This window comes from Cyanobium sp. NIES-981, from assembly GCF_900088535.1.
In the GTDB taxonomy this organism is placed as follows: Bacteria; Cyanobacteriota; Cyanobacteriia; order PCC-6307; family Cyanobiaceae; genus NIES-981.
The window spans coordinates 1,751,048-1,806,267 of record NZ_LT578417.1 but is presented as its reverse complement, the minus strand read 5'-3'; the positions used below and the strand labels follow the sequence as shown (position 1 = coordinate 1,806,267).

51 protein-coding genes and 2 tRNA genes (1 of these 53 cut by a window edge) are annotated in these 55,220 nt (G+C 70.7%); 33 read left to right on the top strand and 20 right to left on the bottom strand.

Annotated elements, in window-relative coordinates; genetic code table 11:
- Positions 1–133 precede the first annotated feature (133 nt).
- The 6 genes from CBM981_RS09340 to CBM981_RS09315 are packed head-to-tail and all read left to right on the top strand — an operon-like array spanning position 134 to position 7,670.
- Entirely contained in the window at positions 134–820 is a 687-nt protein-coding gene (locus CBM981_RS09340; RefSeq protein WP_172820860.1) for a lysophospholipid acyltransferase family protein, read from the top strand.
- Between the two features lie 19 nt (positions 821–839).
- Positions 840–2,153 (top strand): 3-deoxy-D-manno-octulosonic acid transferase, encoded by a 1,314-nt coding sequence (locus tag CBM981_RS15625; protein ID WP_172820859.1) that lies wholly within the window; start codon positions 840–842, stop codon positions 2,151–2,153.
- Between the two features lie 22 nt (positions 2,154–2,175).
- On the top strand, positions 2,176–3,267 hold the full coding sequence (gene lpxK, locus CBM981_RS09330; RefSeq protein ID WP_087068182.1) for a tetraacyldisaccharide 4'-kinase: 1,092 nt from the start codon (positions 2,176–2,178) through the stop codon (positions 3,265–3,267).
- Positions 3,260–4,390, top strand: coding sequence for a lipid-A-disaccharide synthase (lpxB, locus tag CBM981_RS09325; RefSeq protein ID WP_157665387.1), 1,131 nt, complete (start codon positions 3,260–3,262; stop codon positions 4,388–4,390). Before lpxK ends, lpxB begins: the two co-directional genes overlap by 8 nt.
- Positions 4,387–6,135 (top strand): ABC transporter ATP-binding protein, encoded by a 1,749-nt coding sequence (locus CBM981_RS09320; protein ID WP_087068180.1) that lies wholly within the window; start codon positions 4,387–4,389, stop codon positions 6,133–6,135. Before lpxB ends, CBM981_RS09320 begins: the two co-directional genes overlap by 4 nt.
- The gene (locus CBM981_RS09315; RefSeq protein ID WP_087068179.1) at positions 6,132–7,670 is read left to right on the top strand and encodes a carotenoid oxygenase family protein; all 1,539 of its coding nucleotides are present in this window, start codon (positions 6,132–6,134) and stop codon (positions 7,668–7,670) included. Before CBM981_RS09320 ends, CBM981_RS09315 begins: the two co-directional genes overlap by 4 nt.
- A gap of 36 nt (positions 7,671–7,706) precedes the next feature.
- Here the strand turns inward: CBM981_RS09315 and rdgB are convergent, their stop codons facing one another.
- The 3 genes from rdgB to CBM981_RS09300 all read right to left on the bottom strand — a co-directional run bounded on the left by rdgB (position 7,707) and on the right by CBM981_RS09300 (position 10,272).
- Positions 7,707–8,357 carry an RdgB/HAM1 family non-canonical purine NTP pyrophosphatase gene (gene rdgB, locus CBM981_RS09310; protein ID WP_225867328.1) on the bottom strand — a complete coding sequence of 217 codons (651 nt, stop codon included), beginning with the start codon at positions 8,355–8,357 and terminating at the stop codon, positions 7,707–7,709.
- Positions 8,358–8,367: 10 nt separating this feature from the next.
- Positions 8,368–9,837 (bottom strand): phosphoglucosamine mutase, encoded by a 1,470-nt coding sequence (locus CBM981_RS09305; RefSeq protein ID WP_087068178.1) that lies wholly within the window; start codon positions 9,835–9,837, stop codon positions 8,368–8,370.
- A 225-nt stretch (positions 9,838–10,062) separates the two neighbouring features.
- The gene (locus tag CBM981_RS09300) at positions 10,063–10,272 is read right to left on the bottom strand and encodes a DUF4278 domain-containing protein (protein ID WP_225867327.1); all 210 of its coding nucleotides are present in this window, start codon (positions 10,270–10,272) and stop codon (positions 10,063–10,065) included.
- A 210-nt stretch (positions 10,273–10,482) separates the two neighbouring features.
- Here CBM981_RS09300 and CBM981_RS09295 point away from each other — a divergent pair, with 210 nt between their 5' ends.
- Positions 10,483–11,964 (top strand): TM0106 family RecB-like putative nuclease, encoded by a 1,482-nt coding sequence (locus tag CBM981_RS09295; RefSeq protein WP_087068176.1) that lies wholly within the window; start codon positions 10,483–10,485, stop codon positions 11,962–11,964.
- Here CBM981_RS09295 and CBM981_RS09290 read toward each other — a convergent pair.
- Together CBM981_RS09290 and pyrE are read right to left on the bottom strand one after the other, a co-directional pair.
- Positions 11,952–12,917, bottom strand: coding sequence for a folate-binding protein YgfZ (locus tag CBM981_RS09290; protein ID WP_087068175.1), 966 nt, complete (start codon positions 12,915–12,917; stop codon positions 11,952–11,954). The genes CBM981_RS09295 and CBM981_RS09290 overlap by 13 nt on opposite strands.
- Before the next feature lie 42 nt (positions 12,918–12,959).
- On the bottom strand, positions 12,960–13,547 hold the full coding sequence (gene pyrE, locus CBM981_RS09285; protein WP_087068174.1) for an orotate phosphoribosyltransferase: 588 nt from the start codon (positions 13,545–13,547) through the stop codon (positions 12,960–12,962).
- Positions 13,548–13,880: 333 nt separating this feature from the next.
- On the opposite strand from pyrE, the gene CBM981_RS09280 reads away from it, so the two are divergent.
- From CBM981_RS09280 to CBM981_RS09265, 4 genes are all read left to right on the top strand, one after another.
- A complete protein-coding gene (locus CBM981_RS09280) occupies positions 13,881–14,327 on the top strand; it encodes an Occludin/ELL family protein (protein WP_369801598.1) in 447 nt (148 codons plus the stop codon).
- A 73-nt stretch (positions 14,328–14,400) separates the two neighbouring features.
- Positions 14,401–14,473 (top strand) — tRNA-Ile (locus tag CBM981_RS09275).
- Positions 14,474–14,585: 112 nt separating this feature from the next.
- On the top strand, positions 14,586–15,920 hold the full coding sequence (locus CBM981_RS09270) for a hemolysin family protein (protein ID WP_087069316.1): 1,335 nt from the start codon (positions 14,586–14,588) through the stop codon (positions 15,918–15,920).
- Between the two features lie 24 nt (positions 15,921–15,944).
- Complete coding sequence (locus tag CBM981_RS09265) at positions 15,945–16,937, top strand: Gfo/Idh/MocA family protein (RefSeq protein WP_087068173.1); 993 nt, start codon at positions 15,945–15,947, stop codon at positions 16,935–16,937.
- Positions 16,938–16,961: 24 nt separating this feature from the next.
- Here the strand turns inward: CBM981_RS09265 and CBM981_RS09260 are convergent, their stop codons facing one another.
- Complete coding sequence (locus tag CBM981_RS09260; protein WP_225867326.1) at positions 16,962–20,165, bottom strand: glycoside hydrolase family 15 protein; 3,204 nt, start codon at positions 20,163–20,165, stop codon at positions 16,962–16,964.
- 110 nt (positions 20,166–20,275) lie between these two features.
- On the opposite strand from CBM981_RS09260, the gene CBM981_RS09255 reads away from it, so the two are divergent.
- Complete coding sequence (locus CBM981_RS09255; protein WP_087068172.1) at positions 20,276–21,013, top strand: WecB/TagA/CpsF family glycosyltransferase; 738 nt, start codon at positions 20,276–20,278, stop codon at positions 21,011–21,013.
- A 27-nt stretch (positions 21,014–21,040) separates the two neighbouring features.
- On the opposite strand, the gene CBM981_RS09250 is transcribed toward CBM981_RS09255, so the two are convergent.
- Positions 21,041–21,184, bottom strand: coding sequence for a photosystem II reaction center protein K (locus CBM981_RS09250; protein ID WP_087069314.1), 144 nt, complete (start codon positions 21,182–21,184; stop codon positions 21,041–21,043).
- Between the two features lie 63 nt (positions 21,185–21,247).
- Complete coding sequence (tgt, locus tag CBM981_RS09245; protein ID WP_087068171.1) at positions 21,248–22,384, bottom strand: tRNA guanosine(34) transglycosylase Tgt; 1,137 nt, start codon at positions 22,382–22,384, stop codon at positions 21,248–21,250.
- 44 nt (positions 22,385–22,428) lie between these two features.
- On the opposite strand from tgt, the gene CBM981_RS09240 reads away from it, so the two are divergent.
- Positions 22,429–23,277 carry an adenosylcobinamide-GDP ribazoletransferase gene (locus tag CBM981_RS09240; RefSeq protein WP_225867325.1) on the top strand — a complete coding sequence of 283 codons (849 nt, stop codon included), beginning with the start codon at positions 22,429–22,431 and terminating at the stop codon, positions 23,275–23,277.
- Here CBM981_RS09240 and CBM981_RS09235 read toward each other — a convergent pair.
- Positions 23,237–24,364: a sensor histidine kinase KdpD gene (locus tag CBM981_RS09235; RefSeq protein ID WP_087068170.1), complete on the bottom strand. Its 1,128-nt coding sequence runs from the start codon at positions 24,362–24,364 to the stop codon at positions 23,237–23,239. The two genes, CBM981_RS09240 and CBM981_RS09235, sit on opposite strands and share 41 nt — an antisense overlap.
- A 381-nt stretch (positions 24,365–24,745) precedes the next feature.
- Here CBM981_RS09235 and CBM981_RS09230 point away from each other — a divergent pair, with 381 nt between their 5' ends.
- Complete coding sequence (locus CBM981_RS09230) at positions 24,746–25,117, top strand: DUF3155 domain-containing protein (protein ID WP_006909364.1); 372 nt, start codon at positions 24,746–24,748, stop codon at positions 25,115–25,117.
- 74 nt (positions 25,118–25,191) lie between these two features.
- Here CBM981_RS09230 and CBM981_RS09225 read toward each other — a convergent pair whose 3' ends face one another.
- Positions 25,192–25,845 carry an alpha/beta hydrolase gene (locus CBM981_RS09225; RefSeq protein ID WP_225867324.1) on the bottom strand — a complete coding sequence of 218 codons (654 nt, stop codon included), beginning with the start codon at positions 25,843–25,845 and terminating at the stop codon, positions 25,192–25,194.
- Positions 25,846–25,900: 55 nt separating this feature from the next.
- Here CBM981_RS09225 and purH point away from each other — a divergent pair, with 55 nt between their 5' ends.
- Both purH and CBM981_RS09215 read left to right on the top strand, forming a co-directional pair.
- Positions 25,901–27,481 carry a bifunctional phosphoribosylaminoimidazolecarboxamide formyltransferase/IMP cyclohydrolase gene (purH, locus tag CBM981_RS09220; RefSeq protein WP_087068168.1) on the top strand — a complete coding sequence of 527 codons (1,581 nt, stop codon included), beginning with the start codon at positions 25,901–25,903 and terminating at the stop codon, positions 27,479–27,481.
- Positions 27,482–27,598: 117 nt separating this feature from the next.
- The gene (locus CBM981_RS09215) at positions 27,599–28,066 is read left to right on the top strand and encodes a DUF4079 domain-containing protein (RefSeq protein WP_087068167.1); all 468 of its coding nucleotides are present in this window, start codon (positions 27,599–27,601) and stop codon (positions 28,064–28,066) included.
- Positions 28,067–28,086: 20 nt separating this feature from the next.
- On the opposite strand, the gene CBM981_RS09210 is transcribed toward CBM981_RS09215, so the two are convergent.
- From CBM981_RS09210 to sfsA, 3 genes are all read right to left on the bottom strand, one after another.
- Complete coding sequence (locus CBM981_RS09210; protein ID WP_087068166.1) at positions 28,087–28,737, bottom strand: DUF1997 domain-containing protein; 651 nt, start codon at positions 28,735–28,737, stop codon at positions 28,087–28,089.
- Positions 28,738–28,878: 141 nt separating this feature from the next.
- The gene (locus CBM981_RS09205; RefSeq protein ID WP_087068165.1) at positions 28,879–30,105 is read right to left on the bottom strand and encodes a 4-hydroxy-3-methylbut-2-enyl diphosphate reductase; all 1,227 of its coding nucleotides are present in this window, start codon (positions 30,103–30,105) and stop codon (positions 28,879–28,881) included.
- A 75-nt stretch (positions 30,106–30,180) separates the two neighbouring features.
- Positions 30,181–30,936: a DNA/RNA nuclease SfsA gene (gene sfsA / locus CBM981_RS09200; protein ID WP_087069312.1), complete on the bottom strand. Its 756-nt coding sequence runs from the start codon at positions 30,934–30,936 to the stop codon at positions 30,181–30,183.
- Positions 30,937–31,012: 76 nt separating this feature from the next.
- Between sfsA and murJ the strand changes: the two genes are divergently transcribed.
- Positions 31,013–32,635, top strand: coding sequence for a murein biosynthesis integral membrane protein MurJ (gene murJ / locus CBM981_RS09195; protein ID WP_087068164.1), 1,623 nt, complete (start codon positions 31,013–31,015; stop codon positions 32,633–32,635).
- Positions 32,636–32,653: 18 nt separating this feature from the next.
- Here murJ and CBM981_RS09190 read toward each other — a convergent pair whose 3' ends face one another.
- From CBM981_RS09190 to CBM981_RS09180, 3 genes are read right to left on the bottom strand one after another with little or no spacing between them, the layout of a single operon-like run.
- Positions 32,654–32,914, bottom strand: a complete 261-nt coding sequence (locus tag CBM981_RS09190) for a cytochrome-c oxidase (RefSeq protein ID WP_087068163.1) — start codon at positions 32,912–32,914, stop codon at positions 32,654–32,656.
- 24 nt (positions 32,915–32,938) lie between these two features.
- Positions 32,939–33,229, bottom strand: a complete 291-nt coding sequence (locus CBM981_RS09185) for a DUF3181 family protein (RefSeq protein ID WP_087068162.1) — start codon at positions 33,227–33,229, stop codon at positions 32,939–32,941.
- Entirely contained in the window at positions 33,226–33,465 is a 240-nt protein-coding gene (locus CBM981_RS09180; protein ID WP_087068161.1) for a hypothetical protein, read from the bottom strand. The genes CBM981_RS09185 and CBM981_RS09180 overlap by 4 nt, the downstream gene beginning before the upstream one ends.
- A 105-nt stretch (positions 33,466–33,570) precedes the next feature.
- On the opposite strand from CBM981_RS09180, the gene CBM981_RS09175 reads away from it, so the two are divergent.
- From CBM981_RS09175 to CBM981_RS09160, 4 genes are all read left to right on the top strand, one after another.
- Positions 33,571–33,644, top strand: a tRNA-Arg gene (locus CBM981_RS09175).
- A gap of 140 nt (positions 33,645–33,784) precedes the next feature.
- The gene (glyA, locus tag CBM981_RS09170) at positions 33,785–35,071 is read left to right on the top strand and encodes a serine hydroxymethyltransferase (RefSeq protein ID WP_087068160.1); all 1,287 of its coding nucleotides are present in this window, start codon (positions 33,785–33,787) and stop codon (positions 35,069–35,071) included.
- Between the two features lie 67 nt (positions 35,072–35,138).
- Positions 35,139–36,254 carry a glycosyltransferase family 4 protein gene (locus CBM981_RS09165; protein ID WP_087068159.1) on the top strand — a complete coding sequence of 372 codons (1,116 nt, stop codon included), beginning with the start codon at positions 35,139–35,141 and terminating at the stop codon, positions 36,252–36,254.
- On the top strand, positions 36,251–37,498 hold the full coding sequence (locus CBM981_RS09160) for a competence/damage-inducible protein A (RefSeq protein WP_087068158.1): 1,248 nt from the start codon (positions 36,251–36,253) through the stop codon (positions 37,496–37,498). Before CBM981_RS09165 ends, CBM981_RS09160 begins: the two co-directional genes overlap by 4 nt.
- Positions 37,499–37,515: 17 nt before the next feature.
- On the opposite strand, the gene CBM981_RS09155 is transcribed toward CBM981_RS09160, so the two are convergent.
- Entirely contained in the window at positions 37,516–38,517 is a 1,002-nt protein-coding gene (locus CBM981_RS09155) for a helix-turn-helix domain-containing protein (protein ID WP_087068157.1), read from the bottom strand.
- Between the two features lie 582 nt (positions 38,518–39,099).
- Here CBM981_RS09155 and CBM981_RS09150 point away from each other — a divergent pair.
- The 8 genes from CBM981_RS09150 to CBM981_RS09115 all read left to right on the top strand — a co-directional run bounded on the left by CBM981_RS09150 (position 39,100) and on the right by CBM981_RS09115 (position 48,206).
- Complete coding sequence (locus tag CBM981_RS09150; RefSeq protein WP_225867323.1) at positions 39,100–40,044, top strand: formylglycine-generating enzyme family protein; 945 nt, start codon at positions 39,100–39,102, stop codon at positions 40,042–40,044.
- Entirely contained in the window at positions 40,037–42,676 is a 2,640-nt protein-coding gene (locus tag CBM981_RS09145; RefSeq protein WP_225867322.1) for an arylsulfatase, read from the top strand. Before CBM981_RS09150 ends, CBM981_RS09145 begins: the two co-directional genes overlap by 8 nt.
- Complete coding sequence (locus CBM981_RS09140) at positions 42,676–44,217, top strand: DUF1254 domain-containing protein (protein WP_087068155.1); 1,542 nt, start codon at positions 42,676–42,678, stop codon at positions 44,215–44,217. The genes CBM981_RS09145 and CBM981_RS09140 overlap by 1 nt, the downstream gene beginning before the upstream one ends.
- Before the next feature lie 28 nt (positions 44,218–44,245).
- Complete coding sequence (locus CBM981_RS09135) at positions 44,246–44,836, top strand: MarC family protein (RefSeq protein ID WP_087068154.1); 591 nt, start codon at positions 44,246–44,248, stop codon at positions 44,834–44,836.
- A gap of 117 nt (positions 44,837–44,953) precedes the next feature.
- Positions 44,954–45,697: a YrbL family protein gene (locus CBM981_RS09130; RefSeq protein WP_087068153.1), complete on the top strand. Its 744-nt coding sequence runs from the start codon at positions 44,954–44,956 to the stop codon at positions 45,695–45,697.
- A 5-nt stretch (positions 45,698–45,702) separates the two neighbouring features.
- Entirely contained in the window at positions 45,703–46,041 is a 339-nt protein-coding gene (locus CBM981_RS09125) for a hypothetical protein (protein WP_172820858.1), read from the top strand.
- Between the two features lie 33 nt (positions 46,042–46,074).
- Positions 46,075–47,514, top strand: a complete 1,440-nt coding sequence (gene leuC / locus CBM981_RS09120; protein WP_087068151.1) for a 3-isopropylmalate dehydratase large subunit — start codon at positions 46,075–46,077, stop codon at positions 47,512–47,514.
- A 35-nt stretch (positions 47,515–47,549) separates the two neighbouring features.
- Positions 47,550–48,206, top strand: coding sequence for a 3-isopropylmalate dehydratase small subunit 2 (locus CBM981_RS09115; RefSeq protein ID WP_087068150.1), 657 nt, complete (start codon positions 47,550–47,552; stop codon positions 48,204–48,206).
- On the opposite strand, the gene CBM981_RS09110 is transcribed toward CBM981_RS09115, so the two are convergent.
- Together CBM981_RS09110 and CBM981_RS09105 are read right to left on the bottom strand one after the other, a co-directional pair.
- Positions 48,176–50,629, bottom strand: coding sequence for a DUF3769 domain-containing protein (locus CBM981_RS09110; RefSeq protein WP_157665386.1), 2,454 nt, complete (start codon positions 50,627–50,629; stop codon positions 48,176–48,178). The two genes, CBM981_RS09115 and CBM981_RS09110, sit on opposite strands and share 31 nt — an antisense overlap.
- 186 nt (positions 50,630–50,815) lie before the next feature.
- Positions 50,816–50,935, bottom strand: a complete 120-nt coding sequence (locus CBM981_RS09105) for a photosystem II reaction center protein I (protein WP_006172424.1) — start codon at positions 50,933–50,935, stop codon at positions 50,816–50,818.
- 223 nt (positions 50,936–51,158) lie between these two features.
- Here CBM981_RS09105 and CBM981_RS09100 point away from each other — a divergent pair, with 223 nt between their 5' ends.
- Complete coding sequence (locus CBM981_RS09100) at positions 51,159–54,107, top strand: glycoside hydrolase family 38 C-terminal domain-containing protein (RefSeq protein ID WP_172820857.1); 2,949 nt, start codon at positions 51,159–51,161, stop codon at positions 54,105–54,107.
- Here CBM981_RS09100 and psbN read toward each other — a convergent pair.
- Positions 54,095–54,244 (bottom strand): photosystem II reaction center protein PsbN, encoded by a 150-nt coding sequence (gene psbN, locus CBM981_RS09095; RefSeq protein WP_006909586.1) that lies wholly within the window; start codon positions 54,242–54,244, stop codon positions 54,095–54,097. The genes CBM981_RS09100 and psbN overlap by 13 nt on opposite strands.
- Before the next feature lie 179 nt (positions 54,245–54,423).
- On the opposite strand from psbN, the gene psbH reads away from it, so the two are divergent.
- The 3 genes from psbH to pth form a co-directional block, all read left to right on the top strand.
- Complete coding sequence (psbH, locus tag CBM981_RS09090) at positions 54,424–54,624, top strand: photosystem II reaction center phosphoprotein PsbH (RefSeq protein WP_087068148.1); 201 nt, start codon at positions 54,424–54,426, stop codon at positions 54,622–54,624.
- Between the two features lie 24 nt (positions 54,625–54,648).
- Entirely contained in the window at positions 54,649–54,975 is a 327-nt protein-coding gene (locus CBM981_RS09085) for a TatA/E family twin arginine-targeting protein translocase (RefSeq protein ID WP_087068147.1), read from the top strand.
- 62 nt (positions 54,976–55,037) lie between these two features.
- On the top strand, positions 55,038–55,220 hold the 5' end (the start) of the coding sequence (pth, locus tag CBM981_RS09080; RefSeq protein ID WP_087068146.1) for an aminoacyl-tRNA hydrolase. It continues 453 nt past the right edge of the window; only the first 183 of its 636 coding nucleotides appear in the window; its start codon is at positions 55,038–55,040; the stop codon falls past the right edge of the window.

The window sequence follows — 55,220 nt, the reverse complement described above, 5'->3', positions numbered from 1 at the left end:
CAGGCAGGCTTCCGCATCCGTCCCCCGGCGGTCAGCCCTGCTGGCCCCGGGGGATCGGCATGTGGGCCCACCGATCGGCATGTGGGCCCACCGCTGTCGACAGCCACATCCCGGCTCCTCTGGCGCATCCCCGGTGAAGAAGCGCACCCTTCTGAATCATGAGGCCCTGGCCTGGCTTGCGGGTGCTCTGCTCAATGCCTACGGCCAGCTGATCCTGCTCACCTCCCGCATCGCGGTGCAGCGTGATCCCGCCACCACCCGGTTGGTGCTGGAGCAGGGGGGACCCGTGATCTACGCCCTCTGGCACTGTCACGTGTTCTTCATGCCGATGCTGCGTCTGAGCAGCGGCCGGCCGGTGGCGGTGCTGCTCAGCGCCCACCGCGACGCCCAGATCGTGGGTGTGGCCGCCCGCATGCGGGGGGTGCAGCTGGTGGCCGGCTCCTCCACCCGTGGCGGGGTGCGGGCCTATCTGCAGTTGATCCAGATGCTGCGGGCCGGCAGGTCGGTGTGCATCACGCCGGATGGCCCCAGGGGGCCCGCACACCGGGTGAAGCCCGGGGTGGTGCATCTGGCCCGGCAATCCGGCTGCGCGGTGGTGCCGATGGGCCTGGCCGTGACCAGGCAGCGGCGGCTGCGCTCCTGGGATCGAACCCTGTTGCCACTTCCCTTCTGCCGGGTGGTGCTCACCCTCGGCCCGCCCCTGTGGCTGCCACCCGCCCAGGACCCCCGCACGCTCGGCCTCCAGGCACAGCAGGTGGAAGCGGCGCTGGAGACAGCCTCACAGCAGGCCATCCGTGCCCTCTCAGTCCGTGCCCTCTAGGTCCGTGCCCTCTGAGTCCGTGCCCTCTGAAGGGAGGGCGCGGCACCGGCGGCTGTTCGAGGCGGGCCCGGTGCTGGCCCTCTGGCTGCTGCAGACCCTGCTCACGCCCGCCATCGCGGCGCTGCTGCTGGTGCGGCTCTGGCAGGGCAAGGAAGACCGTCGCCGCCTACCGGAGCGGCTGGGCTGGTCGGTCCGTCGGCGCCCCCCCGGCCGCCTGCTCTGGCTGCACGCCGCCAGCGTGGGAGAGCTCACCGCCCTGGTGCCGCTGCTGCGGGCGTTGGTGGAGGCCAGTCGCCGCAGGGGGGTGCCCCCGCCGGCGGTGCTGGTCACCAGCGTGAGCCGCAGCTCCTCCCGCCTGGCCGGCCGGCTGCTGCCGGAAGGTGTGATCCACCAGTGCGCTCCGGTGGATCACTGGCTGGCCTTCGCCCTGTTCCGTCGCCACTGGCGCCCTGATCTGGGGGTGCTGGCGGAGGCGGAGCTCTGGCCGGAGCTGGTGCGCTCCATGCCGCGGCTGCATCTGGTCAACGCCCGGATGAGTGAGCGCTCCTTCCGCCGTCACCGCCATCTGCCCTGGCTTGCCGCCTGGCTGTACGGCCGGGCCCGGCTGTGCTGGGCCCAGTCGGCTGCCGATGCCGACCGCCTGCGCCGCCTCGGCGCTCCCCGGGTGGAGGCGGTGGGTTCCACCAAGCGCGATGCCGATCCCCCGCCGGCCGATGGCGCGATCGTGGCGCGCCTCGCTCCCTGGCTTCAGGGCAGCCGGGTGCTCCTGCTGGCCAGCAGCCACCCCGGAGAGGAGCGGCGGCTGCTCGAGGCCTGGCCATTGCTGCGGCAGGGCCTGGGACCCTTGACGCTGCTCCTGGTGCCGCGGCATCCGGAGCGGGCTGCGGAGGTGCTTCAGGAAGCCCTCAGGCGCGGACGGACGGCCAGGGTCTGGACCCGGCTGGCCCAGGCAGGGCCGGACCACCGCAGGATCGAGGTGCTCGTGGTGGATCGGCTCGGAGCGATGGGCAGCTGGCTGGCGGTCGCCGATCTGGTGCTGATGGGCGGCAGCCTGGCGGCGGGGGACCGCCCCGTGGGCGGCCACAACCCCCTGGAGCCGATCCGGGCCGGCCGGCGGGTGGTGTGCGGACCGGACATGGCCAACTTCGCCGGCCTCACTGAGGAACTCGAAACCAGCGGCTGGCTGCATCGCCTGCGTTCCCCCGAGGACCTTGGCCCCACCCTGTTGGAGCTGCTGCGTTCCGAGGCGCCTCTGCCGCCGCCGCTGGTGCTGAGCGGTCCCTGCAGCACGATTGCCCCGCAGCTGCTCGACGCCCTGCTCTCCCCAGCCTGAACCCATCCTGCGGGTCCCCCTGATGCCGTTCACCACCCCTCCGTTCTGGTATCGCCGCAGTCCGTCCCTGCGGGCACAGATGCTGCGGCCCCTGGCGCTGCTCTACGCGCTCGCCACGGGGCTGCACCGCGGCTGGGTGACCCCCCTGCGCTTGCCGGTGCCGGTGGTCTCGATCGGCAACATCACCCTCGGCGGCACCGGCAAGACCCCCCTGGTGATCGGTCTGGCCCGCGAGCTGCAGCGGCGCGGCCTGCAGGTGGCGGTGCTCACCCGCGGCTACGGCAGTGGCCGCCGGGTCCCGATCCGGCTGGGGGACCGGCGGGAGGTGCAGACGTCGCAGCGGGTGGGGGACGAGGCGCTGGAGCTTCTCGGCAGCCTGCCGGAGGTGCCCGTCTGGGTGGGGGCGGACCGGCGCAGTGCTGCCCGCCAGGCGGTGGCTGAGGGGGCAGCGCTGCTGTTGCTCGACGATGGTCTGCAGCATTGGCCCCTGGCCCGGGACTGTGATGTGACCGTGCTGGATGAGCGCCATGGCCTCGGCAACGGCCTGCTGTTCCCAGCCGGACCCCTGCGGGAGCCGGCCGCGAGCCTCGGCCGCGCCGACCTGCTGGTGCTCACCGGCACCGGCAGCTCCCCGGCCGATGGCCCGGACGGGGAGGGCGGGATGGCGGAGCGCAGCGGCCGTGCGGATCCCGGCAGCCTTGGCTGGCCTGCCGGCAAGCCCTGGCTGCGGGTGCCGGCCACCCTCCACCCCGCGCCGAGCCTGCGGGAGCGGCCGCTGCTGGCCTTCTGCGGCATCGGCCTGCCCCGCAAGTTCTTCGCCGCGCTGCGGCAGGCGGGTCTGCGACTGGTGGGCACCGAGTCCTTCCCTGACCACCACCCCTATGCTCAGGCCGATCTGGAGCGGCTCGTGGCGTTGGCCCAGGCCAGAGGGGGAGCCACCCTCGTGACCACCGTCAAGGACTGGCAGCGTCTGCCTTCGAACTCCCGCTCCATGGTGGCGGCGGTGCCCCTGGTGCTCGAGCCGGCGGCGGTGGCGGCACTCGCCGATGCCGTGCTTGACACCGTGGCCCACCGGCGCGCCAGCCCGCACCATGCCAGCCCGCACCATGACTGAGGGGCAGGCTGCACCGCGGTTGCTGGTGGTGGCCGGGGAAGCTTCGGGCGATCTGCACGGCGGGGCGTTGCTCTCGGCCCTGCGCCTCCGCCTCCCCGGCGCCGTGGTGCGCGGAGTGGGGGGGGAGCAGATGCGGGCCGCCGGCCTGCAGCAGCTGGCGGATGTGCGAACCCTCTCGGCGGCGGGCCTGGTGGAGATCCTGGGCAGCCTGGGGCGTCATCATCACGTGATGCGGCTGCTCAAGCGGCAGATGGATCAGCACCGCCCCGATGCCGTGGTGCTGATCGACTACCCGGGATTCAATCTGCTGGTGGCCGGGGAGGCCCACCGGCGGGGGATTCCGGTGTTCTTCTACATCGCGCCCCAGGTGTGGGCGTGGGGCCGGGGCCGGGCGCGGCGCATGGCCCGCATCATCGACCGGCTGGCGGTGATCTTTCCGTTCGAGGAACCCCTGTTCAACGCCCATGGCCGCGCCTTCGCTCGCTATGTGGGTCATCCGCTGATGGATCAGATCCAGGTGACCCAGGGCCGCGAGGCCACCCTGCTCACCCATGGTCTGGCGGCCGATCAGCGCCTGCTGCTGCTGCTGCCGGGCAGCCGGCGCGCGGAGATCCGGCTGCTGCTGCCGGATCTGCTGGCGGCGGCAGCGGTGTTCGCCCGGGAGGGCTGGCAGGTGGCCCTGCTGCGGGCTCCCACGGTGGATCAGGCCTTCCTGGAGCAGGTGGCCGGCCCCCTGCCGGTGCGCTGCCTGGAGGGGGACACCTGCAACCTCCTGCACGCCGCCGATGGGGCCCTGGTGTGCTCCGGAACGGCCACGCTCCAGGCCGCCCTGCTGGGCTGTCCCCATGTGATCGCCTACCGCTTCTCGCCGCTCACCTACCTGCTGGGCCGGCTGATCACCCGCCACCGGGTGCTGGGGCTGCCCAATGTGATCCTGGGCCGGGTGCTGTTTCCCGAGCTGCTGCAGCGGGCGGTGACGCCCGCGCATCTGGTGCGGGCCCTGCGGCAGCTGCTGGCCGATCCCGCCCGCTGGCAGCAGGGGGTGGAGGAGCTGCGGAGCAGGATGGGGCCGCCCGGCGCTTCGCTGCGGGCGGCCGACGAGCTTGTGGACCTGTTGCGATGAGGATGCGGGTGTACGGGCGCTTCCTGGCCTACGGCCAGCGCTACCTCTGGCCCACCTTCCTGCTGGCGCTGCTGTTCAATCTCGGCTACGGCGCCTCCACCGGCTTCGTGCCGCTGGTGATCCGCTATCTGTTCGACGACATCCTGCCGGGCAGTGACCGGGCCCGCCTCTATGCCGCCCCCGCCGTGATCCTCGGCGTGATCGTGCTGCGGGCGGTGTGCCAGTACCTGGGGGCCTACCTCACCGAAACGGTGAGCCAGTCGATCACCGCGGATCTGCGCGCCGACCTGGCCGCCAAGGTGATGGAGCTGCCCCAGGCCTACATCGACCGCCACCCCTCCACCACGCTGATCTCGCGGCTGCTCAGCGATGTGACCCTGGTGAAGACAGGCATCGTGGATGGCTTCTCCGCCATCTTCAAGGACTCCCTCACCCTGCTGGCGCTGGTGGTGGTGGCCTTCTACCAGGACTGGCTGCTGGCCCTGATCGCCTTCATCCTCTTCCCGGTGGCGATCCTGCCGGTGCTGCGCTCCTCGAAGAAGGTGCGGCGCCACTCGAGCAGGGGCCAGTCAAGCCTGGCGCGGCTGGCCAGCTACCTGCAGGAGGCGCTGGTGGGCTCCCGCGTGGTGAAGATCTTCGGCATGGAGGCCTACGAGCTGCGCCGCTTCCGCGAGGAGAACGCCGCCGTGCTCGGCGCCGCCCTGCGCACCACCCGCGCCAAGCTGGCCAACCAGCCCTTGATGGAACTGCTGGGGGCGGTGGGCTTCAGTGCCGTCCTGGTGTACGGCGGCGAGGCGGTGATCGCGGGCACCCGCACCACCGGCAGTTTCTTCGCCTTCCTCACCTCGCTCTACCTCTGCTACGCCCCCTTCAAGGGGCTGGCCAAGGCCAATGCCACCCTCCAGCAGGGCGTGTCCGCGGCCCACGATCTGTTCGAGATCCTCGACACGCCGGCAGACCCGGTGGATCCTCCGAGTCCGGTGGTGGTGAGCGGGCTGCAGCGGGAGCTGCGGGCCGAGGCCGTGAGCTTCGGCTATGGGGCCGAGCCCGTGATCCATGGCCTCAGCCTCACCATCCCCGTGGGCAGCACGGTGGCCCTGGTGGGGCCGAGCGGCGGCGGCAAGAGCACCATCATCGACCTCTTCTGCCGCTTCTACGACCCCGGCGCCGGCCGCATCTGCATCGACGGCACCGACATCCGCGACCTCTCCCTGGCCTCGCTGCGGGGGTTGATTTCCGTGGTGGATCAGAACACCTTTCTGTTCAACGACACCGTGGCCAACAACATCGCCTACGGCCATGCGGAGGCGTCGCGCCAGGCGATCGAGGCGGCGGCCCGGGCAGCCAATGCCCATGGCTTCATCACCCAGCTGCCCCAGGGGTATGACACCCTCATCGGCGAGAACGGCACCCTCCTTTCCGGCGGTCAGCGGCAGCGCATCGCCATCGCCCGTGCCCTGATCAAGAACGCCCCGATCCTGCTGCTGGATGAGGCCACTTCGGCCCTGGATTCGGCCTCCGAGCAGGTGGTGCAGGAGGCCCTCGACCGGCTGATGAGCAACCGCACCACCTTGGTGGTGGCCCATCGCCTCTCCACGGTGGTGAATGCGGACCGGATCTGCGTGATCGAAGCGGGTCGGCTGGTGGAATCCGGCACCCACCGCCAGCTGCTGGCTCGCGGTGGCCGCTATGCCGTCTTATTTTCGACACAATTCTCAAACACCGAAGCGGTTACGCCCCTATGACCATCGCCCCCAGCCGATCGGCGGCCGATCAACCCGCCACCTGGGAGCGCTCCGACTGGGCCAGTGCCTTCCGCAACGTGGGTACCGAGCTCAGCGATGAGGCCCTGACCCCGGCCCGCGGTTCCATTCCCCCGGAGCTGGCCGGCACGCTGTATCGCAATGGCCCAGGCCGGCTCGAGCGCGGCGGCCAGTGGGTGCATCACCCCTTCGATGGCGACGGCATGATCACCGCCCTGAGCTTCGCGGGCGGAGAGGTGCGCCTCAGCAACCGCTTCGTGCGCACCCAGGGCTGGCAGGAGGAAGAGGCCGCCGACCGCTTCCTCTACCGCGGTGTGTTCGGCACCCAGAAGCCGGGTGGTCCGCTGGCCAACGCCTTCGATCTGCGGCTCAAGAACATCGCCAACACCCATGTGGTGCGGCTCGGCGACACGTTGCTGGCCCTCTGGGAGGCGGCCGAGCCCCACGCGCTCGATCCCCACAGCCTCGAGACCCGCGGCATCACCCTGCTGGACGGGGTGCTCAAGCCCGGGGAGGCCTTCAGTGCCCACCCGCGCTTCGACCCCGGCCACCACGGCACCCCGCGGATGGTGACCTTCGGCGTCAAGACCGGCCCCCGCAGCACGATCCGGCTGATGGAGTTCGCCACGGCCGATGACTCCGCCAGCGGCGTGCGGGCGGGCCAGCTGCTGGCCGAACGCCGCGACACGATGGCGGGCTTCGCCTTCCTGCACGACTTCGCCATCACCCCGAACTGGGCGGTGTTCCTGCAGAACGCCATGGGCTTCAACCCGCTCCCCTTTGTGCTCGGTCAGAAGGGTGCGGCCCAGTGCCTGGCCTCGAAGCCCGGCGAGCGCGGCCGCTTCTGGCTGGTGCCGCGCCCCGGCAGCCCTGCGGCCCAGCGCCATCCCCAGCCCCTGGTGGTGCCGGCACCGGAGGGCTTCGTGTTCCACCACCTCAACGCCTTCGAGGATGCCGCCAGCGGCGAGCTGGTGCTCGATTCGATCTTCTACGCCGACTTTCCCTCCATCGGCCCTGGCCAGGACTTCCGTGCCGTCGATTTCGAGGCGATCCCCGAGGGCCAGTTGCAGCGCTGCCGCATCGACCTGGAGCGGGCCGGCACCGATCCGGCCGCTGCCGTCCGCTGCCAATGGCTGGAGCGGCGCTGCTGCGAGTTCGCCATGGTGAACCCCCAGCGGCAGGGGCTGGAGGCCCGCTTCGCCTGGATGGCCGTCACCGAGCAGGAGCGGGGCAATGCTCCGCTGCAGGCCTTCGAGAAGCTCGATCTTCTCAGCGGCGCGCGCACCCTCTGGAGTGCGGCCCCGCGGGGTTTCGTCAGCGAACCGGTGATGGTGCCCCGCCCGGGGGCGGCGGCCGAAGACGATGGCTGGCTTCTGGCTGTGGTGTGGAACGGAGCCCGCTGCGCCAGCGACCTGGTGATCCTCAACGCCGCCGATCTCTCGGAGCAGGCGGTGCTGGAGCTGCCCCTGGCCATCCCCCCCGGCCTGCACGGCAGCTGGGTGGCGGACCCTGCCTAGCCCAGTTCCCAGCTCCCGGCCTGGGGCTCTGCCGGGCTAGCTGGCCAGCAGAGCGCGTAGGCCGGGCTCGAGCATGGCGAAGGCGCGGCCGCGATGCCCCAGCCGCGCCTTGGTGGCCCGGTCCATCTCTGCGAAGGTGCGTCCTGCTTCCGGCACGTAGAACACCGGGTCGTAGCCGAAGCCACCCTCACCCCGCGGTGCCTCCAGGATCAGCCCGGGGCAGTGGCCTTCCACCTCCAGATGCACGGTCCCGGTGGGGCCGGCCACGGCCAGGGCGGCGGTGAAGCGCGCCTGGCGGCCGGGCCGGGTGCCGGTGGCATCGGGCTGGTCGGTGGCATCGGCCAGCTCGCTCAGCAGCCGGGCGATACGGGCCGGGTCGCTGTCGGCGTAGCGGGCCGAGTGCACCCCGGGGGCGCCGCCCAGGGCCTCCACGCTGAGGCCGGAATCGTCGGCCAGGGCCCAGCAGCCGGTGGCCCTGGCCACGGCGATCGCCTTGAGGCGGGCGTTCTCGGCGAAGGTGCTGCCCGTTTCCTCCACCTCCAGCCCGGCTGGCTGGGGCCGGACCTCCAGATCGAGGGCAGCCAGCAGCTGGCCGAATTCCCGCACCTTGCCGCTGTTGCCGCTGGCGATCACCAGCACCCTGGCCCCACTGCCGTCTGGGTTGCCGTTGTTCAGCACCGTCAGCACCCGCTCCGTCTCACACCTGCTCGGCCAGCTCTCGGGCCCAGCTGAGCACCGCGGCCACCCTCTCCTCGCCGGGCGCCTCGCAGTAGAGCCGCAGCAGTGGTTCGGTGCCGGAGAACCGCAGCATCAGCCAGTGGCTGGGGCCGAGCCGCAGCTTGACACCATCGGTGCGGATCACCGCCTGCACGGGCAGGCCGGCCACCTCGGCCGGCGGCGTGGAGGCGAGCAGGGCCTCCAGGCGGGCCCGGGCCGCCATGTCGGGCAGGCGCAGATCCAGGCGGTCGTAGGCGGCCGCGCCACCGCCACGGCGCTGCAGGGCGTCGATGCGCTGGCCCAGGGGTACACCACCCTCCACCAGGGCCTCGATCAGCAGCAGGGCCGCGAATGGCGCGTCGCGTTCAGGCAGATGCATGCCGAAGCCCACCCCGCCGGATTCCTCGCCTCCCACCAGCACCTCACCGGCCAGCATCTCGGCGGCGATGTACTTGAAGCCCACCGGTTTCTCGAGCACGGTGCGGCCGAGGTCCTCGGCCACCTGCTGCATCAGGTCGGAGCCGCTCACGGTCTTGATCACCACCCCCGGCAACTGCCGGGCCCGGGCCAGGTGATCGATGAACAGGGGCATCAGCAGCTGGGTGCTGCAGAAGCGGCCGTGCTCATCCACCGCGGCGATGCGATCGCCGTCGCCATCGAACACGATGCCCATCGCCGGCTGGCCGCCCGCACTGCTGCGGCGCACGGTGGCGATCAGCTCCTGGAGATAGGGCGCCAGCGGTTCGGGGGGGTGGCCGCCGAAGAGGGGGTCGCGCTGCGAGCGGATCTCCTGGATCGCGCCGGCGGCCACGGCCGCTTCGCCCAGCAGGGCCGGCAGCACCCCGGCCGCCGAGCCGTGCATCGGATCGACGATCACGGTGAGGCCGAGCCGCTGCAGCCCCGCCGCCAGGGCGGCGGTGTCCACCTTGGCCCGCAGGCCCTCCAGGTAGGCCCCGAGGGCATCGAAGCGGTCGGTGTCGCCTGGCTGGGGCACCGTGATGCCGCCGGCCGCCAGCCGGGTTTCCACCCGCTGGGTGAAGTCGCCCTCCACCGAGCCGCCGAAGGGACCCTTGATCTTGAGGCCGAGCCATTCGGGCGGGTTGTGGCTGGCGGTGATCACCAGGGCGCCCAGGGCGCCGCGCTGCACCACGGCCCAGCTGGCGGCAGGTGTGGGGGTTGGGCTGCTGGCTAGCATCGGTTTCAGCCCCGCGCCGCGCACGGCGCTGCAGATCGCCTCGGCCAGCTCCGGTGCGAGGAAGCGGCGGTCGTAGCCGATCACCACCTCGCGGCTGTTCAGGCCGTCGGGAGCTGCATGGGCGAGCTCGGCGGCGGCGGCGGCGGCCACCGGCAGCAGCCGTTCCAGGGTGATGTCCACGCCCAGAATGCCCCGCCAGCCATCCGTGCCGAAGGCGATCGGTGCCGCCTCCAGGGGCAGGGGGGCTGAGGACATCGGCAGGGCTCAGGCGTGCCTGCCCATTCAACGACGTGGGCCTGCCCATGGGGGGCAGGGTCTCAGGAGCAGCACCAGGATCCCCAGCGAAGGGGCGATCACGCTGCGCAGCAGCCACGGCGCGCGGGCAGGTCGGGCTGTGGCCGGGCTCCCGACAAGAAAGCCCGCCGGGGTGAGCCGGCGGGCCTGGTCAACCCCTGGAGCCGGGGCACCCGGTGAGGGGGATCAGCGCTCGTAGGTGTTGCCGCGGTAGGTGAGCTGCTTGTGGTCGTCCTGCTCGCCCTTGTCGGTCGGCTGGTCGTGGTGGGCATCCACGTAGGGCACGCCCCTGTAGGCCTTGGCCATCAGGAACTGGGCGTCATGCAGACGCTGGGTCTTGAGGATCTTGTTTCTGACGAGTTCGAGCACGTTCATGGTGATCTCCACAGCGCCCACCTCCCCGTTGCCTGAGATGGGTCCAACTGCATCCGCCTGGGGACAGGAGGATCAACGTGTTCACAGTCTAGAGCTCTGGTAGCGGTTGCTACAGACACGCCCTGGGGGGTGGATTGCCGAACGGCGGCCACCCGGGGATGCCGCCCGCGGCTTCGGGCAGGCCTGGAGCCGCGCGGAACGCCGGACGAAGCCCCTCCCTAGCGTGGGTGGATGCCCCAGGAGGTGATCACCGACCGGCTGCTCCGCAGCTGGCTGCGCTGCCGGCGCCGCGCCTGGCTGGACCGCCATGGCGACCCTGACCGCCGCCTCTGGACCGCCCACCGGGCCCTGGCGCTCAGTGATCAGCTGGCCAGCTTCCAGTTGCTGCTGCCCGAGCGGCCCAGCCATGGCGAAGCCGCCTGCGCCGCCGGTGCTCCGGGGGTCGTGGGGGTGCGGCTGCATGGCGGGGGGCCGTCCGGCCAGGACCTGCAGGCCCACCCGCCGCTGCTGCAGCGCGTGGCCGGCCGCAGTGTCTGGGGCGGCCATGCCTACCGCCCGGTGCTGGGCAGGCAGGGGCGCAACCTCACCCGCGAGCACCGCCTGGTGCTGGCGCTGTGGGGGCGTCTGCTGGAGAGGCGTCAGCAGGCACCGGTTCCCCAGGCCCTGGTGGTGGCCAGCGATGGCCGCGGTCTGCAGCAGGAACGCCTCACGCTGTCCTCCTCCCTGCAGCGGCAGCTCGACGACAGCCTGGACCGCCTCACTGCCGACCTGCAGCGCAGCCAGTCCCCACCCCTGGTGGCCGACCGCAAGAAGTGTGTGCTCTGCAGCTGGCGGGGCCTCTGTGATCAGGAGGCCGCGGGGGAGGGCCACCTCAGCGAAGTGAGCGGCATCGGCGGCCGCCGCCGCGAGATGCTGCTGGAGCAGGGAATCACCAGCCTCGCCGAGCTGGCGAACGCCGATCCGCAGCAACTGGCCGAGGCTCTGGCGCTGCATGGCGACCAGCACCGGGAGGTGGCGGCGCAGCTGGTGGCCCAGGCCCAGGTGCAGGCCAGCGGCCGGCCCCTGCGGCTCCATCCCGACGGCCCGGCCGATCCCCTGCCGGAGTTGTCCCAGGCCCCGGGGGTGCTCCTCTACGACATCGAATCGGATCCCGATGCCCGCGACGACTTCCTGCACGGCTTCGTGGTGCTGCCCCGCGGAGCCGATGACCGCTGGCCCCCCGCCTGTCCGGCCGGCGGCGCCTGGCGCTACCAGCCGCTGCTGGCCCGCCACGACCACGGCGAGGCGCGGCTCTGGCAGCGCCTGCAGCGGCTGCTGGCCCGCTACCCCGGCTGGCCGCTGCTCCACTACGGCGAAACGGAGGCCATCGCCCTGATCCGCCTGGCGGGCCGGCAGGGGGCCCGTGAGGCCGAACTGGCCGCCCTGCGTGCCCGCCTGCTGGACGTGCATGCCCGGGTGCGCCGGCACTGGCTGCTGCCGGTCAGCAGCTATGGCCTCAAGGCCGTGGCCAGCTGGGTGGGATTCCGCTGGAGCCAGCCGGGGGTGGACGGTGCCCGCTGCCTGCTGTGGTGGCGCCAGTGGCGCCGTGATGGCGGCACCCGGAGGCTGCAGCGCATCTTCACCTACAACCGCGATGACAACCTGGCCACCTGGGCCGTGGTGCGCTGGCTGCTGGATCAGCAGCAGCACGGCGTGGAGGCTCAGCGGGACTGAGACCCTGTTCCCACCGGCGGCATGGTGAAGGCCTCGGGCACGGACATCCGCACGAGCCCCGCCCCCGGCCCGGTGCCGAGGCGCAGGGAAGGGAGCTCCAGGGCCTGGCGGCGCACCAGGGCCAGGCCGATCCAGTCGCCCCCCTCCAGCTGCAGGGCCGACGTCACCTGGCCGAGCCGACCGGCGTCGGGGGTGTCGGGGTGGGTCAGCACGGTGCCGGGTTCCGGCGCGGAGGCACCCGCCGCCGGCTGGGCCCAGTGCCAGCGGCGCAGCTGCTGCTTCACGCCGTCGTAGGTGGCCAGCTTGGCCAGGGTCTCCTGCCCGACGTAGCAGCCCTTCGAGAGGCTGACGCGGTCCGCCAGCCCGAGCTCGAATGGGTTCGTCGCCTCGTTGACTTCCGCGGGTGCCGCCGGCAGGCCCTGCTGCAGCCGCCAGCGTTCCTGCTCGCCGCTGGTGAGGGCCGGCAGCTTGGCCAGCTCGTCGGGGAGCGATACGCCGTCCCGCAGCAGCCAGCTGGGCCCCAGGCGCCAGCCCAGGCCCCCGCTGAGCTCCTGCCAGCCCTGGGCTCCTCCGGCCGTTGCGGATGGGCCGGAGCTGACCGGCTCCGCAGTGAGCACGGTGATCAGCCGGGCGGGTTCCACCCCCCCCAGCTCCACCTGGTCAGCCGGGAACAGCACCCGATCCAGCCCCGCCCGCACGGCCTCGCCATCCCCGGTGCTCACCACCAGCCAGGCGCCGGCGTCGTCCACCAGAACCTCCGCCAGGGCACGCATCCGCCCCGTCGGAGAGATGCAGCAGGCGGGGATCCAGCTGCCCGGGCCGGCCTGCTCGATGGCGGCACTGGTCTGGCCGTGCAGGAAGCGTCGGCTGTCCGCGCCCTGCAGTCGCAGCAGGGCCACCGGCTGTTCCACCCGGGCGGGTTCCGGGGGCCGCCAGGTCCAGGGGGTCGGCATGGCTGGGTTCTCGCTGCAGGGCGGCTGAGGTGCGGTGGGCTCCTAGCGCAGCCCCGCTGCCGTTGCCGCCACCTCCTCCAGCCGGAAGAGGCTGCGCAGCTCGAGGCCGGCCGCCGTCATCGCCTCCAGGCCCCCCTCCTGACGGTCCACGATGGTGACGACCCTGCCGACCGTGTAGCCCGCCTGCCGCAGCTGGTGGACGGCCTTCAGGGAGGATCCGCCGGAGGTCACCACGTCCTCCAGCACGGTGATCCTCCGGCCGGTCTCGGGCAACGGACCCTCCAGCCAGGCGCCGGTGCCATGGCCCTTCGCTTCCTTGCGCACGATCAGCGCGTCCAGGTCACGGCCGTCCAGGGCCGCCCGCATCGCCACGGCGCTCACCAGCGGATCGGCACCGAGGGTGAGGCCGGCCACGGCCGCGGCCTCAGGCTCCACCTGCTCCAGCAGCAGGGCACCGAGCAGGGCCAGCCCCAGGCCGCTCAGGCTCACCGGCTTGCAGTTCACGTAGTGATCGCTGCTGCGCCCCGATGCCAGGGTGAAGAGGCCGTGTCGGTAGGCCTGTCGCGCCAGCCGCACCAGCAGCTCCTGGCGCATGGCCGCCGTGGTGGTGGGCAGCAGGATGGGCGGCATGGAAACGGACAAGGAAGGTCCTGGCAAGGGTCGGGGCTGGTCGAACCGGCCTTTCCTGACTAGTTTGCGTCAATCAGGTTGTCGTCGTTCGCCGTGACGGAGTTGTCCCCCTGCGCGCCAGTGCCACCGGGCACGCGGTCCAAGCTTTCGGATCGGCAGGCGTGGCGTCGGTCCAGATCCCTGCCGCCGCTCTCCGCTCTCCCCCGCGAGCTGGCTTCCCGGGTCGGACGTGCCGTCCTCGGGAAGCGGCGGCATGCGCCGCTCCTGCTGGCGCCCCTCGCGCTGGCCGGGCTGGCCGGGCTGGCCGTGTTCCATCCCGCCCAGGCAGGCCCGGTGGTCTGCACCACCACCCTTGAGGCTCCCCCCGCCGACCCCGCCCTGCAGGGCAGGCCCGCGGCTCCCGTGGAGGTCACCCGCTGCAATGCGGTGCAGACCGTGCCGGATCTGGTGCAGCGCCGCTACTACAGCTGGACGGCTCCCTACGCCCGCGGGGTGAGCCTCACCAACCAGATCACGGAACTGTTCGGGATCGCCATGGGCGGGGGTGACGGCACCCGGGTGATGGGGCTCGGCTTTTCCGATCAGGCCATCGTCTGGGACGGCACGGCGATCGAGAACACCTACCGCGTGCTGAAGGATCAGCAGAGCGACCCGATGCCCTGGCGCACGGCCGACGTCTCGAACGGTTTCTCGGGCAATCTGGGCAACCAGCAGGCCGCCCCTGTCGCCTGGGAGGATCCGGGCCCCACCTGGTCAGCTCCCGTCCGCGGCCTGTGGTGATCTCCCCGGGCCAGGCCGTGACATGCACGAGCTGTCCAGGTCCGGGGGACCCTGCCTGATCCTCCGCCATTCCGGGGGTCTAGCAATCTGGTGAATGCAGCGGGCTCATAATCCGCCTGAGGCGAGTTCGATCCTCGCGACCCCCATCCATGGGCAGGATGTCCTTCATGCAGCAGTCGTGGTGTCAGGCGTGATCGGGCCCAGCCGGTGCGGCAGCTGTCAGCGACTTCCGGCTCCGCTGCCGCCGGGGCCTGCCGCGTGATCCTGCCCCTGGCCTTGCTGGTGCTGGTGGTGCTGCTGGCGTTCTTCTCCGCCGGAGAACTGGCGGTGATCAAGATCCGCCCCAGCCGGGTGAGCCAGCTGCTGGAGAGTGGTGAACCCGGGGCCAAGGCCGTGGCGCTGCTGCAGCGGCGCCTGCGCCGGGTGCTGGTGGCCACCCAGCTGGGCGCCGTGCTGGCGCTGGTGGCCCTCGGCTGGGCGGGGCGCTCGGTGGCCGACCGGCTCGCCCAGCTCGGGTCCGGCTCCCCGCTGCCGGCCTCCTGGCTGGATGCGGCCGTGTTCCTCGTGCTGGTGCTGGTGGCCACCCTGCTCGGCGGCCTGGCGCCGAAGGCCTGGGTGCTGCACAACCCGGAAGCCTCGGCGCTGCGGCTTTCCCCCCTGCTGGCAGCGGTGAGCCGCAGCCTGGCTCCGGTGATCGGCCTGATCGAGCGGCTGTCCGCCATCCTGCTGCGGCTGCTGGGGCTGCCACGCAACTGGGATGAGCTGGTGCCCATGCTCTCGGCCGGTGAGCTCGAAACCCTGATCGAGTCCGGCAGCGTCACGGGCCTTATGCCGGATGAGCGCAACATCCTCGAGGGTGTGTTCTCCCTGCGGGACACCCTGGTGCGGGAGGTGATGGTGCCGCGCTCCGGCATGGTCACCCTCCCCCTGGAGGTCACCTTCGCCGAGCTGATGCGGGCCGTGCACGACACCGCCCATGCCCGCTTCCCGGTGATCGGCAGCTCCCTGGACGACGTGAAGGGCCTGCTGGATCTGCGGCGCCTGGCCGATCCCATCGCCCGGGGTCTGCTCCGTGCCGATTCCCCCCTGGCGCCCTACATGTTGCCGGTGACCCAGGTGCAGGAGAGCACCCCCCTGGCCGATCTGCTGCCGCTGATCCGCAGCGGCCAGCCGCTGCTGGTGGTGGTGGATGAGCACGGGGGCACCGAAGGACTGGTGACGGTGGCCGACCTCACCAGTGAGATCGTGGGTGAGGACGACGATCCGCTCGACGGCGAGGCCGAGCTGCACGTGCTGGCGGAAGGCTGCTGGTCGGTGGCCGGCGACCTGGAGATCTTCGAGCTGAACCGCCATCTCCCCGTGCCCCTGCCCGAGGCCGATGGCCACCACACCCTGGCGGGCTTTCTGCTCGAGCGCCTGCAGCACATCCCGGCCGCCGGGGAAGGGGTGCGCTGGAAGGGCTACCAGTTCCGGATCCTGGCCATGGATGGCCCCCGCATCGCCAGGGTGGAGATCGAGCGCCGGCCCGATCCCCCGGCGTCGCCAGCGGCCCAGGGTTCCGACAAGGCGCAGGAGAGCAGTGATCGCCGATAATCAGCGCGTTTGCACGCCCTTGCCATGAACCCTGTGCGTGTGGGTGTCATCGGCATCGGCAACATGGGCTGGCACCACGCCCGGGTGCTCAGCCTGATCAAGGACGCCGACCTGGTGGGCGTGGCCGACCCCGACGCACGGCGCGGCCAGCTTGCCACCGAGCAGTTCGGCTGCCGCTGGTTCGCCTCCTTCGAGGAGCTGCTGCCGCTGGTCGATGCGGTGTGCATCGCTGTGCCCACCCTGCTGCACCATCCTGTGGGACTGCGCTGTCTGGAAGCGGGCCGCCATGTGCTGATCGAAAAGCCGATCGCCGCCAGTCAGGAGGAGGCCGGTGCCCTCATCCAGGCGGCCGAGGCGGCGGGGGTGCTGTTGCAGGTGGGGCACATCGAGCGGTTCAATCCCGCCTTCCGCGAGCTGCTCAAGGTGGTGGCGGGGGAGGAGGTGGTGGTTCTGGAGGCCCGTCGCCACAGCCCCCACCCCGATCGCGCCAACGATGTGTCGGTGGTGCTGGATCTGATGATCCACGACATCGATCTGGTGCTGGAGCTGGCCGGTGCGCCGGTGGTGCGCCTGGCGGCGGCGGGCGGGCGCTCCGCCGAGGGACCGATCGACTACGTGAACGCCACCCTGGCCTTCGCCAATGGGGTGGTGGCCAGCCTCACGGCCAGCAAGATGGCCCACCGCAAGATCCGCAGCCTCAGCGCCCACTGCCGCGCGTCCCTGGTGGAGACTGATTTTCTCAATCGCACCCTCCACATCCACCGCCGGGCCCATGAGACCGTGAGCGCCGAGCATGGCGAGCTGGTGTACCGCTCCGATGGGGTGATCGAGGAGGTGAGCACCACCTCGATCGAACCCCTCTACGCCGAACTGGAGCATTTCCTCCAGTGCGTGCGCGGCCGTGAGGTGCCGGCCGTCGACGGCCTCCAGGCGTCCCGGGCCCTGCTGCTGGCCGACCTGATCGAGCAGTGCGTGGAGCAGCCCAGCCTCTGCATGAGCCTCGAGCAGCCGCTCTGATCGCGTCGGTGCCGCCGCGGCCGCTCAGTCCTCCAGCGTCAGCTGCCGCAGCGCTTCCAGCTGCCAGCGGCGGCAGGCGGCCGGTGAGGCGTCGTAGAACGCCTCCCAGGCGGCCGCCTTGTGGAGGTTGTAGGCCTCCGGTGGGATCTGGGGATGGCACAGCTGCCAGCCCACCCGCACGGCGTGGCCGATCACCACATCGAGCGTCAGATCGTCCTCGAAGCGCACCTGCGGGTTGGCGTCCACGAAGGCCATCAGGGTGATGAGGGTCTCGGTGCAGAGCTGCCGGTATTCCGGTGCCTCGATCTTGCTCAGCAGATGCTCCACCAGGGCGGCGAAGTTCTTTTCCCCCGGCGTCTTCTCGCTGAGCAGGGGAGAGCTGGCCAGGCGGTTGCGCCGCTCCAGCTTGTCGCCGATCACGATGCCGCGGCAATGGTGCAGCAGCTCCCAGACGCCGGCATAGAAGTCGCGCGGCACCTGGCCGAGGGCCCCCAGCCGCACCCTGTGCTGCAACCAGCTCTCGCCGCCGGGCAGCTCCTCCAGCGGGGCCGGAACGCTCCAGTGCACCCGCCCGCTCACATGCAGCTGCTCCTTGCGCTTGAGGGAGGCCTTGGCATGCTCCACATCGGCCATCAGGGCCTGCAGACGCCGGCGGATCGCATGGGGGGGCTGGCCGCAGAGGGCTTCGAACGCCTCGCTCGGGCTGAGGTCCGCCTCGGCGGCCAGCTCGCTGGTGAGCAGCAGCAGCAGCTGCCCCAGCTGCAACGTGAGACTGCCGCTCAGCAGCCTGGGCTCGTGGCGTGCCAGGCCGTCGAGGGCCAGCAGCAGCTCCTGCTGCAGCATCCACTCGCGGCTGTCCTCGCCGCTGAAGCGCCGGATCATCGCCGCGATCGCGGCACTCCCCTGGGGCTCGGTGAGCAGGGATTCGGTGGTGTAGTTGCGGCCCACCACCACCTGGCGCTGGCGCACGAGCAGGTCGGTGAGGGCGTCCTCCAGCTGGGGATGCACCAGGCCGAGCCAGCCGGCCGTGCGGCGCACCACATCCCAGTCGGCCTCCGCCAGGGCGCGGTGGTACACCTCCTTGAGCAGGCTGCGCAGCGGCACCGGCTGGGCCTGTTCGGGGCCCTGCAGCAGGGCTTCGCCGCCGAGACGCAGCACCAACTGCTCCAGCACCTCCGCCTGTTCCTCCAGCGAGGTGCTGCGCCAGAGCCTGTCGGCCAGTTCGGCGATGCTGAGGTCATCGCGCTCCAGTTCCTGCTCCTCGGCGGCGGAGAGCGGGGCCTGGCGGCTGCTGGCCTGCAGCGGCACCGACGAGCGGGGAGCACTCGGCGGCCCGGCTGCCGTCCGGGCCGGCAGGGTGACCCAGTGGGCCTGCCCGGCCAGCTGGTCGAGGCTGGCCAGCTCCACGGCAACTCCACCCACCTCGCCGGCCAGGAGCTGGGCTCCCAGGGTGAGGAACGGGGCAGGATCGCTCTGGAAGGCCGCCGCCGCCACCGGGATCAGCAGCAGGGGCGAACCGCTGCCGCGCCACTGGCGCTGCAGCATGCGCAGTTCGGCCTGCACGGTGTCCACCAGCAGCTCGGCGTCATCGGCCAGATAGAAGGTGCCCTCCTCCAGCACGGCCGGCACGAAGGCCAGCCGCTCGTCCTCCCCCCCCGGCTGGGGACAGCGGTAGAGGCGCGCCGTGGCCAGGGTTTCCATGCGCACCGGCGGATGACCGGTGAGCCCGAGGCGGCGGTTCGCGCCCACCTGCCCCAGCCGCTGGGCCAGGGACTGGGACCCCTGGATCACGATCGTGTCGCCTCCGGCCTCCGCCCCATCCGGGGCGTCCAGGCTGCGGCTCGTGGGCAGGCCCGCGCCGTGCAGGGCCTCGGCCACGGCCCCATTCCCCGGCACCAGCCCCACCAGCACCCGATCGGCCCGCGGCGGTGCCGGCAGCCTGCGGCCACTGGGGTCGAGATCGGCGGGCGTGATCAGCCCCGCCAGCAGCAGGTCCCCGAGCCAGGTGAGGCTCTGGGTCCAGAGCAGGGGCACGTTGTCGTTGGGCTGGCGCGGCTGACTGCCGGGCTGCCGCCGCTCCCGCGCCACCGCCTCGGGCGGCACCAGGTACAGCTCCGGCAGCAGGGGCACGCCGTCCTGCACCAGGCTCACGCTGGCGAGCCGGCCGCGCCACTGCCGCGCTTCCTGCCAGCGTTCCTCACAGCAGGCGGTCACCAGCTCGTAGGCCCAGAACAGGGGCCACTCGCATTCGATGTGCTCGAACTGGGCCAGCTCCTCCCGCTCGTAGTGGAGGCGGGTGTGGTCTTCCACCACCGTCTGGTGGCCGTCCCGGCGGAAGCGCTTGTAGCCGTAGGCGCCGCCCAGCTCGGCCCGGATCTTGTTGCGGGTGCGCTCCGCCAGCTCGCGGTCCTCCACGGCCCAGGCCGGATAGCCGATCACCGACAGGCAGGCGGCATCCACCTCCTTGCTGCCGGACTCACGGGGCAGCAGCCCGTCCAGTGCCCGGCGCAGCCGCACGATGGCGTCGTGGGGAATCACCAGGCAGCAGCTGCCGTCCCCATGGGGGCCGAACAGATCGAGGTCCTCCAGGGCCTCGAGCGCCGCCTTCACCAGGCCGATCGAGCTGGCGTTGCGCTCCGGCAGGCCATGGTTGCCCTTGTCCCCCCGCTCCCAGATGCCGTAGTCGGCCACCCGGTAGGCCCGGGCCACGTAATACACGAGGTTCTGCACGAAATCGCGCTCGTGGGCGCTCTGCACCACCACCAGCCCGGAGCGGGTGAGCTGGGCCAGCTGCAGCAGGAACAGCGCCGTGGCATCGAGCTGCAGGTGGCCCCAGCCGTCGTCCGGCACCACGGGCGCCCCGGTGCCGGTGTCGTACTTGGCGTGGAGGGCGTCACGGCGGTCGAGGCTGTGCTTGAACCGCTCCACCTTCGCCGCCTGCCGCAGCATGGCGTTCAGCAGCCCCCGCATCAGCTGCAGCACCCGCTGCTCCAGCTCGAAGGCGCGGCGGCAGGGGCCCTGCAGGCGCCGGTAGGCCAGGGCCAGCCCCCACACGCACTGGATCGAGTACACCCCGTCGCGCACCCAGGCATCGCCGTAGTTGCCGTGCACGGTGTTGGCGGTGCTGGCCGGGAGCAGCCCGGTGATCGGATCCTGGCGGTCAAGCACCACCTGGCTGATCTGCTGGTCGAGTTCCGTCAGCAGAGAGGCGGTGGCCGGGTCGGCCATCAGCGCGGGGCTGTCTGGCGTTGGGGCCATCTCGGACTGGGGCATTCGGGCGGTGGGGGTGGCCCGGGCGCAGGCCGGCCATAGATTCTCTCGCGCAGCCGCACCTCTCCATGGCATCGAAGGCCACCGAAGCCAGGTCCCCCGGGCGGCGCAGCCAGGTGCTCACGGTGCCGATCGATGTCTGCCCGGATGTGCGGGAGGCGGCTCTGGCCCTCCATGCCAGCGGTGGCGGGCAGATCGTGACCCTCAACGCGGAGATGACGATGGCCGCCCTGGCCAACCCGGCCCTCGGCCAGGCCATCGCGGCGGCCGATCTGGTGATTCCCGACGGTGCCGGCGTGGTGTGGGCCCTCGGCCGCCAGGGATTCAGGGTGCGGCGCACCCCGGGGATCGAGCTGGCCCACAGCCTGCTGGTGCACGCGGCTCAGGCGGGCTGGCGGGTGGCCCTGGTGGGTGCCGGGCCGGAAGTGATGGCGAGGCTGGTGGAGCGGCTGCGCCAGGAGCTGCCAGCCCTGCAGCTGGAGCGGGCCATCCATGGATTTCAGCCCGCCGAGGCCTGGCCCGCCATCGAGGCCGAGCTGGTGGCGTCGGCTCCAGACCTGGTGCTGGTGGCGCTGGGGGTGCCCCGCCAGGAACTCTGGATCCAGCAGCTCCCAGGACGCCGGGGCGGCCTGTGGATGGGGGTGGGGGGCAGCTTCGACGTGTGGGCCGGCGTCAAAAAAAGGGCTCCCCGCTGGATGGGAGCCCTGCACATCGAGTGGCTGTACCGGCTGCTCCAGGAACCGAGCCGCTGGCGGCGGATGCTCGCACTGCCGGCGTTCGCCTGGCGGGTGCTGCTGGAAGGCTGAGGGAGCAGGGCCCGCGGGGCCGGGGCCTCAGCGGAAACCCACCGAGGCCTGCCACACGAAGGCGAGCAGCAGGAAGAAGAAGGGAATGATCGGCAGGATGTCCACCAGGGGGCCGAACGCCTGGTAGGCCTCGGGCAGCTGGGCCAGGGTGTGCGTCGAAAGATGGGACATCGAAGCGGTAGCCAGCAGCGCGGAGACGGCCATCCCTGCAAAAGATTCAGCAAGAGCTGGACGCTACCACGTGTGGGCCGCTGGGGAGTCGGGATTCCAGGGAGCGAAATCCTCTGCAAAACAGCCCTCCCGGATCGCCCGGGCCATGGCGCCGCTGAACCGTTGCAGCTGGGTGATGTTGTGGAGGCTGAGCAGGATCTTGCCCAGCATCTCGCCGGCACGGATCAGATGGTGCAGGTAGGCCCGGGTGTGGCCGGTGCAGGCCGGGCAGGGGCAGCCGGGATCGAGCGGGGTGTGGTCGTGGCGGAAGCGGGCATTGCGCAGGTTCCACCGCTCCCCCCCCACCAGGGCGGCGCCGTGGCGTCCCAGACGGGTGGGCAGCACGCAGTCGAACAGATCGAAGCCCTGGGCCACCGCCAGGGCCATCTCCGGCAGGCTGCCCACCCCCATCAGGTAGTGGGGCCTGGCGTCCGGCAGGAGCGGACCCACCTGCCGCACGATCCGGTGCATCTCCTCCACCGGCTCTCCCACGCTCACCCCGCCCACGGCGATCCCCGGCAGATCCATGGCGGCCACCTCCCGGGCCGATTCGGCCCGCAGCCGCGGGAAGCAGCCCCCCTGCACGATCCCGAACAGGGCCTGGCCGCTGCGCTGATGGCTGGCCATGCAGCGCTCCAGCCAGGCGTGGGTGCGGCGGCAGGCCGCCTCCACATCCGCCTCGCTGGCGGGATAGGGGGGGCACTGGTCGAAGGCCATTGCCACATCGGCGCCGAGCGCCGCCTGGATCGCCATCGCCCGCTCCGGCGTGAGCAGGATGGTGCGGCCGTCCCGGGGCGAGCGGAAGCTGACGCCGTTGTCGTCGATCCGGTTGATCGCCCCCAGGCTGAACACCTGGTAACCCCCGGAGTCGGTGAGCAGGGGGCCCGGCCAGTCCATGAAGCGGTGCAGACCACCCGCTTCGGCCACGATGTCCTCGCCGGGCTGCAGATGCAGGTGGTAGGTGTTGGCCAGCACCATCTGGGCGCCCGTGGCGGCCAGCTGCCCGGCCGTGACGCCCTTCACCGTGGCCAGGGTGCCCACCGGCATGAAGCGGGGCGTGGCGACCGTTCCGTGGGGCGTGTGAAAGCGGCCGCAGCGAGCCAGGGTGTGGGGGCACCGCGCCGTGATCGTGAAACCGAAGGGTGGCGGTGTGAAGCTGATGGTGCCGCGCCGGGGCTGCTCCCGACGCTAGAGCGCGTCCGCCCGTGTCCCAGGATCTGTCCACCGCCGAGGAGCACCATCAGCCGCGGGCCCCGGGCTGGCTGCGGGACCTGGCCGGTGCCTGGATCTTCTACAGCGTGCTGCCGGCCTGGCCACGCCCGACCCCCCGCTTTCGCCGCATCGCCCGCTTCGCGCCGCTGATCGGCCTGGTGCTGGGGGGGCTGCAGGCCCTGCTCTGGCTCGGCACGGCCGGCTGGTTGCCCCTCGGCGCCCAGGTGGCGCTGGTGCTGGCGCTGGCGCTGCTGCTCAGCGGCGGGCTGCACCACGATGGCGCCCTGGACACGGCCGACGGCCTGGCGGCCGGCCCCCGGGCGCTGGAGGCGATGGCCGATAGCCGCGTCGGAGCCGCCGCCGTTCAGGCCGCCCTGGTGCTGGCCCTGCTGCGGGGCACGGGCCTGCTCTGTCTCGCCGCCGCTGCCCCGCTGCCGCTGCTGTGGACGGCGTTCTGGGGGCGCTGCGCCCCCCTGCTGGCCATGGCCTGGTTTCCCTATCTGCGTCGGCAGCCCGCCGCCGGCGGCACGGCCGGCTTTCATCGCCAGCACTGGCTGGGCCTGCGCCGGGAGCTGCGCCCGGCCCTGATCGCCGGCGGCCTGCTGGTGGCCCTGAGCTTCAGGGCGGCGCTGCCCGGGCTGCACGGCTCTCCTCTGGCGCCCGTGGCCCCGCTGGCCCTGGGCCTGCTCGGCGGGGTGCCTGCCCTGGTGGTGCCCCGCTGGCTGGGCGCCCGCCTGGGCGGCCACAGCGGCGACAGCTACGGCGCCTGCGTGGAATGGACCGAGGCCCTGGGGCTGCTGCTCATGGGGCTGGTGCTGCGGGCCCTGGCAGTTCGAGGCTGAAGGCGTTGCCCTCCGCCGGCAGGTCCGGATCCAGCGCGGCGGGAGAGGAGGCCAGCTCCAGGCTGCCGCCCAGGGCATGGGCCAGATCGCGGGCCAGGGCCAGACCCAGGCCGGTGCCCGGCAGTTCGGCTCCGCGCTGGCCCCGTGCCCCCCGCACGAAGATCCGCTCCCGTTCCTCGGCGGCGATCGGCGGGCCGGCGTCCCACACCACCAGCCGCCAGCCTCCGGAGGGCCTGGCCTGGCACTGCAGGCCCACGGCGGTCCCGGCCGGGCTGTAGCGGAAGGCGTTCTCGAGCAGGTTGGCCAGGATCTCCGCCACGGCGCCGCTGTCGCCCTGCCACGGCGGCAGCTGGTCGGGGCTGTGCCAGGGGCGTGCCTGCAGGGAGGCCGTGGCGGCGGCCCGTTGCACGAGGGGGGCGAGCAGGGCCTCGAGCGGCTGGCCGGTGGGGCCGCCCAGGCTGGGTGGCAGCAGCAGGGGTGTGGGCTCCTGCCCCTGGGCGGCGACCAGGGCCCCGCCCTCCAGGTGGCTGATCGCCTCCACATAGCGCTGCAGCTGCTGCTCTTCCTGCAGCAGCCCTTCCACCAGCGTGCGGTTGCGCTCGTCGCCGTCGAGGCGCCGCAGCAGCAGCTGGCCGAAGGTGCGCAGGGCGGCCAGGGGATTGCGCAGCTGGTGCAGCAGCACCCCGAGCTGCTCCCGCTGGGCGGTGAGCTGCTGCTGCATCCGCTGCTGCTCGAGATCGAGACAGAGCCCTTCGGTGAGGCAGAGGGCCACGGCCTGCAGCCGCTGGCGCAGCGGTTCCGGCCAGGGCAGCTGGAGCGTGTCCACCCGCAGCGCCCCCAGCAGCACGCCCTGATCCCGCAGCGGCAGCCAGCGGCGCAGCTCGGCGGCCCCGCTCAGGGGATTGTCCAGGGCGAGCGCCGGCAGGGCCCGGTTCGCCAGGGGCCACTGCCCCACCGGTACCAGATGGGGCGCCTCGCCTTGGCCGGCCTCCGCCACGTACACCACCAGGCTGGTCACGTCAGGCCTGTCGGCGAACTGGGCCAGCTGGAACTGGAGAAGGCTCAGGAAGCGCTTGGAGACAGCCATCACCTGAGCTCGGGACCCGCCATCGCAAGAAATTTTCGGGAGGGGCGAAAAGATCCGCGAAAAAGTCTTAAGATCTTGGTATCGACCACTACCCCGCGACCCGCAACGGGCCCCGGGGCACCGTCTCGACGGCTTCGGTTGCGTTCTGGCTCAAACGAGGCTACAGCAGTGACAGGCCCGACCTCCGGGCTGCTCCACCTGCTGGTTTCCCGCTGCGCCTCGGCGCATCGGGATCTGACGACGATGTCCCGCGCTCCCTGCGGTCTCCAGTCGGTTGGGCGTCGTTCGTTCCGGGCACTTCTGTAACCGGTTCCTGGCAGGCGGGTCTGTCCCGTTCGCTCTCCTCGTCCCCCTCTTTCTCCCGCCTTCGGGAGCTGTCTCATGTCAAAGAAGCGCAAGCGGATCAGCCGCCGCCGTCTCGCCGGTCAGCGTGTCCTGGCCCATGTGGCCACCTTCCATCTCGAGACAGGCTCCCACAAGCCCGTGACGGCTGCGCGCCGCTACATCGCCGAGCAGGCTCTGGTGCCGCCCGCGATCCTCAACGTGCGCCGCAACGAGCACACCACCGACCGCTTCTTCTGGGGTGAGAAGGGTCTGTTCAGCGCCCAGTATGCCGAGGAGAACCACTTCCTGTTCCCCTCCCTGCGGGCCATCGTCGACAGCATCGGAGAAGAGGTGCTCTTCGAGGGCATCGAGGCGCTTGCCTCCGACGACTGGGAGGAAATGGAGGAGTACGAATACGCCTTCGTCTGAGGCTGGGGTCTGGGGGGCGTCGGTGCTGAGCGGTCTGGCCCTCTCAGCACCAGCCCTGAACAGCACCAGCTCTCTCAGCACCAGGACCCCTCGATCACCTGCCGCAGTCTCGGCAGCACCTGCTCATCGATGCTGTGGCCGCCCGGGTGCTCCAGAAGCTGCACGCTGTAGCCCCTCGATTGCAGCTGGCGGGCCAGCTCCTCGCTGGCGCCGTAGGGCACCACAGGATCCTGCCGGCCGTGGGTGAGAACGACCGACGGACTGGTGGGGCCGCCCTTCGCCGGTGACCAGTCGGGGTGGGGATAGCCGCTGCAGCCGATCAGCGCGGCCACCGGCAGATCCCCCTGACGGGTGACCACGTCCACCGCCATGGCGGCACCCTGCGAGAAGCCGAGCAGCACCGAACGGTTCAGGGGAACCTGCTGATCGAGCGTGAGCAGGCGCTGGCGCAGCCTCTGCAGGGCCTCGGGCAGGCCGGGCCAGCCGGGCTGCTGCAGGTCGTACCACTGCCTGCCCAGGCCGCTGGGGTGCAGCCCCGGCGCCCGCAGAGCCACCACACTCACAGCGTCATCCACCAGCAGGCTGCCCAGGTCGAGCAGGTCGTCGGCATCGGCTCCCCAGCCGTGCAGCAGCACCAGACGCCGTTCGGCCCGTTCCGGGCCACGGTGCAGCGCACCCGGGGAGGGCTGGGGAGCGGCTGGGGAGAAGGGCGGGGAGGCGTCGGCCAAGGGACGGGGCGGAGCTGCTGCGTAGGTTGGCTGAAAGCCACCCCCACCTGCAGCCATGGCACCCACGGCTCTCCTGAGCGTGTCCAACAAGGATGGTCTGGTGCCCCTGGCCCAGGGGCTGCTGGAGGCGGGCTTCCAGCTGATCTCCAGCGGCGGCACGGCGGCGGCGCTGAAGGCGGCCGGCCTGCCGGTGACCAAGGTGGCGGATCACACCGGCGCGCCCGAAATCCTGGGGGGGCGGGTGAAGACCCTCCATCCCCGCGTCCATGGGGGCATCCTGGCCCGGCGTGACGACGCCGCCCACCAGGCCGATCTGCAGGCCCAGGACATCCCCCTGATCGACGTGGTGGTGGTGAACCTGTACCCCTTCCGTGAAACCGTGGCCGATCCGGCGGTGTCGTTCGAGACCGCCATCGAGAACATCGACATCGGCGGTCCGGCCATGGTGCGGGCCGCTGCCAAGAACCACGCCGACGTGGTGGTGCTGACCAGTCCGGCCCAGTATCCCGGTTTCCTGGAGGCCCTGGCCCGGGGCGATCTGAACCAGGCGCTGCGGCGCCGCCTCGCCCTGGAGGCCTTCGAGCACACCGCCGCCTACGACGCCGCCATCAGCACCTGGCTGGCGACCCGGCTCACGGCCCCGGCGGCCCAGCCGGCGGAGGCAAACCGGCAGGAGGCGCCTGCCAGCCCGCCCCTGGAGCTGCAGCTGCCGGCCCGTCAGTCCCTCCGCTATGGCGAGAATCCCCATCAGAGTGCCGTCTGGTACAGCGCGCCCGAGGCCGGCTGGGGCGCAGCCCTGCAGCTGCAGGGCAAGGAGCTGAGCTACAACAACCTGATCGATCTGGACGCGGCCCTGGCGACCGTGCGGGAGTTCGGCTACGGCCCGGCGGCGCAGCCGGCGGCGGTGGTGGTGAAGCACACCAATCCCTGCGGGGTGGCCGTCGGCAGTGGCTGCGCCGATGCGCTGGCCCGTGCCCTCGCGGCCGACCGCCTCTCCGCCTTCGGCGGCATCGTGGCGCTCAACACCCCGGTGGATGCCGCCACCGCCGCCCATCTCACCAGCCTGTTCCTGGAATGTGTGGTGGCCCCGGACTTCCGGCCGGAAGCCAGGCAGACCCTGGCGGCCAAGGCCAATCTGCGGCTGCTGCAACTGGCCCCCGAGGCGATCGGGCGGGCCTCCCGCCAGCAGGTGCGCACCGTGCTGGGCGGTGTGCTCGCCCAGGACCTCGACGACCGGCCGGTGGAGCAGAGCGCCTGGGAGGTGGTGAGTGTTCGCCAGCCCACGCCCCAGGAGCTCGCCGATCTGCGCTTCGCCTGGAAGCTGGTGCGGCACGTGCGCTCGAACGCCATCACCGTGGCGCGCGACGGCCAGAGCCTGGGGGTGGGTGCGGGGCAGATGAACCGGGTGGGTTCGGCCCGGCTGGCCCTGGAGGCGGCGGGTGATCGGGCCCAGGGGGCCGTGCTGGCCAGCGACGGCTTCTTCCCGTTCGACGACACGGTGAGGCTGGCGGCCGGCTACGGGGTCCGTGCCGTGATCCAGCCGGGTGGCAGCGTGCGTGACAAGGATTCCATCCGCGCCTGCGATGAACTCGGGATGGCGATGGTGGTGACCGGGCGGCGTCACTTCCTCCACTGAAACCCTGGGCACGCCAACCCTGGGCACGCCAACCCTGCTCAGTTGTAGCTTCGCTGCATCGCCTCCTTCCTTCCTCTTCTTCTCCTCCTCCTCCTCCTCCTTCCCCCCAGCCACGCCATGCCTGAGTCGCTCGCCTACAACCTCAACTTCCTCCATCCCCTGATGATGTGGAGTCTGCTGGGGGTGTCCGGCTACGGGATGTTCCTCGGCATCAAGGCCAAGAAGACGCGCACCGCCCCCGACGCCGAGACCCGCAAGCTGCTGATCAAGGGGCACTACGCCAAGCGCCACTTCCAGGTGGGCAGCATCCTGCTGGCCCTGCTGGTGCTGGGCACCTTCGGGGGGATGGCCGTCACCTACCTGAACAACGGCAAGCTGTTCGTGGGCCCCCACCTGCTGGTGGGCATCACCATGACCTGCCTGATCGTGCTGGCCGCTTCGCTCACGCCGCTCATGCAGCACGGCAACCTCATCGCCCGCAAGGCCCACGTGGGCCTCAACATGCTCATGGTCACCCTGTTCCTCTGGCAGGCCGTGAGCGGCATGCAGATCCTCAACAAGATCTGGGAGAACCGGCCGGCCTGATCATCGGACCGGCCTGAGGCTCAGAACTGGGCCCGCTGCCGCGGCGGGCAATCCAGCCCATGGCTGGCGTGGAAGTCCTCCTGGACCTTCCAGGTGAGGCGCCGGGAAATCTGGCGCACGATCTGGCGCAGCAGATGTTCTCCGCTGCTCTGCACCAGGCCCTCCGGCAGCAGCGTGATCACCCCGGGAAGCCGGATCCACACGCTCAGGTCCAGCTCCCAGCGCACCAGAGTGGTGGGCTGCACCTCGGCTTCCGCGCTGTCCAGCCGCAGGGAGGCCCTGAAGTCCACGTCGTAGAGGTTGTCCATGCTCCCGGCGCCGCCGGCCGCGGGCACGGTGAGAATGCGGTAGATCCCCTGGCTCTGGGGCAGCAGCTCCAGGCCGATGGTGGGTTCCACCTCGAAGCCGAAATTGCCGAAGCGGCCGAGGGTGAGGCTGTAGCCGTTGCTGCCCAGGGGCGTCACGGCCATCGGCGCCGCACAGCGCCGGAACCAGCCCTCATGGCGGTCCAGGTACTGGGCCACCGTGGCGTCGGCGGCCCGCATCTCCATCAGGTCGGCGAAGTGGCTGCGGTAGCACTTGACCCGCGGATCATCCGCATGGCGCAGGGTCTGCGTATCGGCGCGGCTGGCCGGTTCGGATGGTGCCGTCGACAGGGGGGTGGACGACAACAGCGACGGACGGAACTACGGGGACAGGTGGTGGGCAGGAATCCGCTGGACCCCGACCGGAACCGGCATCAATGTAGGGCCCCACGGCCGCGCCGGCGGCAGCGAGCGCGACAGCGGCGACCTGCCGGCCTGGCCTGGCCTTCAGGCCTCGCAGAGCTCGATCAGGCGCTCGATCACCGCTTCCACGATCCGGTCGGGTGTGGAGGCTCCCGAGGTGATGCCCACCCGGATCGGTCCGGCGGGCAGGAACGGCTCCTCCAGCTGCAGGTCACCGCCCAGCGGTTTGTGCTCGATGCGGTTGCCCGGCCCGATGCGCTCGGGGGTGTCGATGTGGAAGGAGCGGATGCCGCGGCTCACGGCGATCTCCTGCAGGTGGGTGGTGTTGGAGGAGTTGTATCCGCCGATGACCACCATCAGATCCAGGGGTTCATCCACCAGGGCGAACATGGCGTCCTGCCGCTCCTGGGTGGCGTCGCAGATCGTGTTGAACGCGAGGAAGTGCTCGTTCAGCTCGGCCGGGCCGTAGCGCTGCAGCATGGTGCGCTCCACCAGCCGACCGATCTCCTCGGTCTCGCTCTTGAGCATGGTGGTCTGGTTGGCCACGCCAACCCGGATCAGATCGCGGTCCGGATCGAAGCCCGGCGAGCAGGCCTTGGCAAAGCAGGCCATGAAGGCCTCGCGGGCTGACTGCCGGGTGGCGGCGTCGACGTCCCGGGCCCCCAGCAGCACGTAGTCGCACACCAGCTGGGCTTCCGCCAGATCCAGCACCACCAGGTAGGTGCCCGCGAAGCTGCTGGTGGCCAGGGTTTCCTCGTGCTTCACCTTGCCGTGGATGATCGAGGTGAAGGCGTGCTTCTTGTGCTTCTCCACGGTGTTCCACACCTTGGATACCCAGGGGCAGGTGGTGTCCACGATGTGGCAGCCCCGCTCATTCAGGAGCTGCATCTCCTGCACGGTGGCGCCGAAGGCCGGCAGGATCACCACATCGCCGCTGGCCACATCGGAGAAGTCCTTCACCCCCCCATCCACGGGGATGAACTGCACGTTCATCTCGCGCAGATGGTCGTTCACCGAGGGGTTGTGGATGATCTCGTTGGTGATCCAGATCCGCTCGCTCGGATAGTGCCGCCGGGTTTCGTAGGCCATGGCCACGGCCCGCTCCACCCCCCAGCAGAAACCGAAGGCCTCCGCCAGGCGCACCGTGAGCCGTCCCCGCTGGAGGGCGTAGCCGTTTTCCCGCAGCTTGGCCACCAGATCGCTCTGGTAGGCCTGCTCGAGGCTGCCCGCCACCTCCTCGCCCAGGCCGAAGCCACGGCGGTTGTACCGCTCGGAATGGTGCAGCGAGCGCTTGAAGGCACGGGTATCCACGGCAGCCCCTGGGCAGTGGGGGAACTCTATGGGGCACGGCGGGAGGCTGCCGGAAAGGCGGCGGCCGCGGCGGACTCAGGCCGGCTCCCGCGGCTCCACGGCCGCCAGGCCCTGCCAGTGCACGCCGGTGGCCGTGAAGCCGAACACACACGGCAGCACCTCCACGCCCGCCTCCAGGGCGGCGCGGAACAGCTCGCCGTAGCGGGGATCGGCGGAGTCGCCGGGAGCGAAGCGGTCCACGTCGCTGCGGCTGAGACAGGGCAGCAGCACGGCGCGGGCCTCCGGCAGCAAGGCGGTGAGTTCCACCAGGTGCTTCTGGCCCCGCTCGGTCACCGTGTCGGGAAACAGGGCCAGCGAACCCCGGGTCCAGGTGGTGTTCTTCACCTCCAGATAGATGGGCCGCGGGTCCGGAGCCCCTTCGGCAGGGGTGAGCAGCAGATCGATGCGGCTGCGGCGGCCCTCGCCGTAGGGCACCTCGGCCCGGATGGCGCCGATGGGCCCCAGCTGGGCCTCGAGGCAGCCGGCCTCGACCGCGGCCCGCACCAGCCGGTTCGGCAGCGCCGTGTTGACGCCCACCCACACCGGCTCGCCGCCGGCGCCGGGCACCTCGGCCTGCTCCCAGGTCCAGGCCAGCTTGCGGCTGGGCGAGGGGTCGTGGCGCAGCCGCACCCGCCCGCCCGGCAGCAGCACGCCGGTCATCGGGCCGGTGTTGGGGCAGTGGGCGGTCACCACGGCGCCGTCATCGAGCTGCACATCTGCCAGGAAGCGCTTGTAGCGCTTGAGCAGCACCCCCTCCACGAGCGGCGGGAACGCCAGGATCTGCGGGGCCATCACGGGCAAGGCAGGGCTGCCAGGGGGATGCCCGCCATACTGCCGCTCGAGCTGACGGGCCATCCGGTCCGGACCGATGCCCCAATCCCTGCGCCGCATTGCCCTGATCGTGGCCGTGGCCACCGCGATCAGCAAGGTGGCCGGTCTGGTGCGGCAGCAGGCCATCGCCGCCGCCTTCGGTGTGGGTGCCGCCTATGACGCCTACAACTACGCCTATGTGCTGCCGGGTTTCCTGCTGATTCTGCTGGGCGGCATCAACGGGCCCTTCCACAGCGCCATGGTGAGCGTGCTGGCCCGGCGTCCCCGCGAGCAGGGGGCCCATGTGCTGGCGGCGATCAACACCCTGGTGGGGGCCGGCCTGCTGGTGGTCACCCTGATCCTGCTGCTGGCGGCCGATCCGCTGATCACCCTGGTGGGCCCGGGTCTGGACGCGGAGCGCCACGCCATCGCCGTGGTGGAGCTGCGCTGGATGGCGCCGATGGCCCTGTTCGCCGGTCTGATCGGGCTGGGTTTCGGCGCCCTCAACGCGGCCGATGAGTTCTGGCTGCCCTCGGTGAGTCCGCTGCTCTCCAGCGTGGCGGTGATCGCTGGCCTGGCCCTGCTCTGGTGGCAGCTGGGCTCGGCGATCACCCTGCCGGAGAACGCCCTGATCGGCGGCGTGGTGCTCGCCGCCAGCACCACGGTGGGGGCGGTGCTGCAGTGGCTGATCCAGCTGCCCGCCCTGGCCCGTCAGGGTCTGCACCGCTTCCGGCTGGTGTGGGACTGGCAGGACCCCGGCGTGAGGGAGGTGCTGCAGGTGATGGGCCCGGCGACGCTCTCCTCCGGCATGCTGCAGATCAACGTGTTCGTGTCGCTGTTCTTCGCCTCGGGCATCCCGGCGGCGGCGGCGGGGCTCGGCTACGCCAACCTGCTGGTGCAGACGCCCCTGGGGTTGATCTCCAACGCGCTGCTGGTGCCGCTGCTGCCGGTGTATGCCCGCCTGACGGCGCCGGAGGACCGCCCTGAGCTGGTGGCCCGCATCCGCCAGGGCCTGATGCTCTCCAACGCCTCGATGCTGCCGCTCGGGGCCCTGATGGCGGCGCTGGCGGTGCCGATCGTGGCCCTGATCTACGAGCGCGGCGCCTTCGATGCCGGCGCCGCCACCCTGGTGGGCCAGCTGCTGATGGCCTACGGCATCGGCATGCCGGCCTACCTGGCCCGCGACGTGCTCGTGCGCGTGTTCTACGCCCTTGGCGATGGCGTCACCCCCTTCCGCTGGTCGCTGGCGGGGATCGGCCTCAACGCCCTGTTCTGCTGGGCCTTCGTGGGCGGGCCCACGCCCTGGGGCGAGCCGCTGCTGCCGGTGCTCTACGCCGGCGCCGCCGGGCTGGTGCTCGCCACGGTGGCGGTGAATCTGATCACCTGCGCCGGGCTGCTGCTGGCGCTTCAGGTGCGGCTGCAGGGCCTGCCGTTGCTGGCCTGGGGCCGGGACAGCGGCCTGCTGCTGGGCGCCGCGCTGCTGGGGGCCGCGGCGGCCTGGGCGCTGGCCACCACCGTGAGCTGGCCGACGGACCTGCTGGGGCGGCTGCTGCAGACGGGCCTGAGCAGCGGTGTCGGGCTGCTGGTGTACGGCCTTCTGGCCCACAGGGCCGGGGTGCCCGAGGCGGAGCAGGTGGTGAGCCAGTTCAGCCGCCGCCTGCCCAGGTGGGGCGGACGTTGAGCGGACCCGCTCCAGGGCTCAGGCGGGAGGGCCCACCTGGCGGTCTTCCCGCACCTGCAGGGGAAGTTCCAGGTGGGAGCGGCCCAGCAGCTGGGCGCCCTGCACCGACACGATGCGGGCCTCGATGCCGAACTCGCGGAAGGCCGTTTCCAGCTCCTGGATGAGGGCTTTCTCCACCTGGGCCTCGGCGTCCACCACCTTGCCGATCAGCCGGCTGCCGAGGCGACCGAGGCGCTGGCCCACCACGTCGCGGGCGTTGGTGACCTCGATCAGCAGCACGGCCCGCTCGCGGTGGCCGCAACACTATCGGCAAAAGGGTTCGAGCACCTCCTCCAGGTCGCGCAGCTGCCCCGCCGGCACCAGCCGGGCCAGGGGCAGGCGGGTGCTGCCGCCCCCGATCGGCACCTGCACCGCCTCGAGCGCCTGGCGGGCGCACACGCTGCAGCCGGCCTGCAGCCGGGCGGCGCACTCGATCGCCAGCTCCTGCGCCAGCCCGGCATCGCCGAGGTAGAGGTGCCAGCCCGCCACCTGCAGGTAGAGCCTGTCGGCCAGGGCCACTTCCAGATCCTTGAGGTCGCTGGCGGAGAGGCTCATGCTTCCTTGCGGGGGCGCAACGAGACGACCACCCCAGCGTGCACCAGCAGGGCCGCCAGCCAGAGCAGGCTGAAGATGCCGAGATGCCCCCAGGGGTGGCGCAGTTCCTGCACCACCCACAGGCCGCTGTTGATCGCCGAGAACAGGGCGGCGTGGAGGGTGAGGTTCACGATCCGCTCGAAGTGCCGGAAGGTGGGGTCCTCAGGATTGGCGGGTCCGTACCAGCGGATGGGCATGGGAAAGCTCGGTGGGTGCGCGGCAGGGGTGGGCTCACAGGAGGGGTGGGACCGCCGGCGGACCGTTTGACGGATGGGCCCTCCATGCGGTGAGAATGGTCCCATGCGCTTGTAGCTCAGCGGATTAGAGCATCTGACTACGGATCAGAGGGTCGGGAGTTCGAATCTCTCCAGGCGCGCTTCTCTCCATCGCCCCGGTCCGCCGGGGCGTTTTTTTTGCCGCGTTCCTGACCGGCGCCCGGTTGGGCAGCAGCGGGTCCCTGCCGCGGTGGGAGCACCCCGCTTCCTTACGATTCCAAAAAGACCGCTCCCCGCTCCGATGGCCGACACCGCCGCCGCGATCAATCAGTCCCTGGCGGCCGGCGATCCCGCCATCGCCGCCCTGATCGGCAGGGAGCTGGAGCGCCAGCAGACCCACCTGGAGCTGATCGCCTCCGAGAACTTCGCCTCCCGCGCCGTGATGGAGGCCCAGGGCTCGGTGCTCACCAACAAGTACGCCGAGGGCCTGCCCCACAAGCGCTACTACGGCGGCTGCGAGCACGTGGACGCCATTGAGGAGCTGGCGATCGAGCGGGCGAAGCAACTGTTCGGCGCCGCCTGGGCCAACGTGCAACCCCACAGCGGCGCCCAGGCCAACTTCGCCGTGTTCCTGGCCCTGCTCCAGCCCGGCGACACGATCCTGGGCATGGATCTGAGCCATGGGGGCCACCTCACCCACGGCTCGCCGGTGAACGTGAGCGGCAAGTGGTTCAAGGCCGTGCACTACGGCGTGGATCCGGACACCCAGCGCCTCAATTTCGACACCATCCGCCAGCTGGCCCTGGAGCACCGGCCGAAGCTGATCGTGTGTGGCTACTCGGCCTACCCCCGCACGATCGATTTCCAGGGCTTCCGCGCCATCGCCGATGAGGTGGGCGCCTACCTGCTGGCGGACATGGCCCACATCGCCGGCCTGGTGGCCGCGGGCGTGCACCCCAACCCGGTGCCCGTGTGCGATGTGGTGACCACCACCACCCACAAGACCCTGCGCGGCCCCCGCGGCGGCCTGATCCTCTGCCGCGACGCCGAGTTCGGCAAGCAGTTCGACAAGGCGGTGTTCCCGGGAAGCCAGGGCGGTCCGCTGGAGCACGTGATCGCCGCCAAGGCCGTGGCCTTCGGCGAGGCCCTTGAGCCTTCCTTCCGGGCCTACAGCCAGCAGGTGATCGCCAATGCCCAGGCCCTGGCGGCCCGGATCCAGCAGCGGGGCATCGACGTGGTGAGCGGCGGCACCGACAACCATCTGGTGCTGCTGGATCTGCGCGGCATCGGCATGACCGGCAAGGTGGCCGACCTGCTGGTGAGTGATGTGCACATCACCGCCAACAAGAACACCGTGCCCTTCGATCCCCAGTCGCCCTTCGTGACCAGCGGCCTGCGGCTCGGCACCGCCGCCTGCACCACCCGCGGCTTCGATGAGGAGGCGTTCCGTGAGGTGGCCGACGTGATCGCCGATCGCCTCCTCAACCCCGAGGACACCGCCATCGAACAGCGCTGCCGGCAGCGGGTGGCCCAGCTCTGCGGCCGTTTCCCTCTCTATGCCCCGGCCCGGGCCCTGCAGCCTGCCTGAGCCTCCCCCTTCCCCGTAAGGTGGCGGCCAACGCCCTGCCCCAAGGCGCCTGCGTCGGCCCGCTGTCGTGACCCTTGCCTACAGCCCCAACGCTGCAGCGCTGCTCACCCTGGCTGCGGCTGCCGTGCTCACCGCCCTGGTGGTGCCGGTGGTGCGCAGGCTCGGTCTGCGCTTCGGCCTGATCGACAAGCCCGATGCGCGCAAGCAGCACACCCAGCCGATGGTGCGGCTGGGTGGCGTGGGCATCGTGATCGGTTTCAGCCTCGCCCTCACCCTCACCTGGGTGCTGGGGGGGTTCGCCCAGCTGGAGGCCAGCAAGGACGCCCTCATCTGGACCACGCTGGGAGGATCCCTCTGCTTCTTCGTGATCGGCCTGGCCGATGACCTCTTCGCCCTGCCGCCCCTGCCGAGGCTGCTGGTTCAGCTGCTGGTGTCGATGGCGGTGTGGCTGGAAGGCGTGCGCATCGGCAGCATCGATCTGCCCTTCGGCTGGATGGGATCGGCCCCGGCGGCGCTGCAGCTGCCTGACTGGCTGAGCCTGCTGGCCACCCTGGTGTGGCTGGTGGGCATCACCAATGCGATCAACTGGCTGGACGGCCTCGATGGCCTCGCGGCCGGTGTCAGCGGCATCGCGGCGGTGGGCCTGCTCTCGGTGAGCTTCAGCCTGCACCAGCCCGCCGCCGGCCTGCTGGCCGCCGCGCTGGCCGGCAGCTGTCTGGGGTTTCTGCGCCACAACTTCAACCCCGCCCGCATCTTCATGGGCGATGGCGGCTCCTATTTTCTCGGCTTTGCCCTCGCCGCGATCAGCATCGTGGGCCCCGCCAAGGGGCTCACCAGCGTCAGCCTGCTGCTGCCCCTGCTGATCCTCTCCCTCCCCCTGGCCGATATGTCGGCGGTGATCATGGGCCGGCTCAGCGACGGCCACTCGCCCTTCTATCCCGACCGCCGCCATCTGCACCACCGCCTGCTGCGCACCGGCCTCAGCCACCGGCGCACCGTGCTGCTGATCTATGCCTTCACCCAGTGGCTGGCTTCCCTGGCCCTGGTGCTGGTGAATGCGGAGATGCGCTTCCTCTGGCTGGCCCTGGCCACCGCGGTGCTGATCTGGGTGCTGGTGAGCACCCGCCGTGAGCTCCAGCGCCAGGACAGGCCCTCCGCCCGCCAGCGCCAGCGCCAGCGATGACGGCCGAGATCCTCTGCATCGGCACCGAGCTGCTGCTGGGCAACATCACCAACGGCAACGCCCGCTGGATCGCCGAGCAGCTGGCGGCCCTGGGCATTCCCCATCGGCGCCAGCAGGTGGTGGGCGACAACCGCGACCGGGTGATCGCCGCGGTGCGCGAGGCCTCCCAGCGCTGCCGGGTGCTGATCACCACCGGCGGCCTCGGGCCCACCCCCGACGACCTCACCACCGAGGCGATCGCCGCCGCCTTCGACACGCCGCTCACCGAGCGGCCGGAGGTGTGGGCCGACATCGAGGCCAAGGCCCGGGCACGGGGGCGCCAGCTCTCCGCCAGCCTCCGCCGCCAGGCCCTGCTGCCCGAGGGTGCGGCCGTGCTGCCCAATCCCACGGGCACGGCCGCAGGAATGATCTGGAGCCCGCTGCCGGGTTTCACGGTGCTCACCTTCCCGGGGGTGCCCAGTGAGATGCACGCCATGTGGGAGGCCACGGCGGCCCCCTGGCTGCGCCAGGCCGGGCTCTCCCAGGGGGTGTACGCGAGCCGGTTGCTGCGCTTCTGGGGCGTGGCCGAATCGGCCCTGGCCGAGCAGATGGCCGATCTGCTGGAGGGCACCAACCCCACCGTGGCGCCCTATGCCGGGGCGGGGGAGGTGAAGCTGCGGCTCACCGCCCGGGCCGACACGGAGACAGCCGCTGACGGCATGCTGGCGCCGTTGGAGGCCGAGATCCGCCGCCGGGCCGGCCAGGCCTGTTTCGGGGCGGATGGGGACAGCCTGGCCTCGGTGGTGCTCGAGCAGCTGCGCCGGCGTGGCGAGACCCTGGCCGTGGCCGAGAGCTGCACCGGTGGCGGCATCGGGGCTGCCCTGGCGGCGGTGCCCGGAGCCTCGGATGTGTTCCTGGGCGGGGTGATCGCCTACGCCAATGCGGTGAAGGAGGGCCTCTTGGGGGTGAGCGCCCTGGATCTGGAGCGGCATGGGGCCGTGAGCGATCCGGTGGCGCTGGCGATGGCGGCTGGAGCCAGGCGGCTCGCCGGAGCCACCTGGGGCGTGGCCGTCACCGGCATCGCCGGGCCCGGGGGCGGCAGCGAGCAGAAACCCGTGGGTCTGGTGCACATCGCCGTGGCGGATGCCTTGGGGGCCTGGAGCGAGGGGGTGCGGTTCGGCTCCAGCCGCGGCCGCCACTGGATCCAGACCCTCACGGTGGGCGAGGCCCTGAACCGGCTGCGCCTGCGGTTGCTGGCTTCCTGAACCACCAGCTCCCTGGCTCAACGTCGGCGCCCCTGGCGCCTCGCTTCGGAGGGGAGCAGGCCGTAGCGGCGCTGAAAGGCGGTGCTGAACCCCGCCAGGTGATGGAAGCCGTGCCGCCTGGCAATGGCGGCCACGCTGTCCTCCTGGCCTGCACGCCCTATGTCCGCCCTCGCAGCCTCGAGCCGGCGCTGGCGCAGCCACTGCATGGGCGAGCAGCCCACCTGCCGTTGGAAGCGGTATTGGAGGGTCCTCACGGAATCGCCGCTGCGCTGGGCCAGCTGGGTGAGGGTGATCGGCTGGTCATGGTGGGCATCCATCCACTCCAGCAGCTCCTCGAAGATGGGGTCCCTGCTGAGCGGCGCCGGGACCGGTCGGTCGGGGTCGGCCAGTGCTGGCCAGAGCAGCAGCACGAGATGGCGGCGCAGCAGATCCTCCAGTTGCAGGGCCCCAAAGCCCCCCGTCAGGAGCAGGGGCTGGTCCAGCAGGCGCAGGGTCCTGCGCAGGGAGGTGAACACGGCGTTGCGCAGCGGGTCCTCGCTGCCGTCGAGAAACACCGGCCGGTGGAATCCGCTGGGCAGGCACGGGGCTTCACCATCGGCGCAGCCGGCCATGGCTGCGGCGGTGGCCGCGAGCCGTTGGGCGGAATCGTGGATCAGCACCGAGACGATGCTCTCGCTCTCGCACTGGAAGGCCGTGACGGGCAGGAACATCCCCGTGCTGCGGGGGGTGAGGCGAACGCATCGGCCATCGGCCCGCAGATCTGCCCCTCCCTGCTCGGTGAAGGCCAGGGTGACCGCATCCGGCAGCGGGTCCATCTCGATCCGCAGCGGTGAGTGGGCCGTGCCCGCCACACAGAGGCGGCCCAGGGGCACCACCACACTCCGCATCCGCAGCGCTGCCGCGGGTCCGACGTGCACGAGGCCCCGCAGCGGCAGCTGGTCGGCGATCCTCCGCACCACGGCATCGGCCTGGGTGAGCGTCACCGCCTGCTGATCGAGGAAGGGAATGGCCCCGTGCATGATCAGCCCTGGATCGTGGTGACGCCGTCATCCCATCCTGATCCGATTCCAGCGAAAGGGCCGTGGATTCCGCATGGCATGTTCTCCATGAACCTGAAGGCGGGCTTGGGGTCTTCGGGGAGTCCTGCAGCCCAGATCCTTCCTGGGGATGGCACACGGCGAGGCCGTTTTGTCTGGAGCTTGTCTCATTGTGAGGTTGTGAATTCTGTTGACCTTGCAGGGCTTGCGATGAAGAACCAACGGCAAGCGTTTGGCCTGTCGTCGTCGCCTGACATGCCAGCGTGTCGCCCTTGGCTTGAATGACGACGCCCTGATGGCGCTTCTCCAGCCAAGCGACTGAGAGCGTGGAACTTGCGTTATTTCGATGATGTTGCGCGGAGGTGTTCTTCGCGGACTCTGATTGCAACGTTTTTTGTGACTCGCTCATCCCTTTCGGAGCGGGCGAGCCATCGTTTGGTGTCTATGGATGGGCCACCTCGTGGCGTTGTCGTGTTCGTTGTGTCACGGCCAGTGATTCCGGCAGCGCTCCTGCTCGGCTCTGTTCTGCTTGGGTGTCTCCTGCTCGGCTGGCTCCCGGCTGGGGTGGCGCTGCAGCCGGCGTTTGCGCTGGGGTGTCCCGAGGGCATGGTGGCCATACCGGCCGCCAGCTACCGGATGGGTGCCGCCGGCCGTCGGCCGGAGGAGTTGCCGGCGGCCCGGGTGCAGGTGGGGGCCTTCTGCATGGGCACCCACGAGGTCACCAACCGCCAGTTCGCCGCCTTCGTGGCGGCCACCGGCTACCGCACAGTGGCGGAGCGCCCCCTGCCAGCGGAGCAGTTCCCCGAGCTCTCCCCCTCTGAGCGCCGGGCGGGCGCCCTGGTGTTCCGGCCCGTGGCAGAAGGTGAGCAGATCGATGAGCTGGCGGGGTGGCACTGGGTGCCCGGGGCCGACTGGCGCCATCCCGAGGGGCCGGGCAGCTCGATCGAGCATCGCCTCGACCATCCGGTGGTGCAAGTGGCCTACACGGACGCCGCCGCCTATGCCGCCTGGAGCGGTGCGGCCCTGCCCAGCGAGGCCCAGTGGGAACTGGCTGCCCGGGGCGGGCTGCGGGATGCGGTGTTCGGCTGGGGTGACACCTGGGATCCCCGCCGCGCCAACACCTGGCAGGGGCCCTTCCCCCACCTGGACACGGGCGACGACGGCCACGCGGGCACGGCGCCGGTGGGGTCCTATCCCCCCAATGGCTACGGCCTCCATGACACCACCGGCAACGTGTGGGAGTGGACCCGTGACTGGTACGCCCCCGGACACGGCGGGCTCGGCCAGGGCCCGGATCCCGTGGTCGTGGATGCCGCCGTTTCCCAGGACCCGCGGGACCCGGGGGTCGCCAAACACGTGATCAAGGGGGGCTCCTTCCTCTGCTCCCCCGCCTATTGCTCCCGCTACCGCCCCTCTGCCCGGGAGGCCGAAAGCCCGGACACGGGCACCAACCACCTGGGCTTCCGCCTGGTGGCGTCGCTCACCGCACCCCCCAACCCCCATGGCTGACCTCCGCCCCGCCACGCTGCTGGCCCGGCTGCGCCGTATCCGGTTCGGCTGGGGCAGGCGCCTGGGTGCCCTGGTGCTGGCGCTGGCGCTGGTGGCCTGGCAGGGCGGCTGGACCCCCGCGGCCGCCCAGCGGATGGTGAGCGGTGTGCTGGGCAGCCCGGCCGCCAAGGCCACGATCTCCGGCCGTCAGCTGCCGGCCCCAGCCCGTCCCTTCGGCGGGGTGATCAAGGAGAACGCCCTTCAATCCACGTCCTGGTGGCCACCGACGGTGGTGCCGCCCAAGGAGGCGCCGAACGTCCTGCTGATCATGACGGACGACGCCGGTTTCGCCATCAACAGCGTGTTCGGTGGCGTGATCCCCACGCCTGCGATGGAGCGCATCGCCAGTCAGGGGCTGCGTTACAACCGCATCATGTCCACGGCCCTGTGTTCCCCCACGCGGGCGGCGCTGATCACCGGGCGCAATCACCATTCGGTGGGTTTCGGGGTGATCGCCGAGCAGGCCACCGGTTTCCCCGGCTACGACAGCATCATCGGCGTCGAGAACGCCACCATCGGCCGGATCCTGCGCGACAACGGCTACGCCACCAGCTGGTTCGGCAAGGATCACAACACCCCCACCTACCAGGCCAGCCAGGCCGGGCCCTTCACCCAATGGCCCACCGGCATGGGCTTCGACTATTTCTACGGATTCGTGGGCGGGGATGCCAACCAGTGGGGGCCGAATCTCTTCCGCAACACCACCCAGATCTACCCCTGGAAGGGCCAGGAAGGCAGCCTGAAGCTGGATCGCTCCAATCTGGCGGCGAAGGTGTGGCCCGTCACCGGTGAAGAGCCCTCCTGGAATCTGATCACCGCGATGGCCGATGACGCCATCGACTGGATGACGCGCATCCATCAGACCAACCCCGAGCAGCCGGTGTTCCTCCACTACGTGCCCGGCTCCTCCCATGCTCCCCACCATCCCACCAAGGAATGGGTGGACAAGATCCATGCCATGCATCTCTTCGATGATGGCTATGAGAAGCTGCGCGAGCGGATCTTCGAGAATCAGAAGAAGCTCGGTGTGATTCCCGCCGATGAGGAGCTCACCCCCTGGCCCGCTGACATCCTGACCCCCTGGGATCAGCTCAGCGAGGAGGCCAAGCAGCTCTACATCCGCCAGGTGGAGGTGTTCGCCGCCTATGTGGCCTACAACGACCACGAAATCGGTCGGGTGATCCAGGCCTTTGACGATCTGGGCAAGCTCGACAACACCTTGATTATCTACATCAACGGCGACAACGGCACCAGCGCCGAGGGCGGCCCGGAAGGCACCTTCAGCGAGGTGGCCTTCTTCAACGACGTGCGCCCACCGGTGGATGTGCAGATGAAGTACTACGACGCCTGGGGGACCGAATACGCCTACAACCACATGTCGGCCGGCTGGTCGTGGGCCTTCGACACCCCCTTCGACTGGTTCAAGCAGAACGCCTCGCGGCTCGGTGGGGTGAACCAGAACATGGTGATCTCCTGGCCTAAACGCATCAAGGACAAGGGCGGCCTGCGCGAGCAGTTCGTCCACGTGATCGATGTGCTGCCCACGATCCTCGAGGCCACCGGCATTCCGGCCCCGGACACGGTGGACGGCATCCCGCAGAAGCCGATCGAGGGCACCAGTTTTCTGTACACCTTCGATCAGGGCAATGCCAAGGCTCCGTCCCGCCATACGACCCAGTACTTCGAGATGATGGGCCAGTGGGCCCTCTATCACGACGGCTGGCTGTTGAGCACCAAGGTGGACCGGGCCCCCTGGGATGCCTTTGGGCCGGCGAATCCGGATCCGCTCAACAACCAGGTGTTCCAGCTGTACGACCTCACCAAGAACTTCAACCAGTCGGAGGACATCGCCGAGCAGCACCCCGAGAGGGTGGCGGCCATGCGAACGATGTTCGTGGAGGAGGCCAAGAAGTATCAGGTGTTCCCGCTCAATGCCTCGGTGGCGGCCCGGGTGGCGGCCCAGCGGCCCAGCCTCACCGCCGGGCTGAACGAACTGGTGTACACCCGGCCGATGACCGGAGTGCCCCAGGGCGATGCGCCTTACCTGCTCAACACCTCCTACAGCCTCACCGCCGATATCACGGTGCCCCCAGGCGGCGCCGAAGGCATGATCGCCACCTCCGGCGGCCGCTTCGCCGGCTGGGGTTTCTATCTGCTCAAGGGCAGGCCGGTGTTCAACTGGAACCTGCTGAATCTGGACTGGGTGAAGTGGGAAGGCTCGGAGCCCCTCTCACCCGGACAGCACAAGGTCGCGTTTGACTTCAAGTACGACGGCCTTGGCCTCGGCACCATCAAGTTCAACAGCTTTGCCGGTGTGGGCAAGGGCGGCACCGGCACCCTCAAGGTGGACGGCAAGGTGGTGGCCAGCAAGCGCATGGAGAAGACCATCCCGATCATCCTGCAGTGGGATGAGAGCTTCGACATCGGCTCCGACACCATCACCGGCATCGACGACAGCGACTACCTGCCGCCCTTCCCCCTCACCGCCAAGCTCAACAAACTCACGATCCGGATCGATCGTCCCCAGCTGTCTCCGGCCGACATCAAGAAGCTGGAAGAGGGCATGAAAACCGCCGCCATGGGGATTCAGTGATGATCCGCCTTGCGCTTTGCTGCCGTGCCCTGGCTGCCGCTCTGGCCCTTGCCCCACTGGCGCCGGTGGCCAGCCTGGCTCAGGTGTTGAAGGGCCCGCCCGCGGACCCCAGCTTCCGCTACTCCACCCCGATTCCCCCAGGGGTCGCCATCCCCGACACCCTGGAGACGCGCCTTGGCACCCTGCGGTTCCAGGGAGGCGTCCCCGACGCCTCCACCACGGACAGGCTGCTGGACAACCTGGATTTCCAGCGCGCCGTGCAGGCCTACCTGCTCGGCCTGCCGCCGGTGAACCAGCTGGCCAATCGCAGCGCCATCCTCACCATGGGCCCCGCCAACCGCACGGTGCCGATCTGGGAGCAGCTGGTGGATTCCCGCACCGTGGAGCTCACCGCCAACGACAACACCCCCTACACCTGGTTCTGGCTGGATCTGCGCCAGGGCCCGTTGGTGCTGGAGGTGCCGCCGAAGGTGCTGGGCCTGATAAACGACATGTGGTACCGCTGGAGCGGCGATCTCGGCATCACAGGAGCGGACAAGGGGCGCGGCGGCAAGTATCTGCTGCTGCCACCCGGGTACAAGGGAGCGACCCCCAGCGGGTACTACGTCATCCGGCCGTCCACCTTCAGCATCTGGGCTGGCTGGCGCAGCTTCCTGGTGGATGGCGATCCGAAGCCGGGGGTCGACGCCGTCAGGGCCCGCACGAAGATCTATCCCCTGGCCCAGGCCGCCAACCCGGTGAAGCCCACCTTCGTGAACATGAGCGGCAAGCCGTTCAACATGGTGGGCCCCTCTGGCTTCCGCTTCTGGGAGATGCTGAACCAGGTGGTGCAGGACGAGCCCACCACCGAAGTGGATCCCACCACGCTGGGCCTGTGGGCCTCGATCGGGATTCAGAAGGGCAAGCCGTTCGCGCCTGATGCCCGCATGAAGGCGATCCTCACCGAGGCCGCCGCCGTGGGTGACGCCACGGCCCGGGCGCTCGCCTACCGGATGCGCGACCGGCAGGGCTACATCTACGACAACGCCAACTGGCGCTATGCCTTCTTCGGCGGCTACACCTTCGAGTGGCAGCCGGGCGTGGCCAATCTGGACGCAGCCGCCTTCTTCTTCTTTCTTGCCACCGGGGTCACCCCGGCCATGGACACCAAGATCGTCGGCGAGGGCTCCACTTACCCCTGGACCGCGCTGGATGCCAACGACCAGCCCCTCGATGGGGGCCGGACCTATCGCTTGCGGCTTCCGCCCAACGTGCCGGCGAAGAACTTCTGGTCGGTGATCGTCTACAACGCCCAGACCCGCTCGATGCAGCAGACGAACCAGCAGTTCCCCAGCGTCAGCAGCCAGAACACCGACCTGCAGACCAATGCCGATGGTTCGGTGGATGTCTACTTCGGCCCGAAGCCGCCCGCCGGCAAGGAGTCCAACTGGATCCAGACCGTTCCCGGGCAGAGCTGGTTCACGATCCTGCGTCTCTACGGCCCCCTGGAGCCGTGGTTCCAGCGAACCTGGCGCCCGGGGGAGATCGAACCGCTGTCCTGAACCGCCGGCCTGAACTGCCACCGGAGCGATGGAGGATCTCAACCGCTACGTGATCACCCTGCTGGCGTTGATCAACCCCCTGATCTGCGCCCTGATGCTGCGCCAGTGCACCGAGGGGGCTTCACGGCAGGAGCGGCTGCGCGGCGTGGGGAACGTGGTGCTGCGTACCGGCTTGATCCTGGTGCTCAGCGCGGCCCTGGGGCCGCGGCTGTTGCACACCCTGGGCATTTCCCTGGATGTGTTTCGCATCGTGGGCGGTGCGGTGATCGCCCTGATCGGCTACGGCATGTTCCAGTCGCCCCAGGGCCAGCCGCCGGCCTCACAGTCCTCCAGCCCCCTGGATCCGATCGTGATCTTCGCCGCCAGTCCCGGTACCGTGGCTACGGTGATCACCCTCTCGGTGATGCGGGGGCCAGAGGAGGGGCCTCTGCTGGCCGTGGCCGCCGTGGCGATTGCCCTGGCCATCACCGCCGTGGTGATGGCGGCTCTGGTGCTGCGCCCCGGACGGGCCGGAGGTGCCAGCTCCTCCCTGGTCACCCGCTTCCTGGGCCTGATCCTGATCGCGATGGGGTTGCAGTTCGTGCTCACCAACCTCCGGGCTTTCTTCCGGGCCGCCTGAGCGCGGCCGCCGCCGTCGGGCCTCGATCACTTCCTAGCTCTTTGCTGCTTGCCCCTTGCTCTGTGAGGTGCAATACAGAAAGCGCGTTAACAGTGGGTTAAGTGGGGGCGATGTTTGATGGCTGACCGCGTGCTCCAGCTGGACGCCTCCACGTTCGTGGGCAGGGGCCTGCACCGTGAGTGCCACCGCCACCCCGACGACCCGCGTCTCTGCGTGAAGGTGGACATCGGCGACGATCCCCACGACAGCCGCCGGGAGCGGCGCTTCTACCGCCACCTCGAGCGGCGAGGCATTGCCTGGGACGTGGTGCCCCGCTCCTTCGGGCCGGTGCAGACCAATCTCGGGCCCGGCTGGAGTTTCGAGCTGATCCAGGACGCCCCGGGCGTGGTGGCCCGGACGCTGCAGCACTATCTGGACGACCTGGAGGCCTCGGAGCGCTACTGCCGCCAGCTCTGCCAGGGGCTCCAGGCCCTGCGGCAGGCGATGCTGCGCGACGGCATCCTCACCCTGGCCCTGCGCCCCAAGAACGTGGTGTGCCGCCGCGTCGGTGACGACACCGTCCGGCTCTTCATCGTGGACAGCATCGGCAACACCGACTTCATCCCGATCTGCAGTTACAGCCGCTGGTTCGCCCGCCGCAAGGCCGCCCGCAAGTGGGAGCGCTTCGAGCAGAGCCTGCTGATCCGCTATCCCCACAACCCCTTCCTGGCCAGGATCCTGGGCAGGCTGCCCCTGGACACGTCCCTGCCGGTGGCCGGAACGGCCCCCTCGGCACCGGCTGTTGCGGAGTCGCTCGATGGCCCCTGCCGCGCGGTCACCCCCAGCTCCCGCGCCTCACGGCCGCCAGGTGCTGGCGGCTGACCCCGGTGCCTGGCAAGGTTGGTCTCTTTGACCCACGGATGCGGGTTCCCCTGCTGCTCCTGGCCACGGTGATCCTCACTGTCCTGCCCAACGGGGCGCAGGCAGCCTCCACCGACTGGCTGCGGTACCGCGATTTCTACCTCGGTGCGGGGCGGCCCTATCTGCTCAGCTTCTGTGCCATCTGGCGGGATGCCAACGCCCAGGGCCACTCGCTCTGGCAGCCGGGGCTGCTGCGCAGGCTCAATGCTCCCCTGGCCCGTGAAGGTTTCTCGGAGGCGGAGATCGACGCGATCACCGCCGGTCAGGTGGTGGCCATGAGCCAGGCCTGCCCGGGCATCCGTTGATTAGGGTTGCCGATTGCGCGTCGAGGGGATCCGGTGAGCGCCGCCACGCTGTACGACAAGGTCTGGGACCTGCATCGGGTGGCCGATCTGCCCGGCGGCTCGACCCAGCTGTTCATCGGTCTGCACCTCATCCATGAGGTCACCAGCCCCCAGGCCTTCGCCGCCCTCAAGGATCTGGGCCTGTCGGTGCGCCACCCCGAGCGCACGGTGGCCACGGTGGATCACATCGTGCCCACCACCTCCCAGGCCCGGCCCTTCGCGGATCCCCTGGCTGAGGCCATGCTCTCCACCCTGGAGCGCAACTGCGCGGAGCACGGCATCACGCTGCACGGACTCGGCAGCGGCCGCCAGGGCATCGTGCATGTGATCGCTCCGGAACTCGGCCTCACCCAGCCGGGGATGACCGTGGCCTGCGGCGATTCCCACACTTCCACCCACGGCGCCTTCGGGGCCATCGCCTTCGGCATCGGCACCAGCCAGGTGCGCGATGTGCTGGCCAGCCAGAGCCTCTCGATGGGCAAGCTGAAGGTGCGTCGGATCTGGGTGGAGGGCCGACTGCAGCCCGGCGTCTACGCCAAGGATCTGGTGCTCCACATCATCCGCAGCCTCGGGGTGAAGGGAGGTGTGGGCTACGCCTACGAATTCGCCGGTCCTGCCATCGCGGCCCTGTCGATGGAGGAGCGGATGACCCTCTGCAACATGGCGATCGAAGGGGGTGCCCGCTGCGGCTACGTGAACCCCGATGCCACCACCTTCGCCTACCTCAAGGGGCGCCCGTTCGCGCCCCAGGGGGACGCCTGGGAGCGGGCCGTGGCCTGGTGGAGCAGCCTCGCCAGCGGCCCCGAGGCCGTGTTCGACGACGAGGTGCGCTTCGATGCCGGCGCCATCGCCCCCACGGTGACCTGGGGGATCACCCCGGGCCAGGGCATCGGGGTTGATGAGGTGATCCCCACCCTCGAGAACACGCCCGCCGATGAGCGGCCCCTGGCGGAGGAGGCCTACCGCTACATGGATCTGCGCCCCGGTGCACCGATTGCCGGCACCCCGGTGGACGTGTGCTTCATCGGCAGCTGCACCAACGGCCGCCTCAGCGATCTGCAGGCCGCGGCCCACGTGGCCCGGGGCCGGCGGGTGGCCCCGGGCATCAAGGCGTTCGTGGTGCCCGGATCGGAGCAGGTGGCCGCCGCCGCCGAGGCCGAAGGTCTCGATCAGGTGTTCACCGCCGCCGGTTTCGAGTGGCGTGAGCCCGGCTGCTCGATGTGCCTGGCCATGAACCCCGACCGTCTCGAGGGGCGCCAGATCAGTGCCAGCTCCAGCAACCGCAACTTCAAGGGGCGGCAGGGCTCGGCCTCCGGCCGCACCCTGCTGATGAGTCCGGCCATGGTGGCCGCCGCCGCCGTCACCGGCCGGGTGAGCGATGTGCGCGAGCTGCTGGCGGCCACCCCGGCCGCCACGGCCGCCCCCACCCGCTGATTCCCAACGCCTCCGGCGTCGCCTCCCGTTCCCCGATGTCCAGCCCCAGTTCCACAGCCAGCCCCTCCTATCCGAGCGGTCCGATCGCCCGCATCAGCGGCACCGCCGTGGTGGTGCGCGGCGATGACATCGACACCGATCGCATCATTCCCGCCCGCTTCCTCAAGTGCGTCACCTTCGAGGGCCTCGGGGATCAGGCGTTCGCCGACGACCGTGCCGAGCTGCAGGGGCAGCATCCCTTCGATCGGCCCGAACACCGGGGCGCCAGCCTGCTGCTGGTGAACCGCAACTTCGGCTGCGGTTCCAGCCGTGAACATGCCCCCCAGGCCCTGATGCGCTGGGGCATCCGTGCCGTGGTGGGGGAGAGCTTCGCGGAGATCTTCTACGGCAACTGTCTGGCCCTCGGCATCCCCTGCCTCACCGCTCCCCATGCGCTGATGCTGGCCCTCCAGCAGGCGGCCGCCGCCGCCCCCGCCAGCGTGTTCCACCTCGATGTGGCCGCGGCCACCCTGGAGGGAGCTGGCGATCGCTGGGGGCTGGATCTCCCGGCGGGGCCCCGGCAGATGCTCGCCAGCGGGCAATGGGATGCCACAGGCCAGCTGCTGAGTCACGGGGCGGCACTCGACGCGCTCGTGAAGCGACTGCCCTACCTCAATGACTTTCAGGTGGGCGGGCTCGCGCCGGCGGCCTGAGCCCCGCCCCCCCGGTGCTCCGGCCTGGGCACGAACGGAGTGCCGCCGCCGTTGAAGTCGAAGTCGTTGAGTCGGATGCGGATCCCGCCGATGCCGTCATAGGGGCTGTAGAAGATGCCCAGTTCATAGGCCCGCTGCTGCAGCTTCAGCTCCACATAGGAGTAGCTCACATCGCCGTAGAAGGGCGAGCCGTTGTCGATGTTGAAGGTGGCGCCGGCCTCCAGCACCAGGGGGCCATAGAGCTGCTGGGCGGCATTGAAGCTCACGGTGCGCAGATCCACCGTGCGATCGAATCCGAAGGGGCTGGCGCCATCGAGAAAGGTGCCGGCCAGGGAGGCCGAAAAGCGGGTGTAATCGAAGAACGGCTTCTCGAACCGGCCGATGGTGAACGACGGCCCGGCCGCCAGGGTGAGGCTGTTCTGCCGGGCTCCATCCTGATAGAGGGCGGCGCTGCCGTTGATGCCGAAGTCCAGTCCCAGTCCGGGGATCACCGGCTGGGCCGCGTAGCGGAGCCGTGTGAGAGGGTCGGGATCGCCGCCGTCGCGGTCCTCCCAGAGTCTCAGGGAGCTGCTGAGGCCGCCGCGCACCAGGCTGCGCCACTGGGTATCCAGCGTGTCGGTCTCGAACAGGGCCGCCTGGTAGTTGCCGCTGAGGGCTCGCCAGTTGAGGCTCACGGGTGTGAAGTACGGCGTGGAGGGCGGTGTGGCCTCAGGGCTCTTCGGTGTGTTGAACAGCAGTTCGCCTTCAGCTTCGGCGCCGTAGGAATACACCAGAGTCTGTAATCCCAGGCTGCCGTTGTAGATCCGCTCGCGGTAGCTGCCGAACAGCAGGGCTCTGCTGCTGCTGTGGCCCGGCAGCTCCAGCGGGGTGCCGAACTGCACGTTGCTGCGTGTGCCGGCGCGGAAGTTGTCGGGGTTGAAGGTGGACAGGCTGGCATCGCCGTAGAGGCGGAAGCGCCCGAGGGGAACGTCCAGCAGGGCGGCGAGGCCGAAGAGATCGCCGAACTCGGCATCCTGCTCCACATCGGGGCCCACCAGGCTGCTGCCTGGACGCACGTAGCTGTCGGTGCGCCCCTCGATCGCCCGCTGGATCAGCAGCTGGGGCTGGAGCCGCAGGCTCCCCTGCGCCCCCAGGCGCAGGGGGGGCAGGTTGTAGCCGAGATACACCCCATCGCGATCACGCCGGTCGGAGTCCACGCTGATCGCCGTCTGCTGCTGGCCGATCTGGGTATCGCGGATCGCGGGCACGGCCAGGCGTTCGCCCAGCAGGATGCGGCTGCCGCGGGCCCGGATGCTGGTCACACCACCGGGCTGGATCACGGCCTCGACGCCCCGGGCGTAGGTCCAGGCCTTGGCCGGGGTGAAGGGATCGTTGGTGAAGGCCACCGCCTCGGCGAACCAGCCGTTGCGCCGGATGCTGATGCTGCTGGCCTGGAAGCGCAGGCGGTTGAGCTTGCCGCGCCGGGGGGGCTGGGGCCGGTAGCTCCCCGTTCCCCCTGGCGCGGGGTTGTCGGAGGCGATCAGGGGCGCCAGATCCACCTTGACCGTGGTGTCCACGCTCTGGCGGAAGCGCACATCGCTCACCCGCTGCCGCAGGGGTTGCGGCGCCGCCTCGGCGCCTGGTTCGCCCGGTGGGGCGACGGCGTCTGCCGCCGGGTTGGCTGGCGGGTTGGTTGCCGGGGCCTCGCTGCTGGAGGCACCCTCCATGGCCACGTCATTGAGGATCTGGCTGAGGCGACGGTCCCGGCGGCCTGCATCACCGCCGGGGCAGCCGGGCGGGGCCGGCATGGTGGGCAGCGGGACGCGCCGCGGGGGCAGCAGCTGCAGCACGGATCTGCTGCTGGCTCCGGCGGTGAGTTCCGGACAGGCGAAGCTGTCGTCGATCTCCGCTGCGGCGGTCGGCTCGCCCGCACTCCCGGCAGCCGCGGGAGCCGGCGGCTCGGGGCGGTCGGGGCGCAGGCCCTTCACCTCCCGGGACAGGGACTCCTGATCCACCACCCCGTACACGTCGGTGATGGTGCCGCTGCCTTCCCAGGCGTTGTAGCGGAGGCTGCCCGCCTGCAGCCGCTGGTCGCCCTTGAACAGCCGGATCCTGCCGGTGGCGAACACGCTGCGCCGACCCTCGCGCAGCTCGATCCTGTCGGCCAGCAGCCTCCAGCCCTCCAGCCTGGCCTCCACGTTGCCGCTCGCGGTCAGCGTTCCCGAGAGCCTGTCGTAGCTCTGCCGGTCGGAGCGGAGGAGCAGAAGCCTGGTCTCACCGGCGGTCTGTCCATCGCCTGGCCCACTGACCTCGGCCTCGGTGTCCGGCGGAGGGGCTGTCTCGGCCCTGCTCGGCCCCAGCGGCGCCTGCAGCAGCAGCAGCGCGCACAGCAGCGAACCTGGCCATCGGTGGGCTTGGCGATGGCTGGCCCGCAACCTCGTCACAGCGTCAGTCGGGGGAAGGCGAGCATCGGGCCCGGTGGTCTGGGCATCGGCAGGGCCCAGCCTGCTTGTTCAGGCCGCCAGCGTGGGTGCTGGTGAGGACGGGCGTAGAACTGATCGTGGGCGCCGCCAGGCCACACCCAGAAGCCGGGAGTTCCGCGGGAACCCTGCAGGAACCCTGTCAGTGCTTCAGTCTTCGAGATCCTTGCGGCTGGGCGTGCGGCTGGGATCGCTGGCCAGGAAGCCGAACACAAAGATCCCGATGAAGAAGAAGACGACCGAGTAAACCGAGATCTTGAGAGCGAGCATGGTTCGGCCTGGCGCGGTGCGGGCGGGTAACAGGGAGTGACGGCCACCACTGGAGTCTGAGAGGACTCCCCGGCGGCGGCATCATCCTATGGGACCTGGCCCGCCATCCAACGATGCCCGCGGTCTTCGGGGCGGGCCTGCGGCCTCAGATTGAAACGATTCAGTCACGTTCCACCGTTGCTTTCCTCCCCTCGCTCCCCGCGCCCATCCCTGGCGGCCTGCCGTGCCTGACCCCGTCCTTGACCTCCAGGCTGCATGGCAGTGCCCCCAGCCGGACGGCGGTGGCGGCTCGGCGCTCGAGCATCCCTGGGGCGCCGCGCACCGCCCGGACTGGCGTGCCCGTGGGTTGGTGAGCTGGCCCCGGGGCCAGGTGTGGCACCACCTGAAGCTCCAGGTCTGCTGTCCGCCCGCCTGGCAACGGTTGCAGCACCCCGTGCCCCGGGTTCAGGCCCGTCTGGCGCTGGGCTGGTGGGCCGACCGTGCCGAGCTGTGGGTGGATGGGGTTCGGGTGCACAGCGGCGACCTCTTCGACACCGCCTGCCGCTGGCTGCTGCCCGAGCGCTGGTGGGGTGGAGAACCGCTGCAGCTGGAGTTGCGTCTGCGCAGCCCCCTGCACGACGACGGCGCCCTGCTGCACAGCCGGGTGGAGCTCGAGCCCCTCGACCCCGCCGATCCCCTCGGGGTGCTGCTCACCACCCGCCAGGCCCTGGTGGCCCTGCGGCAGGAGGCGGGCCTGGCCCCCCTGCCGGGAGCCGCGGCCGCTGTGCACCTGCTGGGTCATGCCCACCTCGACCTGGCCTGGCTCTGGCCCGTGGCCGACACCTGGCAGGCGGCGGAGCGCACCTTCGGTTCCGCGCTGGATCTGATGGAGCGGTTCCCCCAGCTCCATTTCGCCCACTCCACGCCGGCGCTCTACGCCTGGCTGGAGCGCCAGCGTCCGGCGCTGATGGAGCGGATCCAGGCGGCCGTGGCGGCAGGGCGCTTCGAGCCGATCAATGGTCCGTGGGTCGAGACCGACTGCGTGCTGATCAGCACGGCCTCGCTGCTGCGCCAGTTCCAGGTGGGGCAGCGCGACAGCCGCGAGCGTTTCCCCCAGCTGAGCCATCACCTGGCCTGGTTGCCGGACAGCTTCGGCTTCGCCAGCGGCGTGCCGGCGGTGGCCGCGGCCACCGCCGTGCGCTGGTTCTGCACCCACAAGCTGTTCTGGAACGCGTCCCAGCCTTTCCCGCACCGGCTCTTCCGCTGGCGCAGCCGCTGCGGGGCCGAGCTGCTGGCGCTGATGACCGCACCGATCGGCACGGACGGTGATCCGATCGCCATCGAGCGCCACCGCCTCGCCTGGCAGCGGGCCACGGGCCTGCCCCAAGCCCTGTGGCTGCCAGGGGTGGGGGATCACGGCGGTGGCCCCACGGCGGAGATGCTCGAGCAGCTGCAGCTCTGGGAGGGCCAGCCGGAGGCGGCGCCCCAGCGCCATGGCACATTGCGGGCCTACCTGGCCCAGCTGGTGCCCCTGCGTTCCCAGCTGCCGGTGTGGCGCGATGAGCTCTACCTCGAGCTGCACCGGGGCTGCCCCACCACCCGCCCTGACCAGAAACGCCACAACCGCACGCTGGAGCGGCTGCTGCGGGAAGCCGATCTCGCTGCCGTGCTGGCGGGCGATGCCGAGGGGGCCGACTGGCGGTTCCTGCTGTTCCAGCAGTTTCATGACATCCTGCCCGGCACGGCCATCCCGGAGGTCTTCGAGCAGGCTGAGCCGCAGTGGCGTGCCTCCCGCCGGGAGGCCAGGGCCCGGCGCGATCGCGACCTGCGCCGCTGGCTGGGCATCGGGCGAGCGGTGCCGCGCGCGCCCCTGTGGTGGGCTGTGCAGCTCCAGCCCCTGGCGGGCCACCGCCGGGTGCGGCGTCTGCCCGCCGGCCGCTGGTGGGCCGCGGGGGCACCACTGCCGCAGCAGCCGGCGGCGGCCGGTGGCTGCTGGGTGCAGTTGCCGGTGATGGCGGGGGTGGTGGCCCAGAGGCTGGAGCGCCGCCAGCCGATGGCCAGCCTGCACCCAGCGGGTGCGGAGCAGGAGCAGGTGCAGGAGATGGCGTCGGCGATGGTCGCCGGGACGACGCCCGATGGGGACCAGCCCGTCTGGACTGCTGGCGCCCGTGCCGGCAACGGGTTGCTGGCGGTGGAGATCGGGCCCCAGGGGGTGGAGCAGCTCTGGGACGGCGAGGGCCGCAGCCTGCTCGCAGCACCGCTGCGCTGGTGCCGCTTTGCCGACCGCGGCGAGTTCTGGGATGCCTGGGATCTGGCCGCCGACTACGCCGATCACCCCCTGCCCTGGACCTGGCAGGGCGTGCCCAGCTGGCGTGAGCGGGGACCGCTCTGCGCCAGTTTTGTCTGGCGAGGGCGTTTCGGCCGCAGCAGGGTGCGGCTGGAGGGCCGCCTCCTGGCCGGCACTCCCTGGCTCGAGCTGATGCTCAGCTTCGACTGGCGGCAGCGCCACGAGTTGTTGCGTCTGGAGCTGCCCCTGGCCCAGCCCGCCGAACGCTGGGCTGCCGACACCTCCGGAGGGGTGCTGGAGCGTCCGGCCCAGCCGCTCACGGAGCGCGAGCAGGCCCGCTGGGAAGTGCCGGCGATCAGCTGGATGGCCTCCGCGGGCCCGGCCGGCGGCCTGGCGGTGCTGCTGGACGGCCCCCAGGGGGTGTCCGCCAGCGGCGATACCCTCGGCGTTTCGTTGCTGCGGGCGCCCACCTGGCCCGATCCCGGTGCGGACAACGGCCGGCGGCGCCAGCGGCTGGCGGTGATGCCCGCCGTGCCCACCTGGCTGGATGCCGCGATTCCCGATCAGGCGGTGAGCTTCCGTGAGCCGCTCTGGCTGCGGCCCCAGGGCCGGGCCGCTGACCAGGGCCCCTGCCAGGCCCAGGCCCTCCCGCCCCTGGCCCCAGGCCTCTCCCTGGTGAGCCTGCGCCCCGCGGAGCGGCCCGGCGAAGCCCTGATCGCCGTGGCGAATCTCACCCCCTGCCGCAGGCGGCTGGAGCTCGGCGGGGGCTGGGATCTGCTGGAGCGGGTGGACGCCCTCGAGCAGCCGCTGGACGCGCCGCAGATGGACCTGCTCAGACCGTGGCAGCTGGGTTGCTGGCGACTGCGGCGGGTCGTCCCGGCGCCTCGGACACCTCAGTCGTCGTGATCGTCGAAGGGGTCGGTGAGCTGCTTGGACGGTGGACCGAAGGCCATGTAGATGCCGAAACCGGTGAGGCTGAGCAGCACGGCCAGCACGGCGAGGGCGACCGAGAGGGCGGGTGAGCCGGTGGTGGTGGGATCCATGGCGGGAGGCCTGTGCTGACGGTGGTTCGGGATCAGGACGGGCGACCGTTGCGGCCAGCGCCCCGGCCCTGAGCCCAGGCGCATGGTTCCGTCACAACTCTCGACAGCCCGGCACGCCGGGGTTGTGAGGCCATTACAGTAGCCACCTCCACACCTCGCGCGAGACGCCCGAAGCAGCCATGGCTCAACGCACCCGTCTCGGAGACCTGCTGCGTCCCCTCAACTCCGAATACGGCAAGGTTGTTCCCGGCTGGGGAACCACGCCCGTCATGGGCATCTTCATGCTGCTGTTCCTGGTGTTTCTGCTGGTGATCCTCCAGCTGTACAACCAGTCGCTGCTGCTCGAAGGCATCAACGTGAACTGGAACGGTGCGGGCTGATCCGCGCCGCCCACCCTCTCCCCGATGAATATCTTCGGAATCGGCTTACCCGAGATGGCGGTGATCGCCGCCATCGGCCTCCTTGTGTTCGGTCCGAAGCGCCTGCCTGAGCTGGGGCGCACCCTGGGGCGCACCCTGAAGGGTTTCCAATCGGCCTCTTCGGAATTCGAGAAGGAGTTCCGCACAGCCATTGCCACGGCGGAGAGCTCCTCGGGAGAGGACGCGGCTCCCGCCCTCGGCGCCTCGCCGGTCGCTGAGTCCGAGCAGCCATCCGCCGTTCCCTCTGCCTCCGAACCCGTCAGCCAAGAACCCGTCAGCCAACCTGCGTCGGAGCCGTCCACCGGCGCCTGAGCCCGCTCCGGGCCCCTCCCGCGATCGCTGCGGGAGAGCCGTCGCCGTGATCCTCTGAACCGTTGCCCACCGATCCCACGCCCCAGCCGGCACGCCTGCAGTTGGTGGTGGGGCTCGGCAATCCCGGCAGCCGCTATGCCGGCACCCGGCACAACGTCGGTTTCATGGCTCTGGAGCGTCTTGCCCAGGCCTGGGGAGGGCGTTTCCGCCAGCAGTCCAGGCTGCATGGACTGCTGGCCGATGTC

Excerpts from the sequence above, each read along its gene's own strand:
- CBM981_RS09295 (WP_087068176.1), top strand. The coding sequence starts at position 10,483 with ATGCCCCAGGAGGTGATCACCGACCGGCTGCTCCGCAGCTGGCTGCGC.
- CBM981_RS09260 (WP_225867326.1), bottom strand. The coding sequence starts at position 20,165 with ATGGCCGACCCGGCCACCGCCTCTCTGCTGACGGAACTCGACCAGCAG.
- murJ (WP_087068164.1), top strand. The coding sequence starts at position 31,013 with ATGCCCCAATCCCTGCGCCGCATTGCCCTGATCGTGGCCGTGGCCACC.
- CBM981_RS09160 (WP_087068158.1), top strand. The coding sequence starts at position 36,251 with ATGACGGCCGAGATCCTCTGCATCGGCACCGAGCTGCTGCTGGGCAAC.
- CBM981_RS09235 (WP_087068170.1), bottom strand. The coding sequence starts at position 24,364 with ATGGCTGTCTCCAAGCGCTTCCTGAGCCTTCTCCAGTTCCAGCTGGCC.
- psbH (WP_087068148.1), top strand. The coding sequence starts at position 54,424 with ATGGCTCAACGCACCCGTCTCGGAGACCTGCTGCGTCCCCTCAACTCC.
- CBM981_RS09230 (WP_006909364.1), top strand. The coding sequence starts at position 24,746 with ATGTCAAAGAAGCGCAAGCGGATCAGCCGCCGCCGTCTCGCCGGTCAG.
- CBM981_RS09320 (WP_087068180.1), top strand. The coding sequence starts at position 4,387 with ATGAGGATGCGGGTGTACGGGCGCTTCCTGGCCTACGGCCAGCGCTAC.
- CBM981_RS09250 (WP_087069314.1), bottom strand. The coding sequence starts at position 21,184 with ATGTCCCATCTTTCGACGCACACCCTGGCCCAGCTGCCCGAGGCCTAC.
- CBM981_RS09130 (WP_087068153.1), top strand. The coding sequence starts at position 44,954 with ATGGCTGACCGCGTGCTCCAGCTGGACGCCTCCACGTTCGTGGGCAGG.
- CBM981_RS09145 (WP_225867322.1), top strand. The coding sequence starts at position 40,037 with ATGGCTGACCTCCGCCCCGCCACGCTGCTGGCCCGGCTGCGCCGTATC.
- CBM981_RS09155 (WP_087068157.1), bottom strand. The coding sequence starts at position 38,517 with ATGCACGGGGCCATTCCCTTCCTCGATCAGCAGGCGGTGACGCTCACC.
- purH (WP_087068168.1), top strand. The coding sequence starts at position 25,901 with ATGGCACCCACGGCTCTCCTGAGCGTGTCCAACAAGGATGGTCTGGTG.
- lpxK (WP_087068182.1), top strand. The coding sequence starts at position 2,176 with ATGCCGTTCACCACCCCTCCGTTCTGGTATCGCCGCAGTCCGTCCCTG.
- glyA (WP_087068160.1), top strand. The coding sequence starts at position 33,785 with ATGGCCGACACCGCCGCCGCGATCAATCAGTCCCTGGCGGCCGGCGAT.
- CBM981_RS09085 (WP_087068147.1), top strand. The coding sequence starts at position 54,649 with ATGAATATCTTCGGAATCGGCTTACCCGAGATGGCGGTGATCGCCGCC.
- pyrE (WP_087068174.1), bottom strand. The coding sequence starts at position 13,547 with ATGCCGCCCATCCTGCTGCCCACCACCACGGCGGCCATGCGCCAGGAG.
- CBM981_RS09290 (WP_087068175.1), bottom strand. The coding sequence starts at position 12,917 with ATGCCGACCCCCTGGACCTGGCGGCCCCCGGAACCCGCCCGGGTGGAA.
- CBM981_RS09140 (WP_087068155.1), top strand. The coding sequence starts at position 42,676 with ATGATCCGCCTTGCGCTTTGCTGCCGTGCCCTGGCTGCCGCTCTGGCC.
- CBM981_RS09305 (WP_087068178.1), bottom strand. The coding sequence starts at position 9,837 with ATGTCCTCAGCCCCCCTGCCCCTGGAGGCGGCACCGATCGCCTTCGGC.
- CBM981_RS09115 (WP_087068150.1), top strand. The coding sequence starts at position 47,550 with ATGTCCAGCCCCAGTTCCACAGCCAGCCCCTCCTATCCGAGCGGTCCG.
- CBM981_RS09255 (WP_087068172.1), top strand. The coding sequence starts at position 20,276 with ATGGCATCGAAGGCCACCGAAGCCAGGTCCCCCGGGCGGCGCAGCCAG.
- CBM981_RS09105 (WP_006172424.1), bottom strand. The coding sequence starts at position 50,935 with ATGCTCGCTCTCAAGATCTCGGTTTACTCGGTCGTCTTCTTCTTCATC.
- psbN (WP_006909586.1), bottom strand. The coding sequence starts at position 54,244 with ATGGATCCCACCACCACCGGCTCACCCGCCCTCTCGGTCGCCCTCGCC.
- CBM981_RS09215 (WP_087068167.1), top strand. The coding sequence starts at position 27,599 with ATGCCTGAGTCGCTCGCCTACAACCTCAACTTCCTCCATCCCCTGATG.
- CBM981_RS09265 (WP_087068173.1), top strand. The coding sequence starts at position 15,945 with ATGAACCCTGTGCGTGTGGGTGTCATCGGCATCGGCAACATGGGCTGG.
- sfsA (WP_087069312.1), bottom strand. The coding sequence starts at position 30,936 with ATGGCCCCGCAGATCCTGGCGTTCCCGCCGCTCGTGGAGGGGGTGCTG.
- CBM981_RS09135 (WP_087068154.1), top strand. The coding sequence starts at position 44,246 with ATGGAGGATCTCAACCGCTACGTGATCACCCTGCTGGCGTTGATCAAC.
- CBM981_RS09315 (WP_087068179.1), top strand. The coding sequence starts at position 6,132 with ATGACCATCGCCCCCAGCCGATCGGCGGCCGATCAACCCGCCACCTGG.
- CBM981_RS09185 (WP_087068162.1), bottom strand. The coding sequence starts at position 33,229 with ATGAGCCTCTCCGCCAGCGACCTCAAGGATCTGGAAGTGGCCCTGGCC.
- CBM981_RS09180 (WP_087068161.1), bottom strand. The coding sequence starts at position 33,465 with ATGCCCATCCGCTGGTACGGACCCGCCAATCCTGAGGACCCCACCTTC.
- lpxB (WP_157665387.1), top strand. The coding sequence starts at position 3,260 with ATGACTGAGGGGCAGGCTGCACCGCGGTTGCTGGTGGTGGCCGGGGAA.